General features: G+C 61.5%; 55 protein-coding genes, 2 tRNA genes and 1 pseudogene (1 of these 58 running past the window's edge). 30 read left to right on the forward strand and 28 right to left on the reverse strand.

Annotated features, from left to right (window positions below):
* Both ACH2CW_RS10175 and earP read right to left on the reverse strand, forming a co-directional pair.
* Positions 1–324, reverse strand: a pseudogene (locus ACH2CW_RS10175) (elongation factor P); the annotation flags it as partial.
* Between the two features lie 106 nt (positions 325–430).
* Positions 431–1,543, reverse strand: coding sequence for an elongation factor P maturation arginine rhamnosyltransferase EarP (earP, locus tag ACH2CW_RS10180; protein WP_395057705.1), 1,113 nt, complete (start codon positions 1,541–1,543; stop codon positions 431–433).
* 39 nt (positions 1,544–1,582) lie between these two features.
* Here earP and uvrC point away from each other — a divergent pair, with 39 nt between their 5' ends.
* The 3 genes from uvrC (at position 1,583) to ACH2CW_RS10195 (ending at position 5,085) form a co-directional block, all read left to right on the forward strand.
* Complete coding sequence (uvrC, locus tag ACH2CW_RS10185; RefSeq protein ID WP_395057707.1) at positions 1,583–3,505, forward strand: excinuclease ABC subunit UvrC; 1,923 nt, start codon at positions 1,583–1,585, stop codon at positions 3,503–3,505.
* A gap of 108 nt (positions 3,506–3,613) precedes the next feature.
* The gene (gene pgsA / locus ACH2CW_RS10190) at positions 3,614–4,180 is read left to right on the forward strand and encodes a CDP-diacylglycerol--glycerol-3-phosphate 3-phosphatidyltransferase (protein ID WP_395057709.1); all 567 of its coding nucleotides are present in this window, start codon (positions 3,614–3,616) and stop codon (positions 4,178–4,180) included.
* A 35-nt stretch (positions 4,181–4,215) separates the two neighbouring features.
* Positions 4,216–5,085 carry a DMT family transporter gene (locus ACH2CW_RS10195; protein WP_395057711.1) on the forward strand — a complete coding sequence of 290 codons (870 nt, stop codon included), beginning with the start codon at positions 4,216–4,218 and terminating at the stop codon, positions 5,083–5,085.
* Here the strand turns inward: ACH2CW_RS10195 and ACH2CW_RS10200 are convergent.
* Positions 5,033–6,007 carry a LysR family transcriptional regulator gene (locus ACH2CW_RS10200; RefSeq protein ID WP_395057713.1) on the reverse strand — a complete coding sequence of 325 codons (975 nt, stop codon included), beginning with the start codon at positions 6,005–6,007 and terminating at the stop codon, positions 5,033–5,035. The genes ACH2CW_RS10195 and ACH2CW_RS10200 overlap by 53 nt on opposite strands.
* 122 nt (positions 6,008–6,129) lie before the next feature.
* On the opposite strand from ACH2CW_RS10200, the gene ACH2CW_RS10205 reads away from it, so the two are divergent.
* The 6 genes from ACH2CW_RS10205 to ACH2CW_RS10230 all read left to right on the forward strand — a co-directional run bounded on the left by ACH2CW_RS10205 (position 6,130) and on the right by ACH2CW_RS10230 (position 10,909).
* Entirely contained in the window at positions 6,130–7,008 is an 879-nt protein-coding gene (locus ACH2CW_RS10205) for an alpha/beta fold hydrolase (RefSeq protein ID WP_395057715.1), read from the forward strand.
* Positions 7,009–7,031: 23 nt separating this feature from the next.
* The gene (locus tag ACH2CW_RS10210; RefSeq protein ID WP_395057717.1) at positions 7,032–8,132 is read left to right on the forward strand and encodes a tartrate dehydrogenase; all 1,101 of its coding nucleotides are present in this window, start codon (positions 7,032–7,034) and stop codon (positions 8,130–8,132) included.
* 262 nt (positions 8,133–8,394) lie between these two features.
* Entirely contained in the window at positions 8,395–8,667 is a 273-nt protein-coding gene (locus tag ACH2CW_RS10215) for an HU family DNA-binding protein (protein ID WP_007874140.1), read from the forward strand.
* Positions 8,668–8,692: 25 nt separating this feature from the next.
* Positions 8,693–8,768: transfer RNA gene (locus tag ACH2CW_RS10220), tRNA-Val, on the forward strand.
* A 101-nt stretch (positions 8,769–8,869) separates the two neighbouring features.
* A complete protein-coding gene (locus ACH2CW_RS10225; protein WP_395057719.1) occupies positions 8,870–10,780 on the forward strand; it encodes a SurA N-terminal domain-containing protein in 1,911 nt (636 codons plus the stop codon).
* A gap of 53 nt (positions 10,781–10,833) precedes the next feature.
* A tRNA-His gene (locus ACH2CW_RS10230) sits at positions 10,834–10,909 on the forward strand.
* Positions 10,910–10,964: 55 nt separating this feature from the next.
* Here the strand turns inward: ACH2CW_RS10230 and ACH2CW_RS10235 are convergent.
* On the reverse strand, positions 10,965–11,405 hold the full coding sequence (locus ACH2CW_RS10235) for a response regulator (protein ID WP_395057721.1): 441 nt from the start codon (positions 11,403–11,405) through the stop codon (positions 10,965–10,967).
* A gap of 122 nt (positions 11,406–11,527) precedes the next feature.
* Positions 11,528–12,502, reverse strand: coding sequence for an NADPH:quinone oxidoreductase family protein (locus ACH2CW_RS10240; RefSeq protein WP_395057723.1), 975 nt, complete (start codon positions 12,500–12,502; stop codon positions 11,528–11,530).
* Positions 12,503–12,609: 107 nt separating this feature from the next.
* Here ACH2CW_RS10240 and surE point away from each other — a divergent pair, with 107 nt between their 5' ends.
* From surE to rlmD, 4 genes are all read left to right on the forward strand, one after another.
* Positions 12,610–13,416 (forward strand): 5'/3'-nucleotidase SurE, encoded by an 807-nt coding sequence (gene surE, locus ACH2CW_RS10245; RefSeq protein ID WP_395057725.1) that lies wholly within the window; start codon positions 12,610–12,612, stop codon positions 13,414–13,416.
* A gap of 173 nt (positions 13,417–13,589) precedes the next feature.
* The gene (locus ACH2CW_RS10250; protein ID WP_395057727.1) at positions 13,590–14,276 is read left to right on the forward strand and encodes a protein-L-isoaspartate(D-aspartate) O-methyltransferase; all 687 of its coding nucleotides are present in this window, start codon (positions 13,590–13,592) and stop codon (positions 14,274–14,276) included.
* A gap of 123 nt (positions 14,277–14,399) precedes the next feature.
* Complete coding sequence (locus ACH2CW_RS10255) at positions 14,400–15,284, forward strand: peptidoglycan DD-metalloendopeptidase family protein (RefSeq protein ID WP_395057729.1); 885 nt, start codon at positions 14,400–14,402, stop codon at positions 15,282–15,284.
* 113 nt (positions 15,285–15,397) lie between these two features.
* On the forward strand, positions 15,398–16,888 hold the full coding sequence (gene rlmD / locus ACH2CW_RS10260; RefSeq protein ID WP_395057731.1) for a 23S rRNA (uracil(1939)-C(5))-methyltransferase RlmD: 1,491 nt from the start codon (positions 15,398–15,400) through the stop codon (positions 16,886–16,888).
* 63 nt (positions 16,889–16,951) lie between these two features.
* On the opposite strand, the gene ACH2CW_RS10265 is transcribed toward rlmD, so the two are convergent.
* The gene (locus ACH2CW_RS10265; RefSeq protein ID WP_395057733.1) at positions 16,952–17,641 is read right to left on the reverse strand and encodes a Bax inhibitor-1/YccA family protein; all 690 of its coding nucleotides are present in this window, start codon (positions 17,639–17,641) and stop codon (positions 16,952–16,954) included.
* Between the two features lie 309 nt (positions 17,642–17,950).
* Between ACH2CW_RS10265 and ACH2CW_RS10270 the strand changes: the two genes are divergently transcribed.
* Positions 17,951–18,358 carry a heme-binding protein gene (locus ACH2CW_RS10270; protein ID WP_395057735.1) on the forward strand — a complete coding sequence of 136 codons (408 nt, stop codon included), beginning with the start codon at positions 17,951–17,953 and terminating at the stop codon, positions 18,356–18,358.
* A 242-nt stretch (positions 18,359–18,600) separates the two neighbouring features.
* Here ACH2CW_RS10270 and hemP read toward each other — a convergent pair whose 3' ends face one another.
* The 17 genes from hemP to ACH2CW_RS10355 form a co-directional block, all read right to left on the reverse strand.
* Entirely contained in the window at positions 18,601–18,756 is a 156-nt protein-coding gene (hemP, locus tag ACH2CW_RS10275) for a hemin uptake protein HemP (protein WP_395057811.1), read from the reverse strand.
* Between the two features lie 249 nt (positions 18,757–19,005).
* The gene (locus ACH2CW_RS10280) at positions 19,006–19,419 is read right to left on the reverse strand and encodes an ExbD/TolR family protein (RefSeq protein WP_395057737.1); all 414 of its coding nucleotides are present in this window, start codon (positions 19,417–19,419) and stop codon (positions 19,006–19,008) included.
* A gap of 24 nt (positions 19,420–19,443) precedes the next feature.
* Positions 19,444–20,160, reverse strand: coding sequence for a MotA/TolQ/ExbB proton channel family protein (locus ACH2CW_RS10285; protein WP_395057739.1), 717 nt, complete (start codon positions 20,158–20,160; stop codon positions 19,444–19,446).
* Between the two features lie 6 nt (positions 20,161–20,166).
* The gene (locus ACH2CW_RS10290) at positions 20,167–20,913 is read right to left on the reverse strand and encodes an energy transducer TonB (protein WP_395057741.1); all 747 of its coding nucleotides are present in this window, start codon (positions 20,911–20,913) and stop codon (positions 20,167–20,169) included.
* A gap of 397 nt (positions 20,914–21,310) precedes the next feature.
* Positions 21,311–21,547 carry a bacterioferritin-associated ferredoxin gene (locus ACH2CW_RS10295; protein WP_395057743.1) on the reverse strand — a complete coding sequence of 79 codons (237 nt, stop codon included), beginning with the start codon at positions 21,545–21,547 and terminating at the stop codon, positions 21,311–21,313.
* A gap of 71 nt (positions 21,548–21,618) precedes the next feature.
* Positions 21,619–22,395 carry an FTR1 family protein gene (locus ACH2CW_RS10300; RefSeq protein ID WP_395057745.1) on the reverse strand — a complete coding sequence of 259 codons (777 nt, stop codon included), beginning with the start codon at positions 22,393–22,395 and terminating at the stop codon, positions 21,619–21,621.
* Positions 22,396–22,398: 3 nt separating this feature from the next.
* A complete protein-coding gene (locus ACH2CW_RS10305; RefSeq protein WP_395057746.1) occupies positions 22,399–22,743 on the reverse strand; it encodes a DUF3325 domain-containing protein in 345 nt (114 codons plus the stop codon).
* Positions 22,736–24,322: a PepSY-associated TM helix domain-containing protein gene (locus ACH2CW_RS10310; RefSeq protein ID WP_395057748.1), complete on the reverse strand. Its 1,587-nt coding sequence runs from the start codon at positions 24,320–24,322 to the stop codon at positions 22,736–22,738. The genes ACH2CW_RS10305 and ACH2CW_RS10310 overlap by 8 nt, the downstream gene beginning before the upstream one ends.
* Positions 24,323–24,331: 9 nt before the next feature.
* A complete protein-coding gene (locus ACH2CW_RS10315) occupies positions 24,332–24,721 on the reverse strand; it encodes a hypothetical protein (RefSeq protein ID WP_395057750.1) in 390 nt (129 codons plus the stop codon).
* A 40-nt stretch (positions 24,722–24,761) separates the two neighbouring features.
* Complete coding sequence (locus ACH2CW_RS10320) at positions 24,762–25,532, reverse strand: DUF4198 domain-containing protein (protein ID WP_395057752.1); 771 nt, start codon at positions 25,530–25,532, stop codon at positions 24,762–24,764.
* 21 nt (positions 25,533–25,553) lie between these two features.
* Positions 25,554–27,710, reverse strand: coding sequence for a TonB-dependent siderophore receptor (locus tag ACH2CW_RS10325; protein WP_395057754.1), 2,157 nt, complete (start codon positions 27,708–27,710; stop codon positions 25,554–25,556).
* Positions 27,711–27,718: 8 nt separating this feature from the next.
* A complete protein-coding gene (locus ACH2CW_RS10330) occupies positions 27,719–29,902 on the reverse strand; it encodes a TonB-dependent receptor (RefSeq protein ID WP_395057756.1) in 2,184 nt (727 codons plus the stop codon).
* Positions 29,903–30,070: 168 nt separating this feature from the next.
* A complete protein-coding gene (bfr, locus tag ACH2CW_RS10335) occupies positions 30,071–30,547 on the reverse strand; it encodes a bacterioferritin (RefSeq protein ID WP_395057758.1) in 477 nt (158 codons plus the stop codon).
* 190 nt (positions 30,548–30,737) lie between these two features.
* Complete coding sequence (gene ahpF / locus ACH2CW_RS10340; RefSeq protein WP_395057760.1) at positions 30,738–32,309, reverse strand: alkyl hydroperoxide reductase subunit F; 1,572 nt, start codon at positions 32,307–32,309, stop codon at positions 30,738–30,740.
* A gap of 96 nt (positions 32,310–32,405) precedes the next feature.
* Positions 32,406–32,969, reverse strand: a complete 564-nt coding sequence (gene ahpC / locus ACH2CW_RS10345) for an alkyl hydroperoxide reductase subunit C (RefSeq protein WP_395057762.1) — start codon at positions 32,967–32,969, stop codon at positions 32,406–32,408.
* Between the two features lie 144 nt (positions 32,970–33,113).
* On the reverse strand, positions 33,114–33,620 hold the full coding sequence (locus ACH2CW_RS10350) for a molybdopterin-binding protein (protein ID WP_395057764.1): 507 nt from the start codon (positions 33,618–33,620) through the stop codon (positions 33,114–33,116).
* The gene (locus ACH2CW_RS10355; RefSeq protein ID WP_395057766.1) at positions 33,614–33,877 is read right to left on the reverse strand and encodes a winged helix-turn-helix domain-containing protein; all 264 of its coding nucleotides are present in this window, start codon (positions 33,875–33,877) and stop codon (positions 33,614–33,616) included. Before ACH2CW_RS10355 ends, ACH2CW_RS10350 begins: the two co-directional genes overlap by 7 nt.
* An 80-nt stretch (positions 33,878–33,957) precedes the next feature.
* Here ACH2CW_RS10355 and modA point away from each other — a divergent pair, with 80 nt between their 5' ends.
* The 3 genes from modA to modC are packed head-to-tail and all read left to right on the forward strand — an operon-like array spanning position 33,958 to position 36,482.
* Positions 33,958–34,710, forward strand: a complete 753-nt coding sequence (modA, locus tag ACH2CW_RS10360) for a molybdate ABC transporter substrate-binding protein (protein WP_395057768.1) — start codon at positions 33,958–33,960, stop codon at positions 34,708–34,710.
* Between the two features lie 12 nt (positions 34,711–34,722).
* Positions 34,723–35,409: a molybdate ABC transporter permease subunit gene (gene modB / locus ACH2CW_RS10365; protein WP_395057770.1), complete on the forward strand. Its 687-nt coding sequence runs from the start codon at positions 34,723–34,725 to the stop codon at positions 35,407–35,409.
* Positions 35,406–36,482, forward strand: coding sequence for a molybdenum ABC transporter ATP-binding protein (gene modC, locus ACH2CW_RS10370; RefSeq protein ID WP_395057772.1), 1,077 nt, complete (start codon positions 35,406–35,408; stop codon positions 36,480–36,482). The genes modB and modC overlap by 4 nt, the downstream gene beginning before the upstream one ends.
* Before the next feature lie 186 nt (positions 36,483–36,668).
* On the opposite strand, the gene ACH2CW_RS10375 is transcribed toward modC, so the two are convergent.
* Entirely contained in the window at positions 36,669–37,490 is an 822-nt protein-coding gene (locus ACH2CW_RS10375) for a pyruvate, water dikinase regulatory protein (protein ID WP_395057774.1), read from the reverse strand.
* 177 nt (positions 37,491–37,667) lie between these two features.
* Between ACH2CW_RS10375 and ppsA the strand changes: the two genes are divergently transcribed.
* From ppsA to dnaB, 10 genes are all read left to right on the forward strand, one after another.
* Entirely contained in the window at positions 37,668–40,067 is a 2,400-nt protein-coding gene (gene ppsA / locus ACH2CW_RS10380) for a phosphoenolpyruvate synthase (RefSeq protein WP_395057776.1), read from the forward strand.
* A 155-nt stretch (positions 40,068–40,222) separates the two neighbouring features.
* Positions 40,223–40,519, forward strand: coding sequence for a hypothetical protein (locus ACH2CW_RS10385; protein WP_395057778.1), 297 nt, complete (start codon positions 40,223–40,225; stop codon positions 40,517–40,519).
* The gene (locus ACH2CW_RS10390) at positions 40,516–41,094 is read left to right on the forward strand and encodes a tetratricopeptide repeat protein (RefSeq protein ID WP_395057780.1); all 579 of its coding nucleotides are present in this window, start codon (positions 40,516–40,518) and stop codon (positions 41,092–41,094) included. Before ACH2CW_RS10385 ends, ACH2CW_RS10390 begins: the two co-directional genes overlap by 4 nt.
* A gap of 138 nt (positions 41,095–41,232) precedes the next feature.
* Entirely contained in the window at positions 41,233–41,493 is a 261-nt protein-coding gene (locus ACH2CW_RS10395) for a DUF4212 domain-containing protein (RefSeq protein WP_395057782.1), read from the forward strand.
* A gap of 2 nt (positions 41,494–41,495) precedes the next feature.
* Complete coding sequence (locus ACH2CW_RS10400) at positions 41,496–43,613, forward strand: sodium:solute symporter family protein (protein ID WP_395057784.1); 2,118 nt, start codon at positions 41,496–41,498, stop codon at positions 43,611–43,613.
* A gap of 472 nt (positions 43,614–44,085) precedes the next feature.
* Complete coding sequence (gene rpsF, locus ACH2CW_RS10405) at positions 44,086–44,454, forward strand: 30S ribosomal protein S6 (protein ID WP_395057786.1); 369 nt, start codon at positions 44,086–44,088, stop codon at positions 44,452–44,454.
* 46 nt (positions 44,455–44,500) lie between these two features.
* Entirely contained in the window at positions 44,501–44,812 is a 312-nt protein-coding gene (priB, locus tag ACH2CW_RS10410) for a primosomal replication protein N (protein WP_395057788.1), read from the forward strand.
* Positions 44,813–44,822: 10 nt separating this feature from the next.
* Positions 44,823–45,107: a 30S ribosomal protein S18 gene (gene rpsR, locus ACH2CW_RS10415; protein ID WP_077592883.1), complete on the forward strand. Its 285-nt coding sequence runs from the start codon at positions 44,823–44,825 to the stop codon at positions 45,105–45,107.
* A 10-nt stretch (positions 45,108–45,117) separates the two neighbouring features.
* A complete protein-coding gene (gene rplI, locus ACH2CW_RS10420) occupies positions 45,118–45,570 on the forward strand; it encodes a 50S ribosomal protein L9 (RefSeq protein WP_395057791.1) in 453 nt (150 codons plus the stop codon).
* Between the two features lie 175 nt (positions 45,571–45,745).
* Positions 45,746–47,158 carry a replicative DNA helicase gene (gene dnaB, locus ACH2CW_RS10425; RefSeq protein ID WP_395057793.1) on the forward strand — a complete coding sequence of 471 codons (1,413 nt, stop codon included), beginning with the start codon at positions 45,746–45,748 and terminating at the stop codon, positions 47,156–47,158.
* Between the two features lie 89 nt (positions 47,159–47,247).
* Here the strand turns inward: dnaB and ACH2CW_RS10430 are convergent, their stop codons facing one another.
* From ACH2CW_RS10430 to ACH2CW_RS10440, 3 genes are all read right to left on the reverse strand, one after another.
* Entirely contained in the window at positions 47,248–47,652 is a 405-nt protein-coding gene (locus tag ACH2CW_RS10430; RefSeq protein ID WP_395057795.1) for an RNA-binding protein, read from the reverse strand.
* Between the two features lie 103 nt (positions 47,653–47,755).
* Entirely contained in the window at positions 47,756–49,552 is a 1,797-nt protein-coding gene (locus ACH2CW_RS10435; RefSeq protein WP_395057797.1) for a M14 family metallopeptidase, read from the reverse strand.
* Positions 49,553–49,954: 402 nt separating this feature from the next.
* Positions 49,955–50,887 carry a hypothetical protein gene (locus tag ACH2CW_RS10440; RefSeq protein WP_395057799.1) on the reverse strand — a complete coding sequence of 311 codons (933 nt, stop codon included), beginning with the start codon at positions 50,885–50,887 and terminating at the stop codon, positions 49,955–49,957.
* 270 nt (positions 50,888–51,157) lie between these two features.
* On the opposite strand from ACH2CW_RS10440, the gene dusA reads away from it, so the two are divergent.
* Complete coding sequence (gene dusA / locus ACH2CW_RS10445) at positions 51,158–52,186, forward strand: tRNA dihydrouridine(20/20a) synthase DusA (RefSeq protein WP_395057801.1); 1,029 nt, start codon at positions 51,158–51,160, stop codon at positions 52,184–52,186.
* Positions 52,179–53,114 carry a DMT family transporter gene (locus ACH2CW_RS10450; protein ID WP_395057803.1) on the forward strand — a complete coding sequence of 312 codons (936 nt, stop codon included), beginning with the start codon at positions 52,179–52,181 and terminating at the stop codon, positions 53,112–53,114. The genes dusA and ACH2CW_RS10450 overlap by 8 nt, the downstream gene beginning before the upstream one ends.
* On the opposite strand, the gene ACH2CW_RS10455 is transcribed toward ACH2CW_RS10450, so the two are convergent.
* The gene (locus tag ACH2CW_RS10455) at positions 53,086–53,721 is read right to left on the reverse strand and encodes a GntR family transcriptional regulator (protein ID WP_395057805.1); all 636 of its coding nucleotides are present in this window, start codon (positions 53,719–53,721) and stop codon (positions 53,086–53,088) included. The genes ACH2CW_RS10450 and ACH2CW_RS10455 overlap by 29 nt on opposite strands.
* 128 nt (positions 53,722–53,849) lie before the next feature.
* On the opposite strand from ACH2CW_RS10455, the gene scpA reads away from it, so the two are divergent.
* Positions 53,850–55,382 carry the 5' portion of a methylmalonyl-CoA mutase gene (scpA, locus tag ACH2CW_RS10460; protein WP_395057807.1) on the forward strand. Its footprint extends 636 nt past the window's final position, so only the first 1,533 of its 2,169 coding nucleotides appear in the window; its start codon is at positions 53,850–53,852; the stop codon falls past the right edge of the window.

A 55,382-nucleotide genomic window follows, 5' to 3' on the forward strand; every position in this document is an offset into this window, starting at 1 on the left:
CATGCCGTCTTGCAGGTAGTTCAGCGAGTCGCCCATGTTTTCGGCTTCGACTTCGTACTGGTTGTACTCGGCGTCCATGCAGATGTACATCGGGTCGGCGAAGTAGGAATAGGTGCAGTCCTTCTTGTCGAGGATGACCTGGTCGACTTTGTCGTCGGCCTTGAACACCTGCTCGGTGTTGAAGTTGGCGATCAGGCTTTTGAGCTTCATGCGCACGGTGGCAGAGTTGCGCCCGCCGCGGCTGTATTCGGTCTTGAGCACAACCATCGGGTCCTTGCCGTGCATGATGACGTTACCGGCGCGTATTTCTTGAGCGATTTTCATAGCAGTTCTACTTGAGGCTGGGCCGCGAAACGCTGGCCGGGACGGCTGGTTCTGCAGCGGGTTGTGCGGCCGGCCCGATCCGGGCTCTGTCGCAAAGCCCCTGATTTTAGCTTTTTTTTGCTACAAATTCGAGCAACTGACTGGCAAGGTCCGGTTGGGTCAACAGACGCTGCCTGACCGCGTGGACAGATTCGGACCAGTCTGGCGTGTTGATCTCGGGGAGTTCCTGCGCCAGGCTGTTCCAGGCCTGATGAAAGGCGCGCAGCGACGGCGGCGCGGCCAGCATGCCCAGAAAAGCCTGCAATTTGGTCTGGTGCGCCTGATCGTCCTGCGGATAAATCTGCCAGACAAAAGGTTTGCCGGCCCACAAGGCGCGCACCACCGAGTCTTCGCCGCGCACGAAGTTGAGGTCGCAGGCCCACAGCAGGTGGTCAAAGTCAAGCTGGCTCAGCAGCGGAAGGTATGAAATTGATAGCAGTCCAGGGCCATCCGGCATGAGTTGGCCCCCCTTTTTATCATCAGCCACAGCCCGCACTGCGCTGGCAGCGCGCCCGGCGGCCACGAGCAGGCGCACCGGCTGGCCCGCCCATCCCGCGCGCGCAAATTGCGCCAGCAGGTTTGCCAGTGCCGGGGGTTCGTAGCAGAACAGGCTGACCAGTTTCTCGCCACCCCAATCGATGTGCTGCGCAGCCAGCCAGGCCGCCCGGTCGAACGCCGCCTGTCGCTGCAACAGGCCGGGTTCGCGCAGCAGACCGCCAGCAGCTGGCGTGAAGCCGGGGTAAAAAAACCATTTGATCCAGCCCGCTGCCGGGCCATGCTGCACCGGCGAGGGCAGGGCGTGGCTGCGTTCAACATAGGGCTCGGCCGACAGGTATTCGAGGTTGATCCATACGGGTTTTTGGCCTCCAGCCCTTTGCTGTTCTGCGCAGGCAGCTATGAATTCAGGAGCAATTTCACAACCGAAAGCTTCGACCATCACCTCGCAGGGTGCGCTGTCCAGGCGCAGCAGGTTCAGCCCCAACGGCTCGGTCCACGGCAGGACGCTCACGCCGGCCTGACCTTGCGGTGCCATCCACGCCAACGCCGAGCCATCATCGACCCACAGCCGCACCTGCTGGCCCCGCGCAGCCAGGTCGGCGCTGAGCCGCCAGCAGACGCCGATGTCGCCATGGTTGTCGATGACTCTGCAAAATATGTCCCACTGCCGGCTGCGATTCATTTCCGGATTGTCCACAATACGGGTACTGGCAACATCACCATGACCGTATCCCACGAATTTGATTCCCACCTGCTCAGCGAAGTCGCGGCCCTGCCGGCCATGCCGGGCGTTTACCGTTATTTCGATGCCGAAGGTGGCGTGTTGTATGTTGGAAAGGCGCGCGATCTGAAAAAACGCGTTTCCACCTACTTCCAGAAAAATCACGGCGGCACGCGTATCGGCCACATGGTCACGAAGATTGCGCGCATGGAGACCACGGTGGTGCGCTCCGAGGCCGAGGCCTTGCTGCTGGAAAACAACCTGATCAAGACGCTGAATCCCCGGTTCAACATCCTGTTTCGCGACGACAAGAGTTATCCCTATCTGAAGCTGGCCGCCCACGACTTCCCGCGCGTGGCCTATTACCGCGGCGCGGTGGAGAAAAAACACCGCTATTTCGGCCCTTACCCGAGCGCCTGGGCGGTCAAGGAAACCATTTTGCTGCTGCAGAAGGTGTTCAAGTTGCGTACCTGTGAAGACACGGTGTTCAACAACCGCACGCGGCCCTGTTTGCTGTACCAGATCAAGCGCTGCTCCGCGCCCTGCGTGGGCCATGTGACCTCTGATCAATACGCGCAGGACGTTGCCAATGCTGAGCGCTTTTTGCAGGGGCAGGCCGAAGAGATATTGACCGAGCTCGAAAAACAGATGCGCGGCCATGCGGAGAAACTGGAATTTGAACAGGCCGCCGAGCTGCGCAACCAGATGTCGGCGCTGTCCAAGGTGCTGCATCAGCAGTCCATGGAAACCGGCGGCGACAAGGACGTGGACATCCTCGCGGTCAAGGTGCACGGCGGCAAGGCCTGTGTGAATCTGGCCATGGTGCGCGGTGGCCGGCACCTTGGCGACCGGCCCTACTTTCCAACGCATGTCGAACATGCGGTCGACATGGCCGGCTTCGATGAAGACAGCGTTGAGGACAGTGGGGGTGATGCAGGCCTGGCTCCGCCCAAAGTCAAGCGGCTGGAGGCCCTGGTGCTGGAGGCCTTCATCGCCCAGCATTACGTCGATGTGCCGGTGCCACCGGTGCTGGTATGCAGTCAGCCGGTGGACAAGGAGTTGATCGCCGCGCTGATCATGCAGACCGGCAACAAGGTCACGGCCATCCACCAGCCGCGCGAGCAACGCCGCATCTGGCTGGAGATGGCGCAGAAAAACGCCGACTTGCAACTGACCCGCCTGCTGGCTGAGCAGGGTTCGCAGCAAGCCCGGACGCGCGCGCTGGCCGAGGCGCTGGAGTTGGCGCTGGACAAGCTCGATACGCTGCGCATCGAATGTTTTGATATTTCTCACACGGCCGGCGAATCGACCCAGGCCTCGTGCGTGGTGTTCCACGGCCACAAGATGCAAAGCGCTGAATACCGGCGCTACAACATCGAGGGCATTACGCCAGGCGACGACTATGCCGCGATGCGTCAGGTGCTGATGCGGCGCTACAGCAAACTCGCCGAAGCGGCGCGTAACAACACGGCGCGGCTACCAGACCTGGTGCTGATTGACGGCGGAAAAGGCCAGGTGAGCATGGCCCGTGAGGTGTTTGAAGAGCTGGGCCTGGACCTCGGGTTGATTGCGGGTGTCGAGAAAGGCGAAGGGCGCAAGGTCGGCCTGGAAGAACTGGTGTTTGCCGATGGCCGAGAAAAAGTCTATCTCGGCCGCGATTCAGCCGCGCTGATGCTGATTGCCCAGATCCGCGACGAGGCGCACCGGTTTGCGATCACTGGCATGCGCGCCAAACGCGCCAAGGTGCGGGTCGGCGCCAGCCGTCTCGAAGACATTGCCGGCATAGGCCCCAAGAAACGCGCCAGCCTGTTGCAGCGTTTTGGCGGCATACGCGGGGTGAGCGCAGCAAGCGCCGAAGATATTGCCACGGTCGAAGGCATCTCGCGCGACCTGGCCGACGAAATTTACCGCGCCCTGCATTGAGTTTTTTCGTCGGTATTTGTGCCACGCAGCCGGGCGAAAATCGGCGATTTTTCGGGGTGCTGCGGTGACCAGCGGCCCGGCGGTTGCGGCTCATGCCAAAATCGGGTGATGTTCCTGACCATACCCACGCTGATGACCTGGACCCGCATTGTTGCGATTCCGCTGATCGTGGGGATTTTCTACATCAACATCGCGCCGGAAAAGGCCAACCTGATCGCCACCGTGATGTTTGTGGTGTTTGCTGCGACCGACTGGCTCGACGGCTATCTGGCCCGCAAGCTGAACCAGACCTCGTCTTTCGGCGCTTTTCTGGATCCGGTGGCCGACAAGTTTCTGGTGTGTGCCTCGCTGCTGGTGCTGGTGCACCTGGACCGCATCGACGTGTTTGTAGCGCTCATCATCATTGGCCGCGAGATCGCGATCTCCGCTCTGCGTGAATGGATGGCGCTGATAGGCGCGACCAAAAGTGTCGCGGTTCACATGCTCGGCAAACTGAAAACCACGGTCCAGATGGTGGCCATTCCCTTCCTTCTCTACGACGGGGATCTGTTCGGCGTGATCGACACCAATCTCTGGGGCACCTGGCTGATCTGGCTGTCGGCCATCCTCACGGTCTGGTCCATGGTTTATTACCTGAAAAAAGCCATCCCCGAAATTCGCGCCCGCGCCAAATGAGCCGCCCCGCGTCGAATGACGCCCTGATCCGGGCGATGCCTGCCGTTTTTGTGCTGATCTGGAGCACTGGCTTCATCGTCGCCAAATACGGCCTGCCTTACGCGCCACCTCTGAGCTTCCTGGCGATCCGTTATGCGCTGTCCCTGCTGTGTTTTGTCGCCTGGATAGTCCTAGCCCGGGTGGCCTGGCCCAACAGCCGCATTCAGTGGCTGCACCTGGCCGTCACCGGCATCCTGATCCATGCCGGTTATCTCAGCGGCGTCTGGTCTGCCATCAAGGGCGGCATGGGCTCGGGCCTGTCGGCACTGGTGGTCGGCTTGCAGCCGGTGCTGACCGCGGTCTGGGTCTCGCAAATCGGCGAGTCCGGCGCGGGCAAGGGCCGCGTCAGCGCGCGCCAGTGGCTGGGCCTGGTGCTGGGCCTGGCCGGCTTGCTGCTGGTGGTCTCGCGCAAGTTTGGCGCGGGCAACGAGGCCACGGCCTACACACTCGCCTGGGCGGTGTTTGCGCTGCTGAGCATCACCGCCGGGACCCTGTACCAGAAACGGTTTGTCCGGCCCGCCGACGTGCGCAGCGCCAACGCCATCCAGCTGGGGGCCGCCTTGCTGGTGACGCTGCCGTTTGCCCTTCTTGAAACCGAGACCGTGCAATGGACCGGCGGCTTCGTCGGTGCGCTGGCCTGGTCGGTGCTGGGTCTGACCCTGGGCGGCAGTTCGCTGCTGTACATGCTGATTCAGCGCGGTGCGGCCACGGCGGTGACCAGCCTGCTTTACCTGGTGCCACCGACCACCGCGCTGATGGCCTGGCTGTTGTTCGGCGAAACCATTACCGTGGTCACGGTGCTGGGCACGGCACTCACGGCGCTGGGCGTGAGCCTCGTGGTCCAGCCCGCCAAGGCGCCGGTCTAGCCTTCCACGGCGCGCCCTGAAACTGCGCGAGTAAATAGTCAATCAGCAGGCGGATGCGCCGCGGCGAGTCCGTGCGGTAGGGCGCCAGCCAGTGGATGTCGGCATCCGACATGGCGTACGCTGGCAGCACGCGCACCAACTCCCCACTGGCCAGTTGCGGCGCGATGTCCCACAGGCTGCGCAGCATGATGCCGCGTCCCGCGACACACCAGTCGCGCACCAATTCCCCCGAATTGCTGGCCAGCGGGCCGTGTACGCGCACCCTCGCCGGCGTCTTGTCGCGCTCTTTTTGCAAGGGCCAGACATCGAAGCGCTGGCCGCTCGCGCTGCCATTTTCGCGCACGATCAGGCAGGCATGGTTCTGCAAATCTTCCAGGCTGGACGGCATGCCGTGCTGACGGATGTAGCCCGGCGCGGCCACCAGCACCCGCTGATTGCGCGCCAGCCGGCGCGACACCCACTGCGCGGCCTGCCGACCCTCGACCTGCCATAACCAGATGGCGCCATCAAAACCTTCGGCAGCCAGATCGGGCAACTGCTCGGTCAGTTGCAACTGGATGTTGATGCGCGGGTAACGCTCCTGAAAACTTGCCAGCGCCGGCCCCAGCCACAGCCTGCCAAAGCCCAGGGTGGCGGCCAGCCGGATCAAACCGGTGGGTTCAGCCTTGCGTTCCTGCAGTTCTGCTTCCAGTTCCATAAATCCACGCAGCAGCACCAGCGCGCGCTCGCACACCGTCTCGCCTTCAGCCGTGGGACTGACGCGCCGGGTGGTGCGCTGGAACAGCCGCTGGCCCAGTCGCGCCTCCAGCGAGGCCAGCCGCTTCGTCACCACCGGCGGCGCCACATCCAGGCTGAGGGCGGCTGCACTCAAGCTGCCGTGGTCGCGCACCGCGAGCACCAGTTCCAGGTCGCTGCGTTCCATTCATGCCTTGAAAGAAATAATCGATTGCCTGATTATTGCTTGAATCGTCCCCGGCAATTGCGCAGAATCATCCCACGCATGAAAACTCCCGAGACACGCATGAACCCGTTGGACGTTGCCTGATGTTTGAAGGATTTGCTGCGCTTGACATCCAGGGGCCGGCCGGCACAGTGCACACACGGCGGGGTGGGCAGGGCGCGCCGCTGCTGTTGCTCCACGGCCATCCGCAAACCCATGTGATGTGGCACCGTGTCGCCAACGACCTGGCCCGGCATTTCACGGTTGTATTGATGGACCTGCGTGGTTACGGCGATTCAGCGCGGCCCGCCGCCGACCCGGAGCACCTGACCTATTCAAAACGCGCGATGGCACGCGATGCGATGGCCGTGATGCGCCATCACGGCTTCGAGCGGTTTCAGGTGCTCGCGCATGACCGCGGTGCACGTGTGGCACACCGCCTCGCGGCGGATCACCCTGCGGCTGTGCAGCGCATGCTGTTGCTGGACATCGCGCCTACGTTGGCCATGTACAGCAGCACCACCGAAGCGTTTGCGCGTGCGTACTGGCACTGGTTTTTCCTGATTCAGCCACCGCCCTTGCCAGAAGCCCTGATAGAGACGGACCCGGTGCGTTACATCCGCAGCGTGATGGGCAAGCGCCATGCCGGCCTGGCTGCGTTTGCACCCGAGGCGATGGCGGCCTACGAACGATGCGTACAAATTCCGGGGACGGCTGAAAGCATCTGCGAGGACTACCGGGCTTCCGCCACCATTGATCTGACGCATGATCGTGCCGATGTGGCCGCAGGCTGCAAACTGACGATGCCGCTGCGCGTGCTCTGGGGCGAACATGGCGCGGTGGGCCAGTGTTTTGACGTGTTGGCCCTGTGGCGTGATCGGGCCATTGAGGTCTCGGGCCAGCAGCTGCCTTGCGGCCACTATATTGCAGAAGAAGCGCCGGCCCTGCTGCTCAACGAAGCGTTGAATTTTTTTACCACTTGAACCCAGAAAACCAAGGAAACACCGTGAACAAAAGTACCAGCAAGAAAAGAATCGCCGTCATCGCCGGCGACGGCATCGGCAAGGAAACCATGCCCGAAGGCATTCGTGTGATGGAAGCCGCCGCGTCCAAATTCAACATTGACCTGCAGTTCGACCACTTTGATTTTTCGAGCTGGGACTACTACGAAAAACACGGGCAGATGATGCCGGACAACTGGAAGGACCAGATCGGCGGGCATGATGCGATTTATTTCGGTGCCGTCGGATGGCCTGAAAAGATCGCCGATCATGTGTCGCTCTGGGGTTCGCTGCTGCTGTTTCGCCGCGAGTTTGACCAATACATCAACCTGCGCCCCGCACGCCTGATGCCAGGCATCATCGCGCCGGTGGTGCGCCGCGATGGCAGTGCCCGGCTGCCCGGCGAGATCGACATGTACATCGTGCGCGAGAACACCGAAGGCGAATACTCCAGCATAGGCGGGCGCATGTACGCCGGCACCGAACGCGAAATCGTGATGCAGGAAAGCGTCTTTTCACGCATTGGTGTGGACCGCGTGCTCAAGTTCGCGTTTGAGTTGGCGCAGTCGCGGCCGAAAAAACATCTGACCAGTGCCACCAAATCCAACGGTATTGCGATCACCATGCCTTACTGGGACGAGCGCGTTGCCGAGATGGCCAAAAGCTATCCCGATCTCAAGCTTGACAAGTTTCACATCGACATCCTGACTGCGCACTTTGTGCAGCGCCCTGACTTCTTCGATGTGGTGGTGGCCAGCAACCTGTTCGGTGACATCCTGAGCGACCTGGGCCCGGCGTGCACGGGCACGATTGGCATCGCACCCAGTGCCAACCTCAATCCCGAGCGCAAGTTCCCATCGCTGTTCGAACCGGTGCACGGATCCGCGCCCGACATTGCTGGGCGCAACATCGCCAACCCGATCGGGCAAATCTGGTGCGGCGCCATGATGCTGGAGTTCCTGGGTCACAAGGAGGCACACGACGCTGTGCTTGCAGCGATTGAAAAAGTGCTCAGTCCCCAGAGCGGTGCACCGCGCACGCCTGACCTCGGTGGCAAGGCGAGCGGCACTGACCTCGGCAAGGCCATCGCACAGGCGCTGGCCTGACGTAAAAACGGCTTGTCTTGCGGCGTCCCTTAATACAGGGCGCGCCTATGAATATGCGGGGAAAGCGTGAAAAAAAAGACTAGAATCCGCCACCGCACGTTGTAAAAATCTGATGTTGTATTGACACGGTTGGAGTCCATGGCTCTAATTGGAATCAGCAGACGATCTGCACATGCCGCCTCCCGCTGTTATCTTTTTACAGGTGTCCAGGGGAGATATTTCAAGAGACAACCAGATTAACTTTATCAACGAGGGGCTCCTTGTGAACAAGACTGAACTGATCGAGCACATTGCCAAACATGCTGATATTTCCAAGGCGGCTGCGACGCGCGCGCTGGAGTCAACCATTGGCGCTGTCAAAACAACGCTGAAAAAAGGAGGCTCTGTGTCTCTGGTGGGTTTCGGCACTTTTGCAGTGGGTAAACGTGCTGCCCGCACCGGCCGCAACCCGCGTACCGGCGATGCGATTAAAATCAAGGCAGCCAAGGTGCCCAAGTTCCGTCCAGGCAAAGCGCTCAAGGACGCCCTGAACTGAAACCGATGAAGTAAAAGTTGAGGTGGGGTGCTTAGCTCAGTTGGTAGAGCAGCGCCCTTACACGGCGTAGGTCGGCGGTTCGAGCCCGTCAGCACCCACCAGAAACTGAACAAAGGCGAACAGACAGTTCGCCTTTTTTTATGGATGGCTGGCGTAAAAATTTGTTATCAATGCCGGTTGACGGCCGCACAGGAAATTCGAGATGTTTGATTTCATTCGCAAGCACACCAAGGTCACCATGGGCTTGCTGTTTTTGCTGATTGTTCCGTCTTTTGTGCTGTTTGGTCTGGACGGCTACAACCGTTCGGAGCAAAACACGGCCGTGGTTGCACGCGTCGATGGTCGGGACATATCGCAGACAGATTGGGACCTGGCGCACCAGAACGAGGTAAACCGCCTGCGTGCTTCCATGCCGACGATCGATGCAAAGCTGCTCGATTCCCCGGAAGCCAAATACGGCACGCTGGAGCGTCTGGTGCGCGACCGCGTGTTTGCCGCAGCGGCCGCGCAGAGTGGCCTGGTGGTGCCCGACCAGAAGCTGCAGCGGCTGTACGCTGAGGACAAGGCGATTGCCGCTTTCAGGTTGCCCGATGGCAAATTCGACCGCGCCGGCTTCCTGTCGCAGACTGGCATGACCCCCGAAGCTTACGAAGCAGGGCTGCGCGCAGATTTGGCGACGCGCCAGGTCATGTTGGGTGTTGCAGGCAGCGGCTTTGCGGCCAAGGCAGCGGCGGACGTGTCGCTCAATGCATTTTTTGAGAAACGTGAAGTGCAGGTCGCGCGGTTCAATACCCTTGATTACGCGGCCAAAGTGAACCCGAGCGAGGCCGATCTGGAGCAGTTCTATAAAAGTAACCTGGCCTTTTTCCAGGCGCCAGAGCAGGTGGACATTGAATACGCCGTACTCAACATGGATGCGGTGACCCGAGGCATCACGCTCAACGAGCAAGACCTGAAGACTTACTACGAACAGAACACCGCCCAGCTGGCCGGCAATGAAGAGCGCCGCGCCAGCCACATCCTGATTGAGTCGCCGGCTTCCGCCGCCGCGGCAGATCGCCAGAAAGCGAAGGACAAAGCCGCGCAATTGCTGGCTGATGTGAAAAAAGCGCCGGACTCCTTTGCTGACCTGGCCCGCAAAAATTCCAGCGATACTGGCTCTGCTGCCAATGGCGGGGACCTCGATTTCTTTTCGCGCAAGGCCATGGTCAAGCCGTTTGCCGACGCCGCCTTCTCGATGAAGAAAGGGGACATCAGCGATGTGGTGGAAACCGAGTTTGGCTACCACATCATCAAGCTCACCGACATCAGGGTGCCCAAACAGAAGTCATTTGAAGAGATGAGGCCTGCTTTGGAGACTGAACTGCGGCAGCAGCAAGCGCAGAAAAAATTTGCCGAGACGGCAGAGGCCTTCAGCAATGCGGTGTACGAACAGTCAGACAGCCTGCGCCCGATTGCCGAGCGCCTGAAGCTCGACGTCAAAACCGCCAGCAAGCTGACCCGCACGCCAGCCCCTGGCGCCACGGGTGCTTTGGCCAGTTCCAAGTTTCTTGAAGCGCTGTTCGCGCCGGATGCAGTCGAGAGAAAACGCAATACCGAGGCACTGGACCTTGGCGGCAACCAGTTGGTGTCGGGCCGCATCACGCAGCACACGCCGGCGCGGGCCTTGCCTTTTGCCGAGGTCAAGGACCGCGTGCGTGAGCGCTTGCAGCAGCAGCGCGGCGCCGAGATGGCGCGCAAGGACGGTGCCGAAAAGCTTGCGGCCTGGAAGGCCAACCCTGCAGCCGCCGCCTTGCCCGCAGCCGTGGTGATCTCGCGTGAGCAGGCGCAGCAGTTGCCGATTGACGCCCTGAAGGCCGCATTGAGTGCCGATACCACGGCCCTGCCAGCGCTGGTAGGTGTGGACCTGGGCGCGCAAGGTTATGCGGTGGTCAAGGTGCTCAAGGTGTTGCCGCGCGCAACCCCTGCGGCGGCGTTGGCCCAGCAGGAGCAGTCGCAGTACACCCAGTGGTGGACCTCGGCGGAAAGCCTGGCCTACTACAACATCCTCAAAGAACGCTTCAAGGCCGACATCAAGGTGCCACGGCCTGCCGAGCAGAAAGTCGGCGCTTAAAGCTGCGCGCAGGGCGATAAACCGCGCAGTTGTCGTTATAATTTGGGGCTTCGGTGGCTGTAGCTCAGTTGGTAGAGTCCAGGATTGTGATTCCTGTTGTCGTGGGTTCGAGCCCCATCAGCCACCCCAGAATTGAAAAAGCCCCTTGATTGGGGCTTTTTTGTGGGCGTTTGCTCTCGCTCTATCAGGACATCAGGGGCGAAAAGTTCGAGGTGCGCCAGTATTCCCGCACTTCTTGCAGCCTGGCTTCGAGCTCCCGATAGTCGAGTGGCTTGCTGATGTAGCTGTTGAGCCCGCCCGTGAGATCGCGCACCGCGTCGGACTGTTCGCTGGCCGAAGTCAGCATCACCACCGGCACAAAAAATGTTCGCGGATCATTGCGCATGCGGCTTAACACCTGCAACCCGTTCATTTTCGGCATGTTGAGGTCCAGCAACACCAGTTCGGGTTGCTGGTCATGAGGGCGCTCGCTGTGTATTCCCTCGCAGAACAGGTAGTCGAGCGCTTGTTGTCCGTCACGGGCTACCACGATGTGGTGGTAGGCGCCGTTGTCCTCCAGCGTTGTGAGTGTCAGTTCCAGGTGGTCGGGATTGTCTTCCACCACCAGCATGGTTGGTTTATTCATGATCCGCCTTTGAAGGGAGCTTCAATATATACCCGGCAAACCGCAACGTAAGCAGATGTTTCCCCTTGTGTGACCGCTTCGCGACGCCTGGCGGTCTGCGGCACAAACCAGCCGCTACAAACTCAGTTGACCATCACCAGCTTGCCTTTGACGCCGCGTGAGCCCATGTGGGCATACGCGGCCTTGAGTTCGGCCATGGGCAGGGTGCGGTCGATGACGGGTTTGATCTTGCCCTGGGCATACCACTGGGCGAGTTCAGCCATGGCGGCGGCGCTGGCTTTCGGCTCGTTCTTGGCGAAGCCGCCCCAGAACACGCCGACGATGGACGCGCCCTTGAGCAGCGTGAGATTCAGCGGCAGCGAGGGAATCGGGCCGGAAGCAAAACCCACCACCAGGTAACGGCCGCGCCAGGCGATGGAGCGGAAGGCCGGCTCGGCGAACTCGCCGCCCACCGGGTCATAAATCACGTCGGGGCCTTTGCCGTCGGTCAGGGCCTTGATGGCTTCGCGCAGATTCTCCGTGCTGTAGTTGATGGTGGCATCGGCGCCTATCGAGGTGCACAGTGCGCATTTCTCATCGGTCGATGCGGCGGCGATCACTTTCGCGCCCAGCGCCTTGGCGATCTGGATGGCCGAGGTGCCGACACCGCCAGCCGCGCCGAGTACCAGCACGGTTTCACCAGCCTTGAGCTGGGCCCGGTCCACCAGCGCATGGTGCGAAGTGGCGTAAATCATGATGAAAGCGGCCGCATCGACATGCGGAAAACCATCCGGCAGCGGCATACACAGCGCTGCCGGCGCAAGGGTGTGGGTGGCAAAACCGCCGGTGCCCGACAGGCAGGCCACGTTCTGCCCGACCTTCAGGTGTTTCACACCCTCGCCGACAGCCTCGACCACGCCGGCGTATTCGGAGCCGGGCACAAACGGGAGTGCTGGTTTCATCTGGTACTTGTTCTGCACGATCAGCAGGTCCGGGAAATTCAGGCTGGCTGCCTTGATGGCGATGCGCACCTCACCAGCTTTGGGCTCGGGGGTGGGCAACTCTTTCCAGGTCAGGGCGTCAACGCCGGTGGGGTCTTCACAAAGCCAGGCATGCATGAGGGGTCTCCGTAGGAATCAGTGTTGAGACATCATAGGCAGGTTGCGGGACCAAATAGACGCGGCGTGGCTCCGGTTTGTCACCCTTGAGACCTTAAAATCAACGCATGAAAATCCTGATCTGTAACGACGATGGCTACCAGGCCTCCGGCATCATTGCCCTGTACGAAGCCCTCAAGGACATCGCCGATGTGGAGGTAGTGGCACCCGAACAGAACAACAGTGCCAAATCGAACGCGCTGACCCTGCATTCCCCGATGTACGTGCAAACGGCGGCCAATGGTTTCCGCTATATCAACGGCACACCTGCCGACTGTGTGCACATTGCGCTGACCGGGCTGCTCGGCTACCGGCCCGACCTGGTGGTCTCGGGCATCAACAATGGCGCCAACATGGGGGACGACACAATTTATTCGGGCACCGTCGGCGCGGCCATGGAAGGTTATCTGTTCGGTATTCCGTCGATTGCGTTTTCGCAGACCGAAAAAGGCTGGGGCCACATCGACGTGGCCGGCCGGCGCGCACGCGACCTGGTGCAGCAACTGATCCCTTCGCTTGAAAAAATTGCCGAAGGCGCGTTGCCGACGGTGGCGCCCTGGCTGCTCAATGTGAATATTCCCAACCTGCCCGACGAACAACTGCAGGGCTACAAGGTTTGCCGCCTGGGTCGGCGCCATGCGGCCGAACGTGTCATCACGCAGACCAGCCCGCGCGGTGAAACCATGTACTGGATAGGCGGCGCGGGGCCAGCCAAGGAAGAGGGCGAGGGAACCGATTTTTTCGCCACCAAGCAGGGCTTTGTTGCCATCACGCCGCTGCAGGTGGACCTGACCGACCACGCGCGACTGCCGTATTGGGCGCAGACAGCGGCCAAACTCACGCAGGGTAATGCCGCCATGCCGCTGGTCGCATGAAGTCGCCGGTCAAGCCGCCCCTGGCTTCTCCGGGCGCGGGAGCAGCCAAGCCGGCTGCCACAAGGCCGGGCTTCCCGGTGCGCCTCGAACCCGACGCGGGCACCCCATCTGCTACCAAAAAAATAGCTGGTCGCGCCCATCCGGAAAGGGCTACAGGCATTTTTGATCAGAAAATGCCGGCCAAGACGGCGTTGCCGAGTGGTGTCGGCCTGGACTCGCGTGCGGTGCGGGCGCGCATGGTGCACAAACTCGCGGCGCAAGGCATTTCCGATGCACAGGTGCTGGCCGCCATGGGTCATGTGGAGCGCCACCGTTTTGTCGATACCGCGCTGGTCAACCAGGCCTATGAAGACACCAGCCTGCCGATCGGCCTTGGCCAAACCATTTCCAAGCCCAACGTGGTGGCGCGCATGCTGGAGTTGTTGCGCCAGGGGGCGGGTAGCCCGGCCGGCAAGCTGGGGCGGGTGCTGGAAATCGGCACGGGATGTGGTTACCAGGCGGCGGTGCTGGGTGCGTTGGCGACCGAGGTTTACAGCATCGAACGCTTGCGCGGCCTGCACGACAAGGCGCGCGAGAACCTGCGCGCCTTCCGCCTGGCCAATGTGCACCTGTTGTTTGGCGACGGCATGGTGGGTTATGCCAAGGGTGCGCCCTACGCGGCCATCATCGCGGCGGCCGGCGGCGAGTCGATTCCGGCCGCCTGGGTGGAGCAGCTCGCCATCGGCGGCCGCCTGGTCGCGCCCATGCACATGGCGGGCGGCGCCCAGGCGCTGGTGGTGCTCGACAAAACCCCGCAGGGCGTGACCCAGACGGTTCTGGAGGCGGTGCACTTTGTGCCTTTAAAATCGGGAACGAGTTAGCCTGGATGGCAAAAGCGCACACTGGGCATCCTGAACCAAAGTCGGCATCCGGCGTCACAGGGTGGCAACACACAGCATTTGGAAAAGGTCAATACAGCAATGAATCAACAAGCAGGGCTTCCCATGGCAGCGTTTTCTCCCAGGGCCCTTGAAGCGCCCCGCGCCGGCAAGGACGGCGCTCGCCTGGGCCTGAGCTGCCTGCTCGTGGCCGCCGCGCTGCTGATGGCGGCCTGCAGTGCGCCGCGCGGACCCAACCGCGCGCCGGTTGAAGACCGCGGCACCGGCATGTCGCGCGCGCCCATCGTGGCAGTCGATGCGGGAGCCAAGCCGCTGCCCGGTTTTGAGAACGCCGGCAAACCCGGTTATTACACGGTCAAGCCCGGCGACACGCTGATCCGCATCGGCCTGGACACCGGCCAGAACTGGCGCGACATCGGTCGCTGGAGCAATCTTGAAAACCCAAACCTGATCGAAGTCGGCCAGGTGCTGCGCGTGGTCCCGCCCGAGTCGGTGGCCGTGGCCCGTCCTGTGACCTCCGGCTCCGCCACACCGGTCGGTCCGGCGCCGGCGGCCAGTGCACCGGCCCAGGCTGCCACCGCGCCCAAACCTGCCGCCGCTCCTGCAGCCGCTGGTGGCGACGAGGACCTGGCCTGGATCTGGCCGGCACAGGGTGCCGTGCTGGCGGGTTTCGATGAGGCCAAAAACAAGGGCATGGACATTGCGGGCAAGGCCGGCGACACCGTGATGGCCTCTGCCGACGGTCGCGTCGTGTACGCTGGTGCCGGTCTGCGCGGTTATGGCAACCTGATCATCCTCAAACACAACAACACCTTCCTGACCGCATACGCGCACAACCAGACGCTGCTGGTCAAGGAAGACCAGTCGGTGCGCAAGGGCCAGAAAATCGCCGAGATGGGCAACAGCGACGCCGACCGCGTGAAGCTGCATTTTGAAATTCGCCGCCAGGGCAAACCGGTGGATCCAGCCAAGTACCTGCCGCCCAAATAAGCGCATGGTCTGGTAAAAAATGCCCTGCGTTGCGGGGCTTTTTTATTTTTGAGCCGTGTGTCTTCACGCGGCACATCAGGCTGAATGCCCCACACAGCCTGAGACAATGGGTCATGTCCCGAAGAAAACAGAACAAACAGCAGAACCCACCTGTGGCCGCCGCGCAGTTGGACTATCCGCCCGACATCCTTACCATTGAGTCGCTCGACATTGAAGCCCAGGGCATCGCCCACCGCGAGGATGGCAAGGTGGTGTTCATTGGCGGCGCCTTGCCGTTCGAGCGCGTCAGCGCCAGCGTCTACCGCAAAAAATCCACGTTTGAAAAAGCCACGCTGATGGCGGTGTTGCGCGAGTCCTCGCAACGGGTGCGGCCGCAGTGCCCGCATTTTGGCCTGCACACCGGCGCCTGCGGCGGCTGCAAGATGCAGCACCTGCATGTGGCCGCGCAGGTGGCAGTCAAGCAGCGCGTGCTGGAAGACAACCTCTGGCACCTGGGAAAACTCAAGGCCGGCAGCATCATGCGGCCCATCGAAGGCCCGGCCTGGAACTACCGTTACCGCGCGCGCCTGTCGGTGCGTTTTGTGCGCAAGAAGGGCGAGGTGCTGGTCGGTTTTCATGAGCGTAAAAGCGGCTATGTGGCTGATATCCGCGAATGCCATGTGCTGCCAAAGCATGTGAGCGATCTGCTGCTGCCGCTGCGCGTGCTGATCGCCGCGATGGACGCGAAGGAAACCCTGCCGCAGATCGAGCTGGCCTGTGGCGACAACATCACCGCGCTGGTGCTGCGCCACATGGAACCGCTGTCGGACGGTGATGTCGCGAAGCTGCGCGGCTTTGCGGCAGCGCATTCCGGCCTGCAGTGGTGGCTGCAGTCGGGCGGGCCGGACACCGTGACCTTGCTCGATGAGGTGAGCGATCCGGCTCAGCAACTGGCTTACGCTTTGCCGGCTTACGGCATCAGCATGCCTTTCCGTCCGACCGACTTCACCCAAGTCAACCCGCAGATCAACCAGGTGCTGGTCTCGCGCGCACTGCGCCTGCTGGATGTGCAGCGCGATGAACGCGTGATCGACTGGTTTTGCGGCCTGGGCAATTTCACCTTGCCGCTGGCCACCCAGGCGCGCGAGGTGTTGGGCATAGAGGGCAGCGAGGTACTGGTCGCCCGTTCGCGTGAAAATTATGAGTCAAACAAGGCTCAAGCCCATGACGGGCGAGCGCTGGCAGCTACTCAATTTGTAGCGCGTAACCTGTTCGAGATGACACCCGGCATGCTGGTGCAGGACGGCGCAGCCGACAAATGGCTGGTTGATCCGCCGCGCGAAGGTGCTTATGAACTGTTCAAGTCGCTGGCGGCGCTGCATCAGCAGTCCCTTACCGGCGTACCCTGCGACGATGCGGGCGGGCAGCAGAACCTGCAGATCGGCAACTGGATGCCGCCTGTGCGCATTGTGTATGTGAGCTGCAACCCGGCGACGCTGGCGCGTGATGCCGGTGTGCTGGTGGGCGATGCGGGTTACCGCTGCACCTCAGCCGGCGTGGTCAACATGTTTCCGCACACGGCGCACGTGGAATCAATCGCGGTGTTTGACTTGGCCGGGGTCTAAAAACAGAAAAGGAAAAGGGCCCGAAGGCCCTTTTTTTCGTCCGGAGCGAAGCGAATTAGCCGATTAATCTTTTTCGCCGCCCATGATGCCCAGCAGGGCCAGCAGGGCCTGGAACACATTGAAGATGTCCAGGTAAAGGCGCATGGTGGCGCTGATGTAGTTGGTCTCGCCGCCATCGAGAATTTGCTTCAGGTCATACAGCATGTAGGCGCTGAATATGCCGATCACGGCGACCGACAGGGCCAGCATGCCGGCGGTGGAGCCAACAAACACATTGATGATGCCGCCCACCATGACAACCATGGCGCCGACGAACAGCCATTTGCCCATGCCCGACAGGTCGCGCTTGATCACGCTGGCCAACGAGGCCATCACGAAGAACACGCCAGCCGTGCCGCCCATGGCAGTCATGATCAGCTCGGAGCCGTTGCGAAAGCCCAGGATCATGCCGATCATGCGTGACAGCATCAGGCCCATGAAGAAGGTGAAGGCCAGCAGCACCGGCACGCCGGCGGCGGAATTCTTGGTCTTCTCGATGGCATACAGGAAACCGAAAGCGCCGCCCAGGAACACGATCAGGCCCAGGCCGCCCGTCAGCGAGGCGGTGATGCCCGTGGCAACGCCGACCCAGGCGCCCAGCACGGTGGGCAGCATGCTCAGGGCCAGCAGCCAGTAGGTGTTGCGCAAGACCCGGTTGCGTTGCTCGGCAGAGCCAACATAGCCGTGGTCAAGGGTTTGAACATTGTCATTCATGAGAGTCTTCTCCATAGAGGCCAGCATATGCAGGCAAGCTTATTTTAGGGTGGTGATCGCCATTTCAATGGAATAACCCCAGACACTTCCTACTTTTTGTCAGGGATCTGTAATGAGGCCCCATATTCGCTCACTGCGAGCCTGCGGCAGCGCTTTGCCCTTTGCCCTGAACAAGGCGCCGCGCCTGCGGCCTGGCAAAGCCGGCTCCGAGGACTCTGCTGGTAAAAACAGTTTGGCGCTCATTGAGGCTTATGACGCAATAAATTTGCGTATGCTTGGCGCCTGGCTCACTACAACTCTGGAACCGACATGAAGACAAAACCAACACTGGAATTCGCCGACGTGCAGGCGATTGCGGCCGCAGCGATGGCTGAGGCCCTCAAAAACAACTGGGCGGTGACGATTGCCGTGGTGGATGACGGCGGCCATTTGCTGCACCTGCAGCGCCTGGATGGTGCGGCGCCGATCTCGGCCCACATCGCACCGGCCAAGGCCAACACCGCGGCGCTCGGACGCCGTGAAAGCCGGATTTATGAAGAGATGATCAATGGCGGCCGCGTGTCTTTCCTGAGCGCGCCCGAGCTCAAGGGTCTGCTCGAAGGCGGCGTGCCCATCATGAAAGACGGCCAGTGTCTGGGCGCAGTTGGTGTCAGCGGTGTGAAGTCCAGCGAAGATGCGCAGATTGCGCGTGCAGGCATGGCTGCCATCGGGCTGTAGGTTTTTACCCGGCAGCCTCAGGTTGCTGTTGCATAGATAGCTGCTTGCGCTTGCTGGAAATGGGCTGGAGCCCGATTTGGCATTAAAAAACCGACCTCAGGTCGGTTTTTTTGTATGTTGTGTGGAGAAAAAAAGCCTGGCTAATGCATGGGCACGGATGCCCAGGTCTGGCTGGCAAAAAACGATCTGTGAGACTTGGGTAAGCCTCGGATCGCCCCACGATGAAACTGGGTGTGTAGCGCCTATTTGGTCAAAATCAGTTTGCCCAGGCGCGTGGCCTGCAGGCGGTAGGTCAGGCCGTTGTGATTGATCGCGACGGCCTTCTGGCCGCGCAGGATTTCGGTGCTCTCCAGCGCGCTGCCGGAATCGTTGCGCGAGGCTGCGGCGGGCATGGACATCTCCGCCCGGCGCGCGGCGCGGGAAGGCAGGGTCAAGGTGGTCGGGTGAAGGGCAATGGACATGGTGCGTACCTGTTGACTGTCGTTATCGTAATGATAATTACTCTCAATTAAAAGTCAAGCCGCCAGCGGTAATTTTTTGTACTTCTTCAGTCGATTGAGGCCTGCGCTTCAGGCCAGCCCGGAGTTGAAAACGCCCGGCCACCTTGCGGTGCCAGGCGTCCGGCCGGAGAAGACGGGGGACGGCATTCAGGGCGTGTCGGGCTCGGTGATAAAGCCGATCTTGCGCAGGCCCGACACCTGGGCTGTCGCCATCGCCTGGGCCACACGCTCATACCGCACGGCCTTGTCACCGCGGATGTGCAACTCGGGCTGCGGGTTCTGCGCAGCGGCGGCCTGCATGCGTGGCGCCAACTCCTTGTCATCTATCGGCGCTTCGTTGATGTAGTAGCTGCCTTGGGCGTCCACCGTCAGGCGCAGGGTCTCAGGTTTGACGTTTTGCGCCTCGTTGGTGGCGCGCGGCAGGTCAATATTGACCGAGTGTTTCATCACCGGCACGGTGATGATGAAGATGATCAGCAAAACCAGCATCACGTCCACCAGAGGCGTCATGTTGATCTCGTTCATGACGTCGTCGGTGTCGTCCTGTGTTCCAAAGGCCATGGTTTTTCCCGTTCAGTTTCGGTGTCAGGCTTTTTTCATCGGCACGACCTTGGTCGGACCGCCGGCACTGTTGACGCGGGCACCGGTGACGAAGTAAGCGTGCAGATCATGCGCGAAGCGGTTCAGTTTCTGCAGCACACCCTTGTTGCCACGCACCAGCGCGTTGTAACCGAGCACCGCCGGAATCGCGACCGCCAGACCCAGTGCCGTCATGATCAGCGACTCGCCGATCGGTCCGGCCACCTTGTCGATGGTCGCCTGGCCGGCCGTGCCGATGGCCAGCAACGCGTGGTAAATGCCCCAGACGGTGCCGAACAGGCCGATGAAGGGGGCGGTCGAGCCGACCGAGGCCAGAATCGCCAGGCCCGACTGCAGGCGCGAGGTGAACTCGTCCATGGTGTTGCGCAGGCTGCGCGTCACCCAGTCACTCACGTCCAGCGCGTCATGCAGGTGCGCTTTGGTGTTGCGGTGGTGGGCGGTGGCTTCGCGGCCTTCAATGGCGAGCTGGCGGAAGGGATTGGCCGGGTCGCTACCGAGTTTGGCCAGCCCGGCGGCAAAGTCCTCGCTGTGCCAGAAGTCCTCGGCGCTGCTGGCGATCTTTTTGTACTTCAGCAAGTCCAGCGTCTTGATGATGATGACGATCCAGGAGGCCAGCGACATGCCGATCAGCAGCACAGCTACCGCCTTGGTGACGAAGTCGCCCTGCGTCCAGACGCTCATCAAACCAAATTGTGAATTCATCAATGCTTACTCCAGAACAAAATTAATCGGGGCCTTGAGCAGGTACTCGGTATTGGCATCGGAGCCCGCGCGGCGGAAAGGTGTCACTTGCGAGGCCATCACCGCCTCGTAGGCGGCGCGGTCCAGGCGCTCAAAACCGCTGGACTTGAAGACGCTGGCCCGCACGGCACGGCCGGCCGCGTTGTAGTACACGTCGATGACAACCACGCCGGACTCGCCGTTGCGCTTGCTCAGCGACGGGTAGACCACGCGTGGCGGCCGGATGTATTCGGTCTCGCCCTGGGTCACTTCGACCAGGCGCGGCGGCGCCGGTGGTGCCGGAGGCGTGGGCGCGGGGGGGGCGGGCGGGGCGGGCGGGGCGGGCGGGGCGGGAATCGGCGGTGCCGGCGGCTGCGGCTCGACCACACCGGTAGGTGCATGGGGCGCCGATGACGGCACCGGCTCGCGAACCGCCACCGGCAAGGGCGGGGGCCTCGGCACCTTGGACACCGCCTTGGGCGGAGGTGACGGTGGAGGGGGCGGTGGGGGTGGTGCGACCCTGGGCGGTTCGATCTCGATGATGCGCGTCAGCATCTCCACGGGCACCACGATTTCAGCCGCGCGGCGCAGCAGGCCGTTTTGCATGGCCCACAACACCGCGACATGAAAGACGACCACGCTGGTGGCAATCACGAGGTTGCGATTCAGGGGTTTGCGCACGGTGGCCTGGGCAGAGGAGAAAACGGGAGGAGTCGAAAGGACAGGGGCGTTCATCAGGAGTTTAGGGCCTGTTCAGACTCATGCAGACGCAAATGCGCAGCGGATGCCGGCCAGATCGGTCAAGGGCGAAAAATCCACCAGAGCGGGCCCACCGCGAGGATCAGACTGCCGGCGAGAGTTGCAAATAAGGTGAGGGAGGATTCCATGCGCTGCCTTCCAGGGGGTTGGTGGGGGATGCCCCTCCCCATTCCCGCCATGCGCGTTCGGGTCCAAAACGGTATGATTTGCTCGCCAACACCACGCTGCGTGTGCTGAAGCACACGCAAGGGGTTTGGTGAGGAAAGCGCCCGTTTTGGGCCGAACCCGAAGGGGCGTGGTTTTGCGGGCGATCCGCTTCGTTCCAAAACCAGGCAAGGCAGAAAGCCTTGTCTTGGGTTTTGCGCCTCACGGCTCATCCCGCAAAAGCCCCGCCGCGCTCGGCGGGAATGGGGAGGGGCATCCCCAGCTTGATATTTGCGGTCGGGCAACTGCCGTTGCATTGCGCGACCACGTCGCGCGCACAGCCTTCGCACTGGCCGCACTGGGTGGCGACACCCAGTTCGAACTGGATCTCGTCGAAACCCAGACCGGCACGGGCGTGGCGGGCAATTTCGCGGTCAGAGATTCGGCGGCAGACACAAACAATCATGGATTGGCTTGCTGGTTGGTGATTCGTTGCATTATTATAAATACGAATCTGTCGCATTTGCAATAACCTATTTATGGTCGGGCCAAGTTTTGGCCTGCGCGCCGGTCCTGCCAGTGCGCGGCCGCCAGCCATACCGTGGGCACCACCACCAACGCCAGCGAGATCAACTGCGCGGTCGTGCCTTCGGCCAGGTCTTCGGTAGCGGTATGCCACCAGGCATTGTCGATACCGGGAATCAACGCAGACTCGGTGAACTCGTGCAAAGCGTAAACCACCAGCTGCGCCGCGAACACGAGCATGAACCAGGCAGTAACGCGGAAAAACCGGCCCAAATCAACAGCCTTGCCGTACCGCACCCAGGCCCCGGCAATCGCAATCGCCAGAGCCAGACCCAGCAGTCCCCCCCAAACCATGTAACCAAGCTCTGCGCTGGACGCCAGCGAGGCCAGCATGGTGGCGGTTTCCACGCCTTCGCGGCCAACCATGAAAAGCGTGAAACCGAAGACGGCAAACCACGCTTTTGAGCCATCCAGAACCGATGCCTGGTCGAGCCGGGCCTGGATGTCGCGGCCCATGTTTTTACCGACCTTCATCATGTGTACCACGCACCAGATCACTGCAGCTGCTGCCAACAGTGCCGTCACGCCCTCGGCCGTGGGGGACAGGGCGCCGATCCGGGACAAGGCATAACCGAGCAGAAGCGAGAGGGTCACTGCCACCGCCAGGCCGCTGCGAATGGCCCCGAGCAAATGCTCCCGTCCCGTGCGGCGAAGGTAGAGCGTGGCAATGGCCACCACCAGCAGGGCCTCCAGCCCCTCACGAAAAGCGATCAACAGTGTTTGGAACATGGCTTACCTCGGAAGTGATGAAAAAGACAGAACAAGGCCTAGCACCCGCGCCAAACCGGACAGCCAGCGCGGACGCCAGGTGAGCGTCAGGGCCATGGCCATGGCCGCGGCTGAGAGAGACAGCACCCACAACAGGCTGCCGAAACTGACGCCATGACCCGCGATGCAACACACCAGGCTCACACCAATTGCTATGAAACCGATAGCGCGTTGGGTAAGCAGAAAAGGGGCTGGGGGCATAGTTGACTGATAAACACGAACAAAGTGGCGTTCCTGGCTCAGCGCCAGCAGCGCAAAGCCCAGCCACGCAGCCATCAAGCCCGCCAGGGCGCAGGCGGTCTCACGCATGGCGAGCCCTTGTGGTGCTTGCCGCGCGCAACGGGTGTTCTTCGGCCGTGCGCCCCAGTTGGCGCGCTGTCCAGGCGGCGAGGGCGGCGCTGGCAAGCAGCATCAGGTCCATGCCAGCCACCGCCCACAAGCCCTGACCCAGCGTGTGAATCAGGTGATGGCCGGTGCTGGCCCAGTTAAGGGCCACGGCCGTGGCGGCCAGCACGGCGAGCAAGGCGCTTTGCTCACGCCATGCGTGGCGGGCGCGCCAGGCCGCATGCGCCAGCATTGCCAGCCAGCTCACATAGAAGATCCCCATTTCCAGCCCGGCGCGCGAATAGCCGCCCCAGGAAGCGTCCAGCGGCAGCAGCCGGTTGGCGATGAAAAACTGGCAGGTCGCGACCATGATGCCGGGTACGCTGGCCACCGCCAGCGCTTCAACCACACGCACGCCGTGCAGCCCTTTTTTGGCATGGCTGGCGCGGCGGCGTTCGAGCCAGAAGATGAAGCCGGTGGCAATCATGATGCAGCCCGACAGGCCTGCCAGAAAGTACAGCCAGCGCAGCAGCCAGTGCTCAAACTGGATGAAATGCAGGCCACTGATAAACCGCTGCGCCGTCATCACCGGCTGGGCGGTGAAACTGTGCAGGGGCTGGCCCGAGCGCGCGTCCAGATAGAGCTGGTCCAGGTTCATGGTGACGCTGTCGGCGTAAGTGCGGCGCAGCTCGACATAGCTGGCCTGGTCACCCGGATGCCAGACGCGGATGAAGTTGGCCTCTGCGCCTTGCCACTGTGCGCCAGCCTGCGCGCGCATGCCGTCCAGGGAAGCGATGGGCGCGCCGGACGCGCCGCTCCTCGGCCGTTTGTACTGCCCATAGCCGTCTTGGTTGAAGGCCTGCCGCGCTGCTGCAAGGTCTTTGGCATCCGGGTAGGCGGCACTGTAACTGCTGGGCCAGTAAATGCCCATGAAGATGATCAGACCCGACAGCGCCATGACAAAGTGAAATGGCAGGCTCAGCACGCCGGACAGGTTGTGTAAGTCCAGGCTGGCACGCGGGGTTTGTTTTTTGGGGCGAAATAAAAAGAAGTCTGCGAAGATTTTGCGGTGAATCACCACGCCGCTGACCACCATCACCAGCATGGCCATGCCTGCCAGCCCCACCAGCCAGTAACCGATGTCTTTCCATTTCAGATGCAGGCTGTAGTGAAACGGAAAGATAAAGCCCGTGCCTGCCAGCGTGTCGGTATGCGGCAGCACGGCGCCAGTTGTCGGGTGCAGGTAACGGCGCTCCGTTGTTTTGGTTTTCTCGTCGCGCCAGCGCAGTTCAAGGGCGGGCACACGCTCGCTGGGCAGGCGCATCAACCATTGGTCGCTTCCCTGCGTCAGCCGCATCGCGTTGTCGGTGATCGGGCCGTCCAGTTGGATGGCCTGCGATGCCAGCGCCGGACTCAGGCGCGAGCCGGGGTTCATCCAGCGGTCAATCTCGCGGTCGAACACGCTGAGCGTGCCCATCCAAAAAATCGCAAACAGCAGGCTTCCGATCACCACCCCGGCCCAGGTGTGCAGCCCGGCCATGGATTGACGAAAAGTCGGCTCCATTTGCGCTCCTCAATGGACGACGAAAGTCAGCCCTGCCGCCAACAAGCCAGCCCCCGTCAGCGTGGCCCACAGCCGCACGAGGCTGCGCACGCTAAATGCCCAAAGCAACACCAGCAGATAAATGACGAAACCGAGCATGGCAGCGAGTACCACTGCGTCGCTGCGCGGCATGCCGCCAAGCGCCAGACTCGCCGACATCAGGCCAACCGATGCGGTGGTGAAGGCGTATCCACCGGCAACGGCGCCTGCGACCCGCAGCACCACGGCGCGGGCCTGGCGCAGTGACGACTGATGGCTTCGTTTCAAATCCGTATACGCTATGGATTTAATAGCTGCATATGACGGCTGCATATGGGGTGAAGCCGTATTTTGTTTGAAGATGTTGACGCTGGTGTGCATGTCCCGTCCCGGTTCAATCACTTGTTTTGGGCCAATCGCTTCACTTGTTCGGTGCGGCGGGCGCGGGCGATGGCAGAGCGGCGATGCCGGCAGGCTGCATCAAGGTCAGGCTGGTGACGTAGCTGGCGCGGTCATACGTTTCGGGACCACCGGCTGCGGTACGCTCGCCGCCGTTTTTGTCGCTGTGGCTCATCTCTAGCACATAGGTGCCGCGCCAGGGCATTGAGACTTTGAGTTTTCCTTCCGCGTTGCTGTAGCGGGTTTGCGACCAGCCTGAAGCGGTGATGACCTCCACTTTTGCCTTGGGCAGCGGCTGGCCTTTGTAAAACGCCTGCACTTCCACGCCGTCTTTGCCTGCGTTGCCGGTGGGCACCAGGTCCAGCGTCAGCTTCGGGTCTTGTTTGCCGGAGTCGGTTACCAATCGGGCCGCCGGGTGGTACAGGCTGCGCAGGGTTTTGTCACCCTCCTTGCGTTCGCTGATCGGGTAGGCCGGCTCTTCTGCCACGATGGACTCGCCCTTGGCTGCGCGCGCGGCGATGGCGAAGCCCACTGGGGTTTTGCTGATAACCAGCGCCTGTTCCCCCTTGGCCGACAATTTGAAGGCCACTGGCTGCGGAAACTTGTCCAGCAAGCCGGGCGAGGCTTCGCGCAGGTTGCCGCCGAATTCACCAAAGAAAAAGGTGGCGTTGCCGGCTTTCTGGCCGGGTGCGGGTTGCTCGATCCAGACGTGATGCGCCTGAGCGCTGCCCAGCAACAACATGCCGGTGAAAAAAGCCATGGATTTGAAGGTACGCAGGTGTCGGTTGGTCATGGAGAGCTCCTTGAAAAAATTTCAGAACGTGTAGCGCAGATTGGCCGTCAAGGTGCGGCGCGCGCCATAAAAACAGTCGCCTCGGTTCAAACAGGTGGTGACATGTACCTTGTCGGTCAGGTTGTTGACGGTGAAGCTGGCTTTCCAGGGACCTTGTTCGTAGCCGAGCATGGCGTCCAGCAGGGTGAAGGCCGGTGTTTCCAGAATGTCGCGGCCGTCCCACGAACTGCCGACATAACGCAAGCCTGCGCCCACTGAGAACCCGCCCTTGCCCGCCAGCTGAAACTTGTAGCGGCCCCACAGCGAGGCTTGTTCGCCGGGCACGCTGGACAGGCGTTTGCCGAGTTCGGCAGCGGTGTTGGACTTGCTGACTTTGGCGTCGGTCTGGCTGTAGCCGGCAATCAGGTCGAAGGCGCGCGTGACCGCCACATTGGCCTCCAGCTCAAAGCCCTTGATGCGAGCCTCGCCGATCTGTACCTGGTTTTGCGGGTTGGTCGGGTCGGGTGTGCGGCGGTTGGTTTCGCGGATGTTGTAGATCGCCGCGGTGTAGCTGGTGTTGCTGCCGGGCGGCTGGAATTTCAGGCCCAGTTCCTGCTGCTGGCTGTTCTGTGGTTGGTAGGCCTGTCCGAAGAAGTTGACACCGGCCACAGGCACAAAGGATTCAGAGTAGCTGGCATACGGCGTCCAGCCTTCGGGGCTGGCATAGGCCAGGCCGAGGCGGCCCGTGGTGGCGCTGCTGTCGATTTTCGAGGCTGTAGCGCCGCCGGTGTCCGACGTGGCCTTGTCATGGCGCAGGCCGGCCACACCGATCCAGCGTTCGTTCCACTTGGCCTGATGCTGCAGGTACAGGCCCGACTGCGTCTGCACCGTCGGAACAATCGGCACGGCTCCCAGCGGCGTGAAATTGCCATACACCGGCGCGTAGACGTTGATGGCGGGCGCATTGGCGCTGGCGCGGCCACCGCCCAGGGTCACGTCCTGCCAGTCCCAGCCAGCGAGCAGGGTGTTTTCAAGCGCACCGTTGCGCCACCTGGCCTGCACCTGTGTATCAACCGTCAGCGCATCGGCCTCGTTTTGCTGGTTGATGATGGTGCGGTTGATGGTTTGGTCGTCGGCATTGAGCACCGGCGCTGGGGCGAAGCGCGCATACAGCGACTTGTAGCTGACCTTGCTGTCGCTCTTGCGCAGGTTTTGCCTGATGGTGAAGGTGTCATTGAACTGGTGAGAGGCCTCATACCCGACCACGGTTTGTTCGGCCCGGTATTCGTCGAACCCAGGCTCGCTGATGAAGGTGTGGGTAGGAGTCTGGCCGCGTGGCGCCGGCAGCAGCGTGCCGCGCCACGGAAAAAAGCCCACCGACGAGCCCGACAGGTCTTTTTGCGCGTTGGCGTACAGCGTGACGCTGGTGCGCGTGTCGGGCCGCCAGGTCAATGCGGGGGCCAGCAGGCTGCGGTCGTCCGGCACATGGTCCACCTGGCTGCCGCTGTCGCGGCCGAGCGCGATGAGGCGGTAGAGCAGGGTGCCATCGGCATTGAGCGGGCCAGTCAGGTCCATCGCCACCTGTTTGCGGCTGAAGCTGCCGACCGACAGGTCAATCTGCTTTTGTGCATCCGCCTGGGGGCGCCTTGACACCATGTTGACCAGTCCGCCAAAACCGCCCTGACCGTACAGCACCGACGCCGGGCCACGCACCACTTCCACGCGTTCCAGCGTGTAGGGGTCGGGGCGGATGTTGTTGTAGCCGCCGAACAGCATGCGCAGGCCGTCCTGGTACTGCACAAAGGCCGTGCCGCGGATGTTGGCCCAGTCGCCGCGGTTGTCGAAACCGTAGGTGTTGGCGAAAACGCCTGGTGTGTAGCGCAGGGTGTCCTGCAGGTTGGCTGCGCCCTGGTCTTCGATCAGTTCGCGCGTGATGACCGAGATCGATTGCGGCGTCTCGTTGAGCGGCGTGTCGGTTTTGGTGGCGCTGGCCGAACGGCTGGCGCGGTAGCCGATGACCGGGCTGGTGGCGGTTTCCTTGAGCGCTTCTTCCCTGACAGTGATGCCCGGCAGGGTTTGCGCCGCGGCCATCTGCGCGAGGCACAGTGCGATCGGTGCCAGTGAGAAGGTTGCTATTGATTTAATAGCTGCTTGCGCCGGTCCCATATGGGCTAGAGAGTGTTTTAATGAATTCCGCATGATGACAATCAGAATTTGACGCGCATGCTGACCTGCAACTCACGCGGCGCGCCAGGCAAAATCAGGTTGTCGTTGCTGCCATGGCTGGAGACGATGTATTTCTTGTCGGTGATATTTTTCAGGTTCACCCCGAACTCGTAGCGCCCGGTCCTGTAGCTGCCGGCCAGGTCCCCGGTCAGGTAAGCCGGCAGGACGACGAGGTTGGTCAGCGAGGCAAAACGCTCGCCGACATAGTTGAGCCCGCCGCCCAGCCTGAAGCCGTTGCCGATGTCCTTCATGGCCCAGAGCGACGCCGAGTGGCGTGGCGTCAGCGCCGGCACCTTGCCCAGCGACGGCACTGAAACCACCGGCAATTGCAGCGAGCTGACCCGCGCCACGGACGCCACCATTTCGCCGTCAAGATAGGCGTAGCCCGCGCTCACGTCCCACCGGCCCGGCAGGCGACCGCTGGCCGTGAGTTCCAGCCCGTTGGTGCGCTGCGTGCCCACGTTGATTTGCTGGCTGGGGTTGGCCGGGTCGGTGTTCTTGATGTTGCTGCGCTGCAGGTTGAACAGGGCCGCGGTCACGCTGAGCGCGCCGTTCAGCAGACCGAGCTTGCTGCCGACTTCAACATTGCGCGTGACCTCCGGTTCATTGGCCACGTTGCTGCCGGCCAGAGCAAAGGCTTCGGCCGACGGTTGGAAGGAGCGGCTGTACGAGAGGTAATGCGACTGCGCATCGGTGGGCTGCCACACCAGACCGGCGCGCGGACTGAAGCTGCGGTCGGTACGGGCCAGGGGCGTGAGCTTGCGCTCAAAAGTGGTGGATTGCCTGAATTCGTCATAACGAAGTCCGGCCAGCGCTTTCCAGTTTTTCGCCAACGTGAGCTGGTTTTGAAGATACACACCCAGCACGTCTTGCGTGGTGTTGTTGGGAATCGCGCTGTCGGCTGCCAGGCTGGCCGCGCTGAATGCCGGGATTGTCGCCAGGCTTGGGTTAAAGATGGACACCCGCGCCACGGTGCCGGCCGAGATGGATTCGGAGCGGCGTTTCTGTCGCCCCATTTCCATGCCAAAGAGCCACTCTTGCTTGAAACCCCCCAGCGTATTTTTATAGGTGAAGTCGGTCTGGTTGAACCAGCCTGATTCGTCCCGGAAGACGGCGCTGCGGGTCAACCCGACGGTTAGCGCCACCGGGTCTGTCGTGCCACTGGGCAGGGTGTTGTAGCGGTCCAGCTCGTAGCTGTAGTAGCGGCTGGTGTTGCGCACGCTGAAGACGTCATTGAAGCTGTGGTTCAGCGTGGCGGTGTAGGTATCGACCTGGCTGGTGCTGGTGTCGTCGCGCCGTGCACTGCTTGAACCGTAATAGGTGCTGGCGGGCACATCGACCGGGCGGCCGTTGAGCGCCGGGATGCCGAAGTCCGTCACGCGCTGGTCGCGCGCCTTGGTGTATTGCAGCAGCAGGGAGGTCTGGGTGCTGAGCTTGAGCGCCAGCGAAGGCGCAAAACTGTAGCGGTCCACGAATTGCTGGTCGCGGTAGCTCCCGGAGTCTTCGCGCGCCGCGTTCAGGCGAAAGGCTGCTGCTTCGCCCAGCGGCAGGTTCACATCGGCTTCCACGCGCCTGAGCTGGTGGCTGCCCAATACAAGCCCCGCTTCGCCCGTTGTCTCGCCGAATTTCGGTTTTTTGGTGATGCGGTTGATGAGGCCGCCGGAAGAGCCGCGACCGTACAGGACGGCTGAGGGCCCTTTGAGCACCTCGACCCGCTCAATATTGGACAGGTCGCGAAAGTACAGCGCGTCATCGCGCAGGCCGTCGGAAAACTGGTCGGATATGGCGGAAAAGCCGCGAATCACCACCTGGTCGCGCTGGCCGTCGCCATGGCTTGCGGCGACACCCGGTACGTTGCGCAATGCGTCTTCCAGCGAGCGTGCGGCCTGGTCACGAAGCAGCTCGCCCGGTACCACGTTGACGGTCTGCGGAATGTCGCGCAACGGCGCGCTGCTTTTGGTGGCAGTGCTGCTGGTCGTGGGCGAGTAGCCTTGTTCGGTGTCAGCGCGGATAGTGATGTCCGGCAGAACCTGGGCCTGCACCCACTGCGCGGCGCACAGGGCCAGCGGCGTCAAAGCGAAATTTGCTATGCGTTTTGTAGCTCTGCGCGCAATCGTGGCGCGGGCAGGAGGGGTAATCTGATTGAAAAAAGCGGGAAGAATCATGATGAAGCACAGGCGCAGGCAAGGGTTGCTGGCTGGCTTCACACCTCAAAGGTATGGGCTGGCGGAGTTTTATTGTAGTCTATAAATGAGAACTATTCGTATTAATGACGCCGTTTGACCACAAAAAACGGGGCTGGGCCCCGTTGTGTTTTAGCTGTAGGCGCCGCCTCAGCTCAGCTCACCCATTTGGCTCTGCAGATAATTCTGGATACCCACCTTGTTGATCAGCTCGATCTGGGTTTCCAGAAAGTCGATGTGTTCCTCGGTGTCGTCGAGGATGCCCTGCAGCAAGTCGCGTGAGACGTAGTCCCGCACACTTTCGCAGTGGGCCATGCCAGCCTTGATGGTGGCCTGGGCGCCGGTTTCGGCCTTTAGGTCGCAGGCCAGGGCTTCCGGCACGTCCTCGCCGATCATGAGTTTGCCGAGGTCCTGCAGATTGGGCAGGCCGTCAAGCATGAAGATGCGGTCCATCAGCTTGTCGGCGTGTTTCATCTCGCCGATGGATTCCTCGTATTCCTTCTTGGCCAGCTTGTCCAGACCCCAATGCTTGTACATGCGGTAGTGGAGGAAGTACTGGTTGATGGCAGTCAGCTCGTTTTTGAGCTGGGCCTGCAGATGGGTGATGACTTGTGCGTCGCCTTTCATGGCATTCCTTTTTTGTTTGATTGTTGGTTGATTGCTGTGATTGTCTCCGCACAAACGCCTCAACTCAAGCATTCCCATGCGGGCGAGGTCTGCTTGCGTGTGAGTGTGATAACCGTTCGTATTGCACTTGATTGCAGCGCGAAAAAAAGCCCGCCAGCGGCGGGCTTTCGAGAGCAGGGCCCGTGGCCGCTCAGTGCGCAGTGGCAGGGCTACGGATCAGGTAATCAAAAGCACCGAGCGCCGCCTTGGCGCCGTCGCCGGCCGCGATGATGATCTGCTTGAAGGGCACGGTGGTCGCGTCGCCGGCGGCAAAGACACCGGGTACCGATGTCTGGCCACGTGCGTCAACGATGATCTCGCCGTGTTTGGATAAATCCACCACACCCTTGAGCCAGTCGGTGTTCGGTACCAGGCCGATCTGGATGAACACACCTTCGAGCGCCACGGTCTTGAGCTCGCCAGTCGCGCGGTCCTTGTAGACCAGGCCGGTGACTTTCTGGTCGCCGGTGATCTCGGTGGTCTGCGCGTTGGTGAACACCTCGACGTTGGCCAGGCTCTTGAGCTTGTTCTGCAGCACCGCGTCGGCGCGCAGCGCGGTGTCGAACTCGACCAGCGTCACATGGCCGACGATACCGGCCAGGTCAATCGCCGCCTCGACACCGGAGTTGCCGCCGCCGATCACCGCCACACGTTTGCCCTTGAACAGCGGACCGTCGCAATGCGGGCAGTAAGCCACACCCTTGTTCTTGAACTCCTGCTCGCCGGGCACGTTGATATTGCGCCAGCGCGCGCCGGTGGAGATGATGACTGACTTGCTTTTGAGCGAAGCGCCGCTTTCGAGCTGGATCTCGATCATGTCCTTGCCCGCGCCGGTGTTTGGCACCAGCGCCTTGGCGCGTTGCAGGTTCATGATGTCCACGTCGTAGTTGCGCACATGTTCTTCGAGTGCGTGTGCGAATTTGGGGCCTTCGGTTTCCTTGATCGAGATGAAGTTCTCGATGCCCAGGGTGTCGAGCACCTGGCCGCCGAAACGCTCGGAGGCCACGCCGGTGCGTATGCCCTTGCGTGCCGCGTAGACGGCGGCGGCTGCGCCGGCCGGGCCACCACCAACGATGAGCACATCGAAGGGATCCTTGGCATCAATCTTTTTGGCTTCGCGTTCGACACCGCTGGTATCGATCTTGGCCAGGATTTCTTCCAGGCTCATGCGGCCGTTGCCGAACATGGTGCCGTTGAGGAAGACCGTGGGCACACCCATGATCTCGCGCTCCTTGATTTCGTCCTGGAAGGTGCCGCCCTCGATCATGGTGGTCTTGATGCGCGGGTTCTGCACCGCCATCAGGTTCAGGGCCTGCACCACGTCAGGACAGTTGTGGCAGGTCAGCGAGACATACACCTCGAAGTCGAGGTCGCGGTCCAGCGCGCGGATCTGCTCCAGCATGGCCTGCTCGACCTTGGGCGGGTAGCCGCCGATCTGCAGCAGCGCCAGGATCAGCGAGGTGAATTCGTGGCCCATGGGCAGGCCGGCAAAACGCGGGCCGTGGTTTTCACCGGGGCGGTTGATGGAAAACGAGGGTTTGCGGTGCGGGTCGTCGCGGCTTTCGGTCAGCGTGACCAGCGGCGAGGACTCGGCCACGTCTTTCAGCAGCGACAACACTTCGCCCGAAGCCTCGCTGTCGTCGAGCGAAGCGACGATCTCGATCGGCTGTGTGGCGCGTTCAAGGTAGGTTTTTAATTGGGCTTTGGTGGCTTCGTCGAGCATGAAAAACTCACTTTCACTGTCAATATCGTGTCAAAAGGGAACAAAAAAGCCCGGGGCACACCGAGGTGTGCTTTGCCCGGGCTGGCGTCGCGGGTCTTAGATCTTGCCGACGAGGTCGATCGACGGTGCAATGGTTTTGGCGCCTTCGTTCCACTTGGCAGGGCAGACCTGGCCGGGGTGGGCGGCGGTGTACTGGGCAGCTTTCAGCTTGCGCAGGGTTTCCTTGACGTCGCGTGCGATTTCGTTGGAATGGACTTCGGCCGTCTTGATCATGCCGGCGGGGTCGATCACGAAGGTGCCGCGCAATGCCAGACCTTCTTCGGGAATGAACACGTCAAAAGCCTTGGTCAGCACGTGGGTGGGGTCGCCGACCAGCGGAAACTTGGCCTTGCCGACGGCAGGGGAGGTCTCATGCCACACCTTGTGCGAGAAATGGGTGTCGGTGGTCACGATGTAGACCTCGGCGCCAGCCTTCTGGAACTCGGCGTAGTTGTCGGCTGCGTCCTCGACTTCGGTCGGGCAGTTGAAGGTGAAAGCGGCCGGCATGAAGATCAGGACCGACCATTTCCCTTTCAGCGTTTCGTTGGACACGTCAATGAACTTGCCATTGAGGTAGGCCTGGGTCTTGAACGGCTGGACGGGGGTATTGATCAGGGACATGAAATCGCTTTCTGTTGGTGGTGAAAAACAGCTCAAAGGGGCTGGTGAATGAATAGTATAACGCTGTTGATTTGATTAAATTGATAGATATTTACTATGAATTACATTGCCTGCTGCTAATGAAGCAATCACCGCGGCATCACATCAAGCGGCCAGCGCAATCACCACGGCAGCCTCGTCGATCAGCGCATTCACCGGCGTTTTTGCCTTGATCCCGCTGCCGGGCGCGGCAAATCCCACCAGTTGCAACCCGGCGTCCAGCAACAGTGACACCTCGTCGCCCGAGACGCCGCGGCTGACACGCTCGGCCCGCCCGTGCAGTTGTTGGCCCCTGTCGCGATGGGTGAGCAGTGGGGTGATGACCACGGCCGTGGCCTTGCACAGGGCCAGCACCGCCAGGTCTTTCTTCAGGCCCAGCAGTTCGGCGCTGGCTTTGGTGATGCGTGACACCAGTGCTGTCCCGTCCGGCAGTTGCAGAAATACACGCACAGTCTGGCCTTTGACCTCCAGCCTGCCGACCCGACAGGGCAACTGGTTGCGCATGCTGGTGCGCACGCCGATGTGGGTCAACACCGGCGCGTCAGGCTCCGACGCCGCCCCGGCCAGCACTTCCCGGCGTGATTCGGCCAGTCGCGCGGCAATGGTCAACAACTGGCGCCCGGCATCGGTGTCAGGGCGCCACCGCCGCCCGCGCCGCCGACGGCCCGCTGCACCAGCATGCCGCCGGCCAGGTTGCTCAGGGTGTCGATGGCCTGCCAGGCCGCCTTGTAGCTGACGCCGGCATCGCGGGCGGCTTGGGAGATCGAGCCACTTTCGCCGATCAGGCGCAGGATGTCGATGCGTTTGTCGGCAGGCTCATGGCTGAGGGCGTTGCCGAAAGACAGGGCGGCGGGGCTGGATTTTTTCATGACCAAAAAATGATGCAAACGGCAGCAGACCCGTTATTCTAAAATAGAATAGCGAAAATTCTGGTTGCTGCGGAGTGTTCATGCGTGTCAAGGCCCTGTGTTTTCTGCCTGTGTGGCTGCTGTGTCTGGCCGCGCCGGCGCTGGCTGCCGACGTCCAGGTCGCGGTGGCGGCCAACTTCACCGCGCCCATGAAACGCATCGCTGCGGAGTTTGAGAAAGACAGCGGCCACAAGGCGGTATTGTCCTTCGGCGCCACCGGCAAGTTCTACGCGCAGATTCGCCATGGCGCGCCGTTCGAGGTCTTTCTGGCTGCTGACGACGAGACCCCGAAGAAACTCGCGCAGGAGGGCGCGGCGATCGACGGCAGCCGCTTCACCTATGCGACCGGCCGGCTGGTCTTGTGGTCAGCGCAGCCGGGCCTTGTCGATGCGCAGGGCGATGTCCTGCGAAAAGGCGGCTTTAGCAAGCTGGCGATTGCCGCACCCAAACTCGCGCCCTTTGGCGCGGCGGCGGTGGAGACGTTGACGCGGCTCGGCGTGATGGCGGCGCTGGAGCCGAAACTCGTGACAGGTGAAAGCATGGGCCAGGCCTTCAGCTTTGTGGCCACCGGCAATGCCGACCTCGGGTTTGTTGCGCTGTCCCAGGTCCATGAAGGCGGCAAGCTCAAGACAGGTTCGGCCTGGATCGTGCCCGAGACCTTGCACAGCGCCATTCGCCAGGACGCCGTGTTGCTGGCCAAAGGAAAAGACAAGCCGGCGGCGCAGCAGCTTTTGGCCTTCCTGAAAACCGACAAGGCCAAGGCGGTGATTCGCTCCTTCGGCTACCAGCCCTGAGGTTCCACCGACATGCTGGACGACGCTGCTTTTCAAGCCATCGCGCTGACGGCCAAGCTGGCTGCGACAACCACCATCGTGCTGCTGCTGGCTGGCACGCCGCTGGCCTGGTGGCTGGCACGCACACGCTCCAGGCTCAAGGGGCTGGTTGGCGCGCTGGTGGCTTTGCCGCTGGTGTTGCCGCCAGTGGTGCTCGGTTTTTACCTGCTGGTGCTGATGGGGCCGCAGGGCCCGGTCGGTGCACTGACACAGTCGCTGGGCTGGGGCCTGCTGCCGTTCAGCTTTGCCGGGCTGGTGGTCGGGTCGGTGTTTTATTCGCTGCCCTTTGTGGTGCAGCCTTTGCAAAATGCGTTTGAGGCCATCGGCGAGCGTCCGCTCGAAGTTGCTGCGACCCTGCGCGCGTCGCCGCTGGACACCTTTGTGACGGTGGTACTGCCACTGGCGCGTCCCGCCTACCTGACAGCCGCGGTCATGGGGTTTGCGCACACGGTAGGGGAATTCGGCATCGTATTGATGATGGGCGGCAACATTCCCGGGCAGACGCGGGTGTTGTCGGTACAAATCTACGACCACGTCGAGGCCCTGGAATATGCGCAGGCGCACTGGCTGGCCGGTGGTCTGCTGCTGTTTTCTTTCCTCGTGTTGCTGGCGCTGTATGCGCTGCAGCCCGCTAGCCGGCGGCGCGGGCAGGGCGCATGAGCGGCATCGCTGGCGCTTTTCGCCATGGCTTCGGCGGTTTCACGCTGGATGTCGCATTCGATTTGCCCGGACGCGGCGTGACCGCGATTTTCGGCGTCTCCGGCTCGGGCAAAACGAGCTTGCTGCGCTGCATCGCCGGGCTGGAACGGGCCGGCAGCGGTCGCTTGTCCGTCAATGGTGAGGTCTGGCAGGACGATGCCGCCGGCGTCTTCCTGCCGGTGCACCGCCGCCCCCTGGGTTTTGTGTTCCAGGACGCCAGTTTGTTCGACCACCTGGACGTACGGCGCAACCTTGACTATGGCCGCAGCCGCGTACCGGCGGCACAGCGCCGCGTTTCGCTGGCGCAGGCGGTTGAACTGCTGGGCATAGCACCGCTGATGGCGCGCCGGCCCGCTACGCTGTCGGGCGGCGAGCGCCAGCGCGTGGCGATCGCGCGGGCGCTGGCCACCAGCCCACGCCTGCTGCTGATGGACGAGCCGCTGGCCGCGCTGGACCTGCAGCGCAAGGCCGAGGTCTTGCCTTACCTGGAGCGCCTGCACGATGAGCTGGAAATCCCCATTCTTTATGTGAGCCACGCGCCCGACGAAGTGGCGCGCCTGGCCGATCACATGCTGCTGCTGGAGGCCGGACGTGTCACGGCGGCCGGGGCGACGCGTGAACTGTTGACCCGGCTCGATTTGCCGATGGCCCATGGTGACGCTGCGGCGGCTGTGATTGCGGCCGTGGTGACACATCTGGAGCCGGCCTGGCAATTGAGCCACCTTGAATTTACCGGCGGGCAGATCAGCCTGCCGAGTCAGGCGCTGCTGCCCGGCCAGCGCGTGCGGCTGCGCATCCAGGCGCGCGACGTCAGCCTGAGTCTGCAGCGGCAGGAAGGCAGCAGCGTGCTCAATGTGCTCGCAGCCACCGTCACCGGCCTTGCCGACGACAGCCCCGGCCAGCTCATGGTCAGCCTGGACGCCGGCGGCAGCACGCTGCTGGCGCGCATCACCCGCAAGTCGGCGGCGGCGCTGCAACTGCAGCCGGGCCGTGCGGTGTTTGCGCAGGTCAAGGGTGTGGCGGTGCTGGGGTGACGGAGTTTGCTATTCAATAGATAGCTGTTAGCTCAAGACCGGTATGGGCTCAAGACAAATTTGATCTGAAAAAAGCGCCGGGGCTTGATTTGTCGTGCTTTTACCGCGTTTTGTGCATCAAAAGTGCTTGTAACCCTTGTCGGACGGGCATAAACAGCTATTAAAAACAGAGCAGTCGGCTGCCGTCTAATACTCCAGCCGCTCCGGCCGGATTTCCTGCAGGATGGTGGTGGCGATCTCTTCAATCGACTTGGTGGTGGTCGACAGCCAGCGTATGCCTTCGCGCCGCATCATGGCTTCGGCCTCATGGATTTCGTCGCGGCAGTTCTCCAGGCTGGCGTATTTGGAGTTGGGCCGGCGTTCGTTGCGGATCTGGGCCAGGCGTTCGGCTGCAATCGTCAGACCAAAAATTTTCTTGCGGTGCGGCACCAGTGCTGGCGGCAACTGGCGGCGCTCGAAGTCTTCCGGGATCAAGGGGTAATTGGACGCCTTCAGGCCGTACTGCATCGCCAGATAGAGCGAGGTCGGCGTCTTGCCGCTGCGGCTGACCCCCACCAGGATCACGTCGGATCCGGCCAGGTCGCGGTTGCTCTGGCCGTCGTCGTGCGCCAGCGAGAAATTGATGGCCTCAATGCGGTCGTCGTACTCCTTGCTTTTGGACGCATCGGAGAAGCGCCCGACCCGGTGGTTGGACTTCAGGCCCAGTTCCGTCTCCAGCGGCGCCACAAACATGCCGAACATGTCCAGCAGCATGCCGTGGCAATCAGCCTTGAGCACCTCCAGAATCTCCATGTTGACCAGCGTGGTGAAGACAATAGGCTTGAGACCCTCGACTTCGGCCGTGTGGTTGATCTGGCGGATCGCCTGGTGCGCCTTGTCCACGCTGTCGATGAAAGGCAGACGCACGTGGCGCGGCTTGAACTCGAACTGGGCCAGGATGGCGTTGCCAAAGGTCTCGGCCGTGATACCGGTGCCGTCGGAGATGAAAAACACGGTGCGGTTGGACATGGGGAGGGGCTCGTTAAAGGGAAAAGCGCTTACACGCAAGCTGCAGGTGGCGTTCTACAATCGACCGATTATCCAGAATTGCCAGCCCATGCACCGCCCCAACCCCCTACAACACCAACAAGGTTGCCCGCCGTGCATGTGCCTGTCCCCGGTTTTTAAACCTCCCGGAGTATTTTCATGTCCAACCTTTTTGAGCCGACCGCCCTGGTCGTACCGTTTGAAAACCTGAGGATGACGGATGTCGAGGCCGTCGGCGGTAAAAACGCCAGCCTCGGCGAGATGATTTCGCAACTGCCCACCGGCCCCGAGGGTGTGCGGGTGCCGACCGGTTTTGCCACCACCGCCCACGCCTTCCGTGTGTTCCTCGCCCATGACGGCCTGGACGCCAAAATCAACGCGCTGCTGGACGCGCTCAACACTGACGACGTGCGCGCCCTGGCCGAGACCGGCAGCAAGATACGTGCGCTGGTCGAAGCCCAGCCGTTTCCGGCTGATCTTGCCAAAGCGGTGCGCGAAAATTTTGCAAACCTGAGTGCAGGCAATCCCCAAGCCAGTTTTGCGGTGCGTTCCTCAGCCACCGCCGAAGATTTGCCCGACGCGTCGTTTGCCGGCCAGCAGGAGACCTTTCTCAATGTGGTCGGCATCGAGGACGTGCTGCACAAGATGAAGGAGGTGTTTGCCTCGCTCTACAACGACCGCGCCATCAGCTACCGCGTGCACCAGGGCTTTGCCCATGCTGACGTGGCGCTGTCGGCCGGCGTGCAGCGCATGGTGCGCAGCGACCTCGGGGCGGCTGGTGTGATGTTCACCATCGACACCGAAAGCGGTTTTGAAGACGTGGTCTTCATCACCTCCAGCTACGGCCTGGGCGAAACCGTGGTGCAGGGCGCCGTCAACCCCGACGAGTTTTATGTGCACAAACCCATGCTCAAGGCCGGCAAGCGTTGCGTGATCCGCCGCAACCTCGGCAGCAAGCTGTTGCAAATGGAGTTCACCACCGCGGAAGAGAAAAAAGCCGGCGGCAAACTCGTTAAAACCACCGACGTGCCGGCCGAGCTGCGCAACCGCTACTCGCTGACTGACGCCGATGTCGAGCAACTCGCGCGTTACGCCGTGATCATCGAAAACCACTACGGCCGCCCCATGGACATCGAGTGGGGCAAGGACGGCACCGACGGCCAGCTCTACATCCTGCAGGCGCGCCCTGAAACGGTCAAAAGCCAGTCCAAGGGCAAGGCCGAAATGCGCTACAAGCTCAAGGGCACCGGCACCGTGCTGGCAGAAGGGCGGGCCATCGGCCAGAAGATAGGAACCGGCGCCGTGCGCATCGTGCACGACATCAAGGACATGGACCAGGTCCAGCCCGGCGATATTCTGGTGACCGACATGACCGACCCGAACTGGGAGCCGGTCATGAAACGCGCCAGCGCCATCGTCACCAATCGCGGCGGGCGCACCTGCCACGCGGCCATCATCGCGCGTGAACTGGGCATTCCGGCCGTGGTCGGCTGCGGCGACGCGACCGAAACCCTCAAGACCGGCATGTTGGTCACGGTGAGCTGCGCTGAAGGCGACACCGGCAACATCTATGACGGCCTGCTGGAGACCGAAGTCACCGAGGTGCAGCGCGGCGACATGCCGCCGATTGATCTGAAAATCACCATGAACGTGGGCAACCCGCAACTGGCCTTTGACTTCTGTCAGATTCCCAACCACGGCGTGGGCCTGGCGCGGCTGGAGTTTGTCATCAACAACAACATCGGTGTGCATCCCAAGGCCATCCTCGACTATCCGAATGTCGATGCCGACCTGAAAAAGGCGGTCGAAAGTGTGGCCCGTGGCCACGCCTCGCCGCGCGCTTTTTACGTCGACAAGGTGGCCGAAGGTGTGGCGACCATTGCAGCGGCTTTCTGGCCCAAACCGGTGATTGTTCGTTTGTCGGACTTCAAGTCCAACGAGTACCGCAAATTGATTGGCGGTTCGCGTTACGAGCCTGAAGAAGAAAACCCGATGCTCGGTTTCCGCGGTGCATCGCGTTACCTGAGCCCCGACTTCGGTGAGGCGTTTGCGATGGAATGCGAGGCGCTGCGGCGCGTTCGCGACGACATGGGCCTGGTTAATGTCGAGGTCATGGTGCCTTTTGTCCGCACGCTGGGGCAGGCCAAAAAAGTCACCGACCTGCTGGGCCAGCACGGCCTGAAACGTGGCGAGAAAGACCTGCGCGTGATCATGATGTGCGAGGTGCCGAGCAATGCCATCCTGGCCGATGAGTTCCTCGAATTTTTCGACGGCTTCTCGATCGGCTCCAACGATTTGACTCAGCTCACGCTGGGCCTGGACCGCGACTCGGGGCTGGCCATTCTGGCCGAGGACTTCGACGAACGCGACCCGGCCGTCAAGGCCATGTTGAGCCGCGCCATCCAGGCCTGCAAGCGCCAGGGTAAATATGTCGGCATCTGCGGCCAGGGCCCGAGCGACCACCCGGATTTTGCGCAGTGGCTCAAGGACGAAGGCATCAGTTCGCTGTCGCTCAATCCTGACACGGTGATTGCCACCTGGAAGCAACTGGCGAACTAGGTTGTTAAGCCTTTGGTTTCGGCCTCTGTGTTGCAGGGGTTGAACCAAGGGAAACCCCTAGGAGGGTTTCAGCTAGGTCGGGGAATTTCGGTCAGGATTTGTAAGAAGGCGGTAAGGACCGCGGAAACAATCAACGCATTGTTACCAAAGGCCCTATGCTTTTTGCTGTTTCCACAATCAAACTGATCGCCGAGATTGCCTTGCTCGCGCTGTTCGGGCAATGGGTGCTGGGCCTGCTGGCCGGTGCCAAAAAAGACCAGAACCTGTTCTATCAGATCCTGCAAATCGCAGGCAAACCCTTTGTGGTCGCCGCCCGGGTGATCACCCCCAAACAAGTCATTGACCGCCACGTCCCGCTCGTGGCGTTTTTGTTGCTGCTGTTCATCTGGCTGGCCGCGACCGTCATGAAAATCCGCACCTGCCTGCAAATCGGCGTGGAGTTGTGCAAATGAACCATGCACTGGCTTACTGGTATCTCAAGATGCAGGCCCTGGTGCTGCTGGTGTTCGGCCGGCAGGCCGCCGCCCTGGAAAAATTCACCCAAATGCTGCTGGCACGCCCCGGCGACCGTTACGCGCTGGCGAGCAGGGCGCATGTGCTGGCCCAACTGGGCGAGAAGCAGGGCGCCATAGCCGCCTTGCGCGAGCTGGTAGCCCGCTTCCCGGACACCGCCGCGGCCTGGTTCAACCTGGCCTACATGCTGGAAGACGCCGGTGGCCACGCCGATGCCGAGCCGGCCTTTCGCCGCGCGCTCGAGATTGAACCCAAAATGGACCGCGCCTGGTATGGCCTGGCGTTGCTGCTGATTCGCGATCGCCGCTTTGACGAAGCGGTGCAGGCGCTCAAGAAAAATACAGAACTGCAACCCATGAGCCCGTTCGGCTGGTATCAGCTGGCGCGGGTTCATGTCGACAGGCAAGACCCTGATGAGGCGGTGAAGGTTATTCGCCACCTTAAAAGGTTTGAGCCTAAAGTGGCCGCCCAGCTGGAGCGCGAGACGGGACTGAGCGTTGCTCAGTCGTCCTGACCGCCATCCCTCTGAGCGGGTATTGAAGGCCAGGGTCTGAGCCCAGGCTTATAAGACGCGATCCGGCTTGCAGGCCACGCCAGGGATGGTGGTGATCGCGATGTGCCCGAAAGGGTGTTGTTGATGGAGGCAAGTGTTATGCAGTTGACTGACAACCATCGCCGTTACTGGCGCAAGAACCTCAACATCACGGCAATCCTGCTGGTGATCTGGTTCGTCGTGACGTTCGTCGTGAGTTATTACGCACGCGAATTGAGCTTTAATTTCTTTGGCTGGCCTTTCAGCTTCTGGATGGGAGCGCAGGGGGCTTTGGTGATCTATGTCGCCATCATCGGCTACTACGCCTGGTACATGGGCAAGCTCGATATTGAGCACGGCGTCCAAGAAAGCGAGGAGTAATCATGGCTGGAATGTTTGGTAATGATGGCGGCGCAAATAACGCTGCCTCCAACGCTGCGTTCAAGTCCGGCTTGAACAAGGTTTACAAGTGGTACACCGGGGGCTTTATTGTCTTCGTGGTGGTACTGGCCGTTCTCGAACAGATGGGCTTGTCCCGGCAGTGGATTGGCCTGATCTTCCTGCTGGCCACCATCGGTCTGTATGCCGGCATCGGCATCATGAGCCGTACCAGCGATGCGGCCGAGTATTACGTGGCCGGACGTCGCGTCCCGGCGGTCTACAACGGCATGGCCACGGGTGCTGACTGGATGTCTGCTGCGTCCTTCATCGGCATGGCCGGCACGCTCTACCTCACCGGTTACAGCGGCCTGGCTTTCATCATGGGCTGGACCGGCGGTTATTGCCTGGTCGCGCTGTTTCTTGCGCCCTATCTGCGCAAGTTCGGCCAGTTCACGATTCCCGACTTTCTGGGTGAGCGCTACGGCGGCAACCTGCCGCGCTTCATTGGTATTGTGGCTGCCATCTTGTGTTCCTTCGTCTACGTGGTCGCGCAGATCTATGGCGTGGGCTTGATCACTGCGCGCTTGACGGGTGTGGCTTTCGAACTCGGTATTTTCCTGGGCCTCGGCGGCATTCTGGTCTGCTCCTTCCTGGGCGGCATGCGTGCAGTGACATGGACACAGGTGGCCCAGTACATCATCCTGATCGTGGCTTACCTGATTCCCGTGGTGTGGCTGTCGGTCAAACAGACCAGCGTGCCGATTCCGCAAGCCATCTATGGCTTCCAGTTGCAGAAGGTGACTGCCAAGGAAAAAGAGCTGACTGCCGACCCGAAAGAAATTGCGGTGCGGGACATCTACAAGCAGCGTTCTGCAGCCCTCGCTGAAAAGCTCAAAGACCCCGCAGCGGCTCTGGCCGCCGACAAGGCAGCCGCCGAGAAAACCGTGGCCGACCTGAAAGCATCCAACGGCGCACTGGCGGACATCACGGCGGCTGAAAAAGCGCTGGCTGCCGTGCCGAAAGATACGGAAGCAGCGAAAAAAGCATGGACAGCCGCCAAAGGTGCTGCCGATGTCAAGTCCCGGCCGCTCAATGGCATGCCACCGCACGCACAGCAGTTTGCCGGTGACCCGAATGGCGATGCAGCTGCCCAGAAGGCCTACGACGTGTCGCGTCGCAACTTTCTGGCGCTGATTTTCTGCCTGATGGTGGGTACCGCTGCGCTTCCGCACATCCTGATGCGTTATTACACGGTGCCCAGCGTGAAGGAAGCGCGGGCGTCGGTGACCTGGTCGCTGTTCTTCATCTTCCTGCTGTACTTCACGGCGCCTGCGCTGGCTGTGCTGGTGAAATACGAGGTATTCACGGTGTTGATCGGCACGCCGTTCAATGCGCTACCGGAATGGATATCCGCGTGGAACAAGGTTGACCCGTCACTGCTGTCGGTGGTGGACATCAACAAGGACGGCATCCTGCAGCTCAATGAGATGAGCATCGGTGGTGACATCATTGTGCTGGCGGGTCCCGCGATTGGTGGCCTGCCGTATGTGATCTCCGGTCTGGTTGCAGCGGGTGGCCTGGCTGCGGCGCTGTCGACTGCTGACGGCCTGCTGCTGACGATTGCCAATGCGCTGAGCCACGACCTGTACTACAAAATGATCGACCCGAACGCATCGACCGCACGCCGCGTGACCATCTCCAAGGTCCTGCTGCTGGTTGTTGCGCTGGCTGCCGCTTATGTGGCTGCCCAGAAACCGGCCGACATTCTGTTCCTGGTGTCTGCGGCGTTCTCGTTTGCTGCGGCCTCCTTTTTCCCGGCGCTCGTTCTGGGAATTTTCTGGAAGCGGGCGACCGGTATCGCAGCGTCGCTGGGCATGGTCGCCGGTCTTGGGACAACGGCTTACTACATGGTCATGAACCAGGTTTGGCTGCGCGGCGTCTTTGGCATTAACTCACCAATCAGTTTGTGGTGGGACATCCAGCCGATTTCGGCCGGTCTCTTCGGTGTGCCTATCGGCTTCGCCGTGATCATCCTGGTCAGCCTGGTGACCCCTGCGCCTAGCCGCAAGATCCAGGAACTGGTCGAGCACGTGCGTTACCCAACGCTGCGCGCCGCCTGATCAGGCCTCCGCAATGACCTGAACTGAGCTTCAGGTTCAAAAGCCCGGCAACGCAAGTTGCCGGGCTTTTTTCATGGGCGAGTGTATTTGGCAGGACGTACCCGCGAAAACGCGACTCTTTGAGCCCTTCGGCGCGCTCAGAACGGCTGGATCGCAGGGGACGTAAGCGAGGGCTCTCCAGTCAAGCCGAGGCCGCGGGTCCGGCTTTGCCGGCCCGCAGGCGCATCCTTCGACAGGCTCAGGACGAACGGAACCCCCTCGGGGCTGGAGCCTGCAGCTCCAAAGCTGCTTGAGCAGCTTTGAACAGGCGACAGAAGCGAAGCCTCTGGCGAGCGGCGGCCTGCAAGGTGCAGGGCGCTACACGCAGTGAGCAACCGTGGGGGCGATATGTGGCTGGTATATAATCATGGGCTCAGCCTTGCTGCACCCTTAACGACGCTGGGGCAGCTTTTACCAACCACAAGGAGAGTTTATGCGTCACTATGAGATCGTCTTGCTGATCCACCCGGATCAAAGCGAGCAGGTTCCAGCCATGCTGGAACGCTACAAAACCATGATTACCGCCGGCGGCGGGAAAGTGCATCGGGTCGAAGATTGGGGCCGTCGCCAACTGGTGTACCTGATCCAGAAACTCGCCAAAGCCCATTACCTGTGCATCAACATCGAAGCCAGCCAGGCCGTGATGGAAGAAATTGAACACGCGTTCAAGTTCAACGATGCCGTGCTGCGCCACCTGACCGTGGTCAAGAAAAAAGCCGAAACCGGCCCGTCCCTCATGATGCGCAACGTCGAGAGGGAAGAAGCCCGCAAGGCCCAGCAGCAGGAGTATGCAGCGTCGTAAGACGCCACCATGCTGTACGACGCACTGCTGAGCGAATGATCCTGCAGTGAACCACCTTGAATTGACCGCCTGTATCGCCGAGGCAAGTCCCTTGCGCTACACGCCCGCTGGAATCCCCGCCGCCAATTTCGTTCTCGATCACGAGTCCGAAATAACAGAGGCAGGCTCCACCCGGCAGGTCAAGGTCACGATGAAAGCGGTTGCTTTTGGCACGCTGGCTGAACAAACAAGCCGGCTGACCTTGAGCAAACTTTTCAGGTTCACCGGCTTTCTGGTCAATGCGCGAGGCAGCAAAAGTGTTGTGTTTCACATTCAAGCTTTTCAACCAGTTTCTGATCAAGTACTGAACCCCCTTTAAGGAGTCCATCATGCCCGGACCAAAACGTTTCAACAAAGACAAGCGCCCCAAGCGCAACACACAATCCCTGCTGTTCAAGCGCAAGCGCTTTTGCCGCTTCACCGCTGCCGGCGTGGAAGAAATCGACTACAAGGACATCGACACCCTGCGCGATTTTGTGGCCGAAAACGGCAAAATCATCCCCGCTCGCCTGACCGGCACGCGCGCGATTTTCCAGCGTCAGATCAACACCGCCGTCAAGCGCGCTCGCTTCCTCGCGATGCTGCCTTACAGCGACCAGCACCGCAGCCTGTAAGGAGCCGACCATGCAAATCATTCTGCTCGACAAAGTCGTGAACCTGGGCAACCTGGGTGAAGTCGTGAAGGTCAAGGACGGCTACGCACGCAACTTCCTGATCCCGTCCGGCCGCGCCCGCCGCGCCACCGCTGCAGCGATCAAGGAATTCGAAGTCAAACGCGCCGAGCTCGAAAAAGCCGCCGCCGCAAAACTGGCCGCGATGCAGGCCCAGGGCGAAAAACTCGGCGGCACCACCGTCAAGCTGACGCAAAAGGCGGGTGTGGACGGTCGTTTGTTCGGTTCCGTTACCAACCATGACATTTCGGCTGAGCTGACCAAGCAGGGCTTCCCTGTGGCCAAGTCGCAGATCCGCATGCCCAACGGCCCGCTCAAGACTGTCGGTGACCATCCTGTGACGGTCGCGCTGCACACTGATGTGGCTGTGGACATCACCGTGACGGTGTACGGCGAATCGGCTTAAACCGCTTCGCGCCGGTCAGCCGGTTCCGAAAAGCCGCCTCCAGGCGGCTTTTTTCATGGCGCGCCGTACACAAGCTGTACAGGCTTGTGCCCCTGTTATCAAGAACTTATCAACAGCTTTGTCCCGTGACGCCAGCACCGCTTGGCGCTAGCATGGAGGGCTCTTCAGGAAACACATGTCTGCCGTACTTTCCACAGCTCCCGACCCCCGCTACAGCGCCGACCGGCAAATCGCGCAGTTGCGCATCCCCCCGCATTCGATCGAGGGTGAATCCAGCGTGTTGGGTGGCCTGCTGCTCGACAACGGCGCCTGGGACCGCGTCGGTGACCTGCTGGTGGACGAAGACTTCTACCGCTACGAACACAAACTCATCTATGCCGCCGTGGGCGCGCTGATCAACGCCACCAAGCCGGCTGACGTGATCACGGTCTACGAGCACCTGCAGAACCAGGGCAAGGCCGAGGAAGTGGGGGGCTTGGGCTATCTCAATTCGCTGGCGCAGTACGTGCCGAGTGCCAGCAACATCCGCCGTTACGCCGAGATCGTGCGCGAGCGCTCCATCCTGCGAAAACTGGTGGCCGCCAGCGACGAGATCGCCACCAACGCCTTCAATCCGCAGGGCAAGGCGGTGGCGATGATTCTCGACGAGGCCGAGCAGAAGATTTTCAAGATCGGCGAGCAGGGCTCGCGCATGAAGCAGGGCTTCCAGAGCATGGACACGCTGGTGGTGAGTTTGCTGGACCGCGTCACCGAGATGTCGGAAAACCCGAACGACGTGACCGGTGTGCCGACCGGCTTTTACGATCTCGACAAAATGACCTCGGGGTTTCAGGCCGGTGATTTGGTGATCCTGGCGGCGCGGCCGTCCATGGGCAAAACCGCGCTGGCCATCAACATCGCCGAACACGTGGCGCTTAACGAGGGCCTGCCAGTGGCGGTGTTCTCCATGGAAATGGGTGCGTCGCAACTGGCGGTGCGTATCGTCGGCTCGATAGGCCGCATTGACCAGACCCATTTGCGCACCGGTGCGCTGACCGACGAGGAGTGGCCGCGCCTGACCGAAGCCATCGAGAAGCTGCGCAATATCTCGCTGCACATCGACGAAACCCCCGGCCTGACCGTCAGCGAATTACGCGCCAACGCCAGGCGGCTGGCGCGGCAGTGCGGCAAGCTCGGCCTGATCGTGGTTGATTATTTACAACTGATGAGTGTGTCGTCCAGCATGAGCGAGGAAAACCGCGCGACGGCCGTCGGCGAAATTTCACGTGGTCTGAAGATGCTGGCCAAGGAGTTGCAGTGCCCGGTGATTGCGCTGTCACAGTTGAGCCGCGGCGTTGAGTCACGCACCGACAAACGGCCCATGATGAGCGACCTGCGCGAGTCCGGCGCCATCGAGCAGGACGCCGACATCATCATGTTCATCTACCGCGACGAGTACTACACCAAGGACGCCTGCAAGGAGCCCGGCGTGGCCGAGGTCATCATCAGCAAGCAGCGTAATGGCCCCACCGGTACGGTCAAGCTGGCGTTCATCAACCGCATCACCAAGTTCGAAAGCCTGGCGCATGGCGGCGGCGGAGATTTCTAAGAAATATCGCCCTCAGCCCATGTGCTGTCTGCGTAACATGCTATGAATTTGGGAGCATCCGGAGTCTGCATGTTGCCCGCTCCGGGCGCTTACTGTTCCAGGTCTTCCATTGCCAGCATGTGGTACTTCTGGCCGTAGGTGAATGGAATGTCACTGACTGCTGCCAGCACGCGTTGGGTGTCGTCATCGGAAGGGGCATGAACCATCACGCCGTGATGACCTTTACGCGCCAGGGCAATGTATTTGTCGACGGTGTGGCCTTCGGTGCCGACCGATGGCAAGCCACCCGCGTCACCCTCCACCTTGCCAATCTCGTGCAGGATGGTCGCCGGCGAGAGCGCCATGACCGCGTCGTTTGCAAAACCCGCCGCGTCCAGCGCCTGAGCCGCCTGCTGGGCCTGAGCCGCGTCCGGAAACAGCATGACGGCATAACCGGTGGGATAAAACACGCCACCCATGGTGAGCATCTTGGAGGTAAGTTCGAATGTCTTCATGCACCTATTGGCGCCTGCATCCCGCGAGCTGGCTGTCAGTCGCGTTAACCGTTTTTTGTAGGACGCCAGGATTTTTCGTGGCGCCCGTCACAGGCGTGAAGGCTCAGGGCAACTCTTCGGTTTTCAGCGCCGGCTCGGACATCACGCGCGCACTGCCGGCCAGAGTCTCGATGAGCTGGTTGGCGAAGAAGCTGCTTTGCGTATCCGGCTCCAGCGCAGCGATCACCAGGTTGGCCAGCGGCTGGCTCAAAGGCACGTAGTAGCTGCCGGTGGGCGCGTCGATCACGCCACGCACCAGCGCCACCTCGGTCTTGACGATTTGCCCGGCGTCGGCGATGGCGCCGCGCACATCCTGACGGACCCCGGCCGCACGCGCGGTTTCGCGGTACAGGTCGCCCAGCATGGAGCCGGGCTCGGTGACGCGCAGCACCTGCACGCCATGCAGCCGCAGGCGCTCGACCGCTGTTTTTGAAGAGGCCGAGAGCCAGTAGCCACAGGGACGTACGCGTGTCTTGAGCTTGCGCAGCGTGAGGGCCGAGTTCCACTCGACCCGCAGCGCCTTGTCCGCACCGGTGACCGGATCCAGCATCAGCAACTCCTGCTGGGTCAGGGTCGGGCCGGCTTCCACCACGGCCTCGTCCTTGCAGGCCTGACTGGCGATCTCCTTCTCGATGTAAGGCTGGAGCTGGCCGAGTTCGCTGGCGCGCTGGGCCGTGCTGGCCAGCACGCTGCTGATCGCGGTGACATGGGTGAACACGCGGCGCTGGATATGCAGCCGGCCGATGCCGACGCCGCGGGTTTCGATCAGCAGGCTCACGGTATTTTTCAGACCGTTGACGTTGCGGCCGGTATCGGGTTGGGTGCCGCCCATGGAGATTTTTTTATCAAGCAGGTCGGTCGATGTGGTGTAGTACCACTCGCTGCTCAGGCCCTGCGCCTTGAGGGCGGCTATCAAGGGACGGCGATACCACTCTTCAGAGGCCTTGGTCAAAAACTCCGGAATGTTGGCGGTGGTCGCGTATTGCAGCAGCGCGTCGTACTTCTGCACGGCGTCGAACTTCTGCAGAAAACGCCCCACGACGGTGTACTCATGGGCATCCACAACCACAGTCGGGTGGTAGTCGCGCGTGAGTTTGGCCAGCGCGCGCGCTTCTGGCGTGTTGAGCAGCAGGTGGTCGCGGTTCATGTCAAGTCCGCCGGTCGTCACGCGTCTGTTGTCTGCCGAGCCGTCCGGGTTGGCGCGCGGAACGATGATGACATTGACACGGTCAAGCACGGGCCGCAGCAGGCCTTGTGTGAGTTCGCGCGCGACCACCAGCAGGGCTTCGCTGCCGGCAGGTTCGTCGCCGTGTTGCTGGCCAATCAGCAAGACGGTGGGGCGGCCAGAGGCCGCCAGCGCAGCCGCGTCGGTGCCGGCAGCGCGTGTCAGCACCAGCGCTTCCAGCGCTTCGCCGCGCTGCGACTGGCCGATGGTCAGCAAGGCGGCTTTCATGCCGGGGGTCGCTGCAGCAGCACTTGCCTGGTCACGCAGCCAGGTCTGGATTTCTGCGTTCGACGTGAAGCTGCTGCGGCCTTCCTGCAGGCCGGGTGTGCTGTAGATCAGGGCGGGTGCGGGAAACCGCGCGGCCACGGCGGCGCTGTAGGGGGCTTGCGCTACCGGGGCCACCACCACAGCCGGCCGCACCGGGACCGGCTGAATGGTCACGACCGGCGGGGCAACGGTTGCCGGTACAGGCACCGGGCCTGGCACCGGAGATACTTTGGCCGCGCCAGGCGCTGGCCAAGGCGGCAGTGGCACCGAGGTGCAGGCGGCCAGTGCCAGGCTGATCACCAGGGGCAGGGCCGTTTGAAGCAAGCTGGAACGAGTCGCGGGCGAGTGGTGCAGTGACGGTGCTGTCATGGTCATGGCTTGGAAGGGAAAAGCAGGCGGAAAGCCGGAAAAGCCCGGCTTCGGAAACCCATTATCCAACCTCTGTCTTCCGGCCCGACCGGTGGCTACCTTCTGTTACCAGGTGTGGCAAATCTCTTCCTCTGGCCCGCCGGCCCGGTCCACGTGAGAAACTAGGGGCTCCCAATGCCTTTCCAGCCTCCTTTACCGATGAATCCCGGTCCCTCGTTCGCGCCAATCCCGCCATTGCCCTCTTTCCCGTCGCATCGCCTCAGCGTGGCGCCCATGATGGATGGGTTTGATCTTGGTGAGAATGTCTAGAGTTATCAAGGGTTTACGGTGTGGGCCCTTGAGCCATGTTGCACTGGTGTTACACCGGTAGGGCTCTAATGACGCCAGCCTAATTTTATGGGACTAGTAGCGGCTTTGATATGCCAAAGCTCTCTCATGAGCTATTGAAAGTTGAAGTTCGATCTGTAAGCGGAATTCATCTGGTGAACAGTTCTTGCAGCGCATCGGTTCAAAGCTAATTTCCGGACGGTAAATCAAACCGAAACGTCCAGTGATTGAATACACGGGAAGTATGCCAATCCCCACTGCAGTCAGCATTCCAACATGCTTTATGTCGGAGCCCTCGGGTGCCCCGCCGAAACTTATGGGAGCCCCCGGTTGAGCTCCTAAAGGAATAACCTGACCTTTAATTTGAATGTACTCAATGTATTTAAATTGGCCGTCTTCGGAGATTACGACAGTGCGATAGCCATCCACCCTCAAGGTCGCGGGGTCGTCGATCACTGCTTGCATCGCACGCAGGGTATTCGTTAGTGAGGCATCAAAATTTGGACGCGGCTTACTACCTGTTTTGGAAAATTCAAATACAGGAACTTCCGATTTGGTTATGCCGGTGTGTGACACTTTTTGGAAGAGATTGAACGCATCACTTTCGCCTATATGCGACGTTTGATCTTCCCAGCTAACTTTCGAGTTAGCGACTCGGAAGATCTCAGTCACATGCTTCCCAGGCTGTTCGTCAATTTCACAGATTACAGCCACGATAAATGTCGTCTCATCTGCGGACCCCGGATGAGATTTCCTATGATGTTCTAGGAAATACTCGAGAACTAGATTCTTGTCGAAGAGGTTGATATCTTGATCGTAGATTCCTTGTATAGCCTCTCGGGCGGCAAGTACATCGCCAGCAAAGCCTACGCATAGGCCCGGCGTAAGCAAAACGATCTTAAGGCCCCCGATGTATTGTTCCTTTTCGGAGTTTGCAGCATCTGAGAATTTTGTGTCTCCGACGATATAAACATCGCCGTCGACTTGTCTTGCGACAATGAGGGTCACTTTCTGCTCCTCCTGTTGTATTGATGAGGTCCTGCAGCTTCCAAGTCTGGATGAGCAGAGCTGCTAATTGGTGTACCACTGCTTCTCGTTGAATTGCGCGCGCCGCAGAGTTCCGTGGAAATCTAATCCAGCCTTAAGCTGGACTTACCGGTGTAACACGGGAGATTTTGTTACACCGAATGTTGCACCGATACGGCCCAAGATCGGTTTTTCTAGGAAATTGGACAGACTTAAAATCTGCGAAAATGACGTAACTTATTGATTTTAAATATGTTATCGAATTTGAATCCTTGGCGACTTTCGGTTGCACCCATGATGGATTGGACCGACCGGCATTGCCGGTATTTCCACCGGCTGCTGTCGCGCCATGCCTTGCTGTACACCGAGATGGTGACCACCGGTGCGCTGGTGCACGGCGATGTGGCGCGGCACCTGCGCTTCAATGCCGAAGAGTACCCGGTGGCGCTGCAACTGGGCGGCAGCGAGCCAGCGGACCTCGCGCATTGCGCAAAACTCGGGGAACAGTGGGGCTATGACGAGATCAACCTCAACTGCGGCTGCCCCAGCGAACGGGTTCAGCGTGGCGCTTTTGGCGCCTGCCTGATGGCCGAGCCGCAACTGGTGGCCGACTGCGTCAAAGCCATGGTGGATGTGGTGGAGGTGCCGGTCACGGTCAAACACCGCATCGGCATCGACAAGGGCGAAAGTTATGACTTCGTGCGCGACTTTGTCGGCACAGTCAGCGCGGCCGGCTGCAACACCTTCATCGTGCATGCACGCAACGCCTGGCTCAAGGGCCTGAGTCCGAAAGAAAACCGCGAAGTGCCGCCGCTGCGTTATGCGCTGGTGCATCGGCTCAAGCAGGAGTTTCCCGAACTCACCATCGCCATCAACGGCGGCATCACCACCGGCGAGCAGGTGGCGGCGCAATTGCGCGAACTCGACGGCGTGATGGTCGGGCGAGAGGCCTACCACAACCCCTGGTGGCTGGCCTCCTGGGATGAGGCCTTCTTCGGCGCTGCCGCAAGCGTGCAGACCCGTGAATCCGTCGAGGCGTTGATGGTGGAGTACATGGCCGCCCAGGCGGCAGAACACGGCACGCCCTGGTCGGCTATTGCGCGCCACATGCTTGGGTTGCGCCACGGTTTGCCGGGGTCCCGACGCTGGCGCCAGGTCTGGAGCGACCACAGGCTTAAAACGCTGCACCCGCGCGAGGTGATGGCGCTGGCGCATGCATCCGTGGCCGCCAGCCAGGGCGGCGAACCGACATTTCAGTCGGACGTGACGGCGCATGCCTGACGCGGCGCAGCGCGAAACGCGCAAAGCCCTTTTGCTGCTGTGGCTGGTGCCCGCGCTGTGGGCCGTCAACTACATCGTGGCGCGCAAGGCGCCTGGCGTCATCGGCCCTTACATGCTGGCATTGGGCAGATGGGGGCTGGCGGCGCTGATCCTGGTGGTCATCACGCGCGCCGAGCTGTGGCAGCACCGGGGGGCGATTGTCCGGACCTGGCGGCAGCACCTGGTGCTGGGCACGCTGGGTATGTTGATCTGCGGCGCCTGGGTGTACGAGGGTGCGCGCTCCACCGGTGCCATGAATATTGCGCTGATCTATTCGGCTTCACCCGTGCTGATCAGCCTGGGGGCCATGTGGTGGCTGGGCGAGGCGTTTGGTGCGCGGCAAAAGGCGGGCGTCTTGCTGGCGCTGGCCGGGGTGGTGCATGTGGTGGTCAGGGGGCAATGGACGGCTTTGGGCGAGGTGCAATTTGTCGCGGGTGATGCCTGGATTGTGGCCGCCACCGTGTCCTGGGCGGCGTATGCCCTGCTGCAAAAACGCTGGCCCAGCCCATTGAGCGCGACTGCGCGCCTGGCCGTGATCTGTCTTGGCGGCACCCTGGTGCTGCTGCCGCCGGCGCTGTGGGAGGCGGCGCGGCCCGGCGCCGACGTCCTCGGCGCACAGGCGTTGTGGCTGGTGGTCGTCGCCGGCCTGATTCCCGGCATAGGTGCCTACTGGATTTACAGCTGGGCGCAAAAAATCCTCGGCGCCAGCCGGGTCGCCGTGGCCCTTTACCTGGGACCGCTTTACGCGGCCGCTGCCGCCTGGGGCCTGCTGGGCGAGCCACCAGGCTGGCACCATGCGGTGGGGGCGCTGCTGATTCTTCCGGGTGTGTTTCTGGTCACGCGGCCTTCGAAGGGGCTGGTCAAGCCGCCGCTTCCAACCCGTTCCTGAAGTGTTCCCGCATGCGGTGCGCGCTGGCGTCGGCATTGCGGGCGGTCAGGGCTTCCACAATGGCGCGATGTTCGGCCAAGGATTCTTCCAGGCGACCGCTCTTGAGCAGCGAGTTGTGGCGGTTCAGCTTCATCACCTTGCGCAAATCGGCCACCATCTGGTCGCGCCAGCGGTTGTCGGCGATCTCCAGCAGGCGCATGTGGAAGGCTTCGTTGATCTCAAAAAAGCGTTCACGGTTGGCCACGGCTTTTTCAAGCTCGCGGTGCAGGCCCTGCAACTCCTTGAGCTGGGCCTCAGTGGCCTGAGTCGCCACCACCCCGGCTGCGTCGCTCTCCAGCAGGGCGAGCAGGTGGTACACATCGGCGAGGTCGCGCTCTGACACTTCGGTCACATAGGCGCCGCGTCGGACCTTCATGGTGACCAGGCCCTCGGTGGCCAGCACCTTGAGCGCTTCGCGCAACGGTGTGCGGCTGATGCCGTACTCCTCGGCCAGTTTGAGCTCGTCAATCCAGCTGCCGGGCGCAAGTTCACGGCTGAAAATGCGCTGGCGAAGCAGCTCCGCCACCTCTTCATAGAGGGCACGTGGAGTCAGTGAAACAGCGGCCATGGTGGGTTCGAGAGGTCAATAAGCTTGGCCGTGATCTTATCTGAAACTAAATTTTGCATCAATAATTATAAATAATGTAAACTGGGCGCACTTACAGAACCTGTCCGGCAACGGCATCCGCACGCGCCATGAACCATCAAAAACCACCGTCTTCCCCTGTATTTGCCCCCGCCAGCATGGAGGCCTGGGTCAAGGCCGCAGCGAAGTCCGCACCGGGAGGCGACCTCGGCGCGCTTGACTGGCACACCCCGGACGGCATCACCGTCAAGCCCTTGTACACGTCCGACGATGTCAAGGACCTGCCTTACACCGACACCCTGCCGGGCTTCGAGCCCTTCATCCGCGGCCCGCAAGCCACCATGTATGCGGTGCGCCCGTGGACCATCCGCCAGTACGCCGGTTTTTCAACAGCGGAAGAGTCCAATGCTTTCTACCGCAAAGCCTTGGCCGCCGGCGGGCAGGGCGTCTCCGTCGCCTTCGATCTGGCGACACACCGCGGTTACGACAGCGACCATCCGCGCGTGACAGGCGACGTCGGCAAGGCCGGCGTGGCGATTGACAGCGTTGAGGACATGAAGATCCTGTTCGACCAGATCCCGCTGGACAAGGTGTCGGTGTCCATGACCATGAACGGCGCGGTCCTGCCGGTGCTGGCCGGATATGTGGTGGCGGCGGAAGAGCAGGGCGTGGCGCAAGACCAGCTCAGCGGCACCATCCAGAACGACATCCTCAAAGAGTTCATGGTGCGTAACACCTACATCTTTCCGCCGGCGCCCAGCATTCGTATCATCGGCGACATCATCGAGTACACGGCCAAACACATGCCGAAGTTCAACTCGATTTCCATCTCCGGTTACCACATGCAGGAAGCCGGTGCGAACCAGGCACTCGAATTGGCCTTCACCCTGGCCGACGGCAAGGAGTATGTGAAGACCGCGATTGCCAAAGGACTGGACGTCGACGGTTTTGCCGGCCGCCTGAGCTTCTTCTGGGCCATCGGCATGAACTTCTATCTTGAAGTCGCCAAGATGCGCGCGGCGCGCCTGCTCTGGTGCCGCATCATGAAAGAGTTCAACGCCAAAAGCCCGAAGAGCCTGATGCTGCGCACACATTGCCAGACTTCGGGCTGGAGCCTGACCGAGCAGGACCCCTACAACAATGTGGTGCGCACCACCATCGAGGCCATGGCTGCGGTGTTCGGCGGCACACAAAGCCTGCACACCAACAGTTTTGACGAGGCGATTGCGCTGCCCACCGAGTTCTCCTCGCGCATTGCCCGCAACACCCAGCTCATCATCCAGGAGGAAACCCATATCCCCCATGTGATTGACCCCTGGGCCGGCAGCTACATGATGGAAAAACTCACGCAGGACATGGCCGATGCGGCCTGGGCCATCATTGAAGAGGTCGATGCCATGGGCGGCATGACCAAAGCGGTGGACAGTGGCTGGGCCAAGCTCAAGATCGAGGCGGCGGCCGCTGAAAAGCAGGCACGTATCGACAGCGGCAAGGATGTCATCGTCGGCGTCAACAAGTACAAGCTCAAGACGGAAGATGCCATCGAAACCCGCGATATCGACAATGTCGCGGTGCGCGACGGGCAGATCACGCGTCTGAAGGCGATCCGTTCCAACCGCGACACGGCCGCCGTACAGGCTGCG

Source organism: Polaromonas sp., assembly GCF_043778355.1.
In the GTDB taxonomy this organism is placed as follows: domain Bacteria; phylum Pseudomonadota; class Gammaproteobacteria; order Burkholderiales; family Burkholderiaceae_C; genus Polaromonas.

What these genes read in the sequence shown, in the direction of transcription:
- earP (WP_395057705.1), bottom strand. Translation starts at nt 1,543, where the DNA reads ATGAATCGCAGCCGGCAGTGGGACATATTTTGCAGAGTCATCGACAAC.
- uvrC (WP_395057707.1), top strand. Translation starts at nt 1,583, where the DNA reads ATGACCGTATCCCACGAATTTGATTCCCACCTGCTCAGCGAAGTCGCG.
- pgsA (WP_395057709.1), top strand. Translation starts at nt 3,614, where the DNA reads ATGTTCCTGACCATACCCACGCTGATGACCTGGACCCGCATTGTTGCG.
- ACH2CW_RS10195 (WP_395057711.1), top strand. Translation starts at nt 4,216, where the DNA reads ATGCCTGCCGTTTTTGTGCTGATCTGGAGCACTGGCTTCATCGTCGCC.
- ACH2CW_RS10200 (WP_395057713.1), bottom strand. Translation starts at nt 6,007, where the DNA reads ATGGAACGCAGCGACCTGGAACTGGTGCTCGCGGTGCGCGACCACGGC.
- ACH2CW_RS10205 (WP_395057715.1), top strand. Translation starts at nt 6,130, where the DNA reads ATGTTTGAAGGATTTGCTGCGCTTGACATCCAGGGGCCGGCCGGCACA.
- ACH2CW_RS10225 (WP_395057719.1), top strand. Translation starts at nt 8,870, where the DNA reads ATGTTTGATTTCATTCGCAAGCACACCAAGGTCACCATGGGCTTGCTG.
- ACH2CW_RS10235 (WP_395057721.1), bottom strand. Translation starts at nt 11,405, where the DNA reads ATGAATAAACCAACCATGCTGGTGGTGGAAGACAATCCCGACCACCTG.
- ACH2CW_RS10240 (WP_395057723.1), bottom strand. Translation starts at nt 12,502, where the DNA reads ATGCATGCCTGGCTTTGTGAAGACCCCACCGGCGTTGACGCCCTGACC.
- surE (WP_395057725.1), top strand. Translation starts at nt 12,610, where the DNA reads ATGAAAATCCTGATCTGTAACGACGATGGCTACCAGGCCTCCGGCATC.
- ACH2CW_RS10250 (WP_395057727.1), top strand. Translation starts at nt 13,590, where the DNA reads ATGCCGGCCAAGACGGCGTTGCCGAGTGGTGTCGGCCTGGACTCGCGT.
- ACH2CW_RS10255 (WP_395057729.1), top strand. Translation starts at nt 14,400, where the DNA reads ATGGCAGCGTTTTCTCCCAGGGCCCTTGAAGCGCCCCGCGCCGGCAAG.
- rlmD (WP_395057731.1), top strand. Translation starts at nt 15,398, where the DNA reads ATGTCCCGAAGAAAACAGAACAAACAGCAGAACCCACCTGTGGCCGCC.
- ACH2CW_RS10265 (WP_395057733.1), bottom strand. Translation starts at nt 17,641, where the DNA reads ATGAATGACAATGTTCAAACCCTTGACCACGGCTATGTTGGCTCTGCC.
- ACH2CW_RS10270 (WP_395057735.1), top strand. Translation starts at nt 17,951, where the DNA reads ATGAAGACAAAACCAACACTGGAATTCGCCGACGTGCAGGCGATTGCG.
- hemP (WP_395057811.1), bottom strand. Translation starts at nt 18,756, where the DNA reads ATGTCCATGCCCGCCGCAGCCTCGCGCAACGATTCCGGCAGCGCGCTG.
- ACH2CW_RS10280 (WP_395057737.1), bottom strand. Translation starts at nt 19,419, where the DNA reads ATGGCCTTTGGAACACAGGACGACACCGACGACGTCATGAACGAGATC.
- ACH2CW_RS10285 (WP_395057739.1), bottom strand. Translation starts at nt 20,160, where the DNA reads ATGAATTCACAATTTGGTTTGATGAGCGTCTGGACGCAGGGCGACTTC.
- ACH2CW_RS10290 (WP_395057741.1), bottom strand. Translation starts at nt 20,913, where the DNA reads ATGAACGCCCCTGTCCTTTCGACTCCTCCCGTTTTCTCCTCTGCCCAG.
- ACH2CW_RS10295 (WP_395057743.1), bottom strand. Translation starts at nt 21,547, where the DNA reads ATGATTGTTTGTGTCTGCCGCCGAATCTCTGACCGCGAAATTGCCCGC.
- ACH2CW_RS10300 (WP_395057745.1), bottom strand. Translation starts at nt 22,395, where the DNA reads ATGTTCCAAACACTGTTGATCGCTTTTCGTGAGGGGCTGGAGGCCCTG.
- ACH2CW_RS10305 (WP_395057746.1), bottom strand. Translation starts at nt 22,743, where the DNA reads ATGCGTGAGACCGCCTGCGCCCTGGCGGGCTTGATGGCTGCGTGGCTG.
- ACH2CW_RS10310 (WP_395057748.1), bottom strand. Translation starts at nt 24,322, where the DNA reads ATGGAGCCGACTTTTCGTCAATCCATGGCCGGGCTGCACACCTGGGCC.
- ACH2CW_RS10315 (WP_395057750.1), bottom strand. Translation starts at nt 24,721, where the DNA reads ATGCACACCAGCGTCAACATCTTCAAACAAAATACGGCTTCACCCCAT.
- ACH2CW_RS10320 (WP_395057752.1), bottom strand. Translation starts at nt 25,532, where the DNA reads ATGACCAACCGACACCTGCGTACCTTCAAATCCATGGCTTTTTTCACC.
- ACH2CW_RS10325 (WP_395057754.1), bottom strand. Translation starts at nt 27,710, where the DNA reads ATGCGGAATTCATTAAAACACTCTCTAGCCCATATGGGACCGGCGCAA.
- ACH2CW_RS10330 (WP_395057756.1), bottom strand. Translation starts at nt 29,902, where the DNA reads ATGATTCTTCCCGCTTTTTTCAATCAGATTACCCCTCCTGCCCGCGCC.
- bfr (WP_395057758.1), bottom strand. Translation starts at nt 30,547, where the DNA reads ATGAAAGGCGACGCACAAGTCATCACCCATCTGCAGGCCCAGCTCAAA.
- ahpF (WP_395057760.1), bottom strand. Translation starts at nt 32,309, where the DNA reads ATGCTCGACGAAGCCACCAAAGCCCAATTAAAAACCTACCTTGAACGC.
- ahpC (WP_395057762.1), bottom strand. Translation starts at nt 32,969, where the DNA reads ATGTCCCTGATCAATACCCCCGTCCAGCCGTTCAAGACCCAGGCCTAC.
- ACH2CW_RS10355 (WP_395057766.1), bottom strand. Translation starts at nt 33,877, where the DNA reads ATGAAAAAATCCAGCCCCGCCGCCCTGTCTTTCGGCAACGCCCTCAGC.
- modA (WP_395057768.1), top strand. Translation starts at nt 33,958, where the DNA reads ATGCGTGTCAAGGCCCTGTGTTTTCTGCCTGTGTGGCTGCTGTGTCTG.
- modB (WP_395057770.1), top strand. Translation starts at nt 34,723, where the DNA reads ATGCTGGACGACGCTGCTTTTCAAGCCATCGCGCTGACGGCCAAGCTG.
- modC (WP_395057772.1), top strand. Translation starts at nt 35,406, where the DNA reads ATGAGCGGCATCGCTGGCGCTTTTCGCCATGGCTTCGGCGGTTTCACG.
- ACH2CW_RS10375 (WP_395057774.1), bottom strand. Translation starts at nt 37,490, where the DNA reads ATGTCCAACCGCACCGTGTTTTTCATCTCCGACGGCACCGGTATCACG.
- ppsA (WP_395057776.1), top strand. Translation starts at nt 37,668, where the DNA reads ATGTCCAACCTTTTTGAGCCGACCGCCCTGGTCGTACCGTTTGAAAAC.
- ACH2CW_RS10385 (WP_395057778.1), top strand. Translation starts at nt 40,223, where the DNA reads ATGCTTTTTGCTGTTTCCACAATCAAACTGATCGCCGAGATTGCCTTG.
- ACH2CW_RS10390 (WP_395057780.1), top strand. Translation starts at nt 40,516, where the DNA reads ATGAACCATGCACTGGCTTACTGGTATCTCAAGATGCAGGCCCTGGTG.
- ACH2CW_RS10395 (WP_395057782.1), top strand. Translation starts at nt 41,233, where the DNA reads ATGCAGTTGACTGACAACCATCGCCGTTACTGGCGCAAGAACCTCAAC.
- ACH2CW_RS10400 (WP_395057784.1), top strand. Translation starts at nt 41,496, where the DNA reads ATGGCTGGAATGTTTGGTAATGATGGCGGCGCAAATAACGCTGCCTCC.
- rpsF (WP_395057786.1), top strand. Translation starts at nt 44,086, where the DNA reads ATGCGTCACTATGAGATCGTCTTGCTGATCCACCCGGATCAAAGCGAG.
- rpsR (WP_077592883.1), top strand. Translation starts at nt 44,823, where the DNA reads ATGCCCGGACCAAAACGTTTCAACAAAGACAAGCGCCCCAAGCGCAAC.
- rplI (WP_395057791.1), top strand. Translation starts at nt 45,118, where the DNA reads ATGCAAATCATTCTGCTCGACAAAGTCGTGAACCTGGGCAACCTGGGT.
- dnaB (WP_395057793.1), top strand. Translation starts at nt 45,746, where the DNA reads ATGTCTGCCGTACTTTCCACAGCTCCCGACCCCCGCTACAGCGCCGAC.
- ACH2CW_RS10430 (WP_395057795.1), bottom strand. Translation starts at nt 47,652, where the DNA reads ATGAAGACATTCGAACTTACCTCCAAGATGCTCACCATGGGTGGCGTG.
- ACH2CW_RS10435 (WP_395057797.1), bottom strand. Translation starts at nt 49,552, where the DNA reads ATGACAGCACCGTCACTGCACCACTCGCCCGCGACTCGTTCCAGCTTG.
- dusA (WP_395057801.1), top strand. Translation starts at nt 51,158, where the DNA reads ATGTTATCGAATTTGAATCCTTGGCGACTTTCGGTTGCACCCATGATG.
- ACH2CW_RS10450 (WP_395057803.1), top strand. Translation starts at nt 52,179, where the DNA reads ATGCCTGACGCGGCGCAGCGCGAAACGCGCAAAGCCCTTTTGCTGCTG.
- ACH2CW_RS10455 (WP_395057805.1), bottom strand. Translation starts at nt 53,721, where the DNA reads ATGGCCGCTGTTTCACTGACTCCACGTGCCCTCTATGAAGAGGTGGCG.